A 54,386-nucleotide genomic window follows, 5' to 3' on the forward strand; every position below is an offset into this window, starting at 1 on the left:
CCGAGGTGCGCGGCCACGTCGCGGACCTGGGCTTCATCGAGGGCCCGACGGTGCCCGACGACCTCGCCTCGCGGACCGTCCGCACCGACCGGATGGTGCTGGTCGCCGCGCCGGGGGACCGTCTGGCCCGGCGGCGGGACGACCGCCCCGTGACCGCGGCGGAGCTCGCGGAACTGCCGCTGGTCACCCGCGAACCCGGGGCCGGCACCCGCGACGCGCTCGAGGCCGCGCTGCGGAGGGTGGGGCTCGAGTCGGACCCGCGATCCATCGCGCTCGGCACGAACGCCGCCGTGAAGATCATGGTCGCCGCGGGCGGCCGTGCCGCCGTGCTCAGCGAACTCGCGGTGAACGCAGAACTGCGCGACGGCCGGCTCGTCGAGATCCCCACCGACGGCGTCGACCTGCACCGACGCCTGCGCGCGGTGCGGCGCAAGGACGCCGCACCGCGCGAGGTGGTGGATACGTTGCTGGCGGTTGCTAGCGGGCGCGCCGCCGGAACGCCGAGAGCACGCCGAGGATCACCACGGTGACCAGTACGAGGAACATCGTGTTCGCGGCAGCGCCGAACAGGTCGCCGCGGTCCGACTGGGTGAACACCGTGACGGGCAGGGTGCGCCACGACGCGGGGTAGACCATGATCGTCGCGCCGAGCTCGCCCATGCACAGCGCCACCGACAGGCCCGCCGCGGCGGCGATCGACGGCAGCAGCAGCGGCAGGCGCACCGTCAGCAGTAGGCGCAGCGGCGACGCGCCGAGCGAGCCGCCCACCTTGTCCAGCATCGGATCCAGCTGCGAGACCGCCGCCGACACCATCGAGTAGGCGAAGGCGAAGACCAGGATCGCCTGCACCAGGATCACGATCGACGGGGTGCCGCCCAGGACGATCGGCGGCGCCGAGAAGGCCACGAGCACACCCAGGCCGACGACCACCGAGGGCACGGCGACGGGCAGGTGGAAGAACGCGTCGATCGCGCCGCGGAGCCGGCGGGGCAGGCTCGGCACCGCCAGCGCCGCCCACGTCCCGCCCACCACCGCGAGCGCGGACGCGAGGAGCGCGGTCTGCACCGAGACGCCGATGCTGGCGGCGTTCTCGGGCGTGAAGACGTCGGCGACGTGGTCGGTGGTCAGCGCGGACGGCAGTACCGAGGTCCAGCTCGCGCTGAACGCCGTGATCACCGTGACGGCGATCGGCGTGATCACCAGCCCCACCAGCACGACGGCGAAGGCCGCCCAGACGGCCACTCGGGCCGCCGGGTTACGCACCAGCATCAGCGGAGTCCCTTCTTCATGAGCAGGCGGTACGCGACGTACGCGCCGATGGAGATGAGCAACTGCACCGTCGCGAGCACGGCCGCCGAGGCGAAGTCCTGCCCCACGATCGAGCGGGTGTAGATCAGCATCGGCACGGTGATGACGTCCTTGGCGCCGGTGAACAGCACGATCCCGAACTCGTTGAGCGTGAGCAGGAACGTGAGCGAGCCCGCGGCGGCCAGCGCCGGCAGCACCGCCGGCAGGATCACGCGGGCGATGATCCGCAGCGGTCCCGCGCCCAGCGACGACGCGACGTCGATCTGCACCGTCGGGAACTGGCCGAAGGCGGCGAGCATCGGCCGCACCACGAACGGCGTGTAGAAGGCGATCTCCGCGAGCACCACGCCCCACAGCGACGTGGTGAACGAGCCCGTCGGGACGCCGAGCGCCTGGGCCACGCCGACCGGGCCGAGCAGGACGCCCAGCGCGAGAGGGATGAGGAAGCTGGGAAACGAGACCACGACCTCGATCAGGCGCGAGACCGCCGCCGCGCCCGGGAATGGCACGAAGGCCAGCACCAGCGCGAGGAAGGTGCCCGCGACGAGGCAGCCGGCCGTCGACAGGGCCGCGACCTTCACCGTCGTGCCCAGGGCGCTCAGTACGGCCCCGTCGGTGAGAGTGTCGCGCCAGGTCGCCAGGCCGGCGGGGCGCTCGGCCTTGTCGGTGAACGTGCGCGCGACGATCCCGACCAGCGGGTACACGACCGCGACGAGGATGAACGCCACCGGCGGCAGCACCCACACCCAGCGCGGCACCGCGAATGACGGGCCGGCGGGCGGGGCCGGGGGCGCGGGCGGCGCGTCCAGCACGGCCGTCACCGCGGCACCACCATCACGTCGGCGGGGTCGACCTCTACCCACAGCGTCTCGGCCTTGAGCGGCGCCTCGGTGAGCACCGGCACGTCGACGCCGATCGTCTCGCCCGTCTCGGCGACGCGCGCCGTCACGTGCCGGACCGCTCCGCGCCACTGCTCCTGCTCGACGGTCACCCGCAGGCCGTTCGACGGTGCCGTCCGCGTGAACCGCCACGCCCACGGGCGCACGGCGAGGTCGACGTCACCGTCGGGCAGCGGCCGCGAGGTGCGCAGCGCGCCGCCCGGCAGGACGTCGGCGCCGCCGAGGAAGGTGGCGGTGAAGCGGGTCGGCGGGCGGTGGAACAGCTCCTCGGTGGTGCCGATCGCCTCGAGCCGGGCGTCGCGCATGATCGCGACGCGGTCCGCCAGCGCGAGGGCCTCGCTCTGGTCGTGCGTCACGTAGACCATCGCGACGTCGGGCAGCTCGGCGCGCAGGCGCTGCAACTCGCCGAGCATGTCCTTGCGCATCCCGGCGTCGAGGGCCGAGAGCGGCTCGTCGAGCAGCACGACGTTCGGCCGGGTGGCCAGCGCGCGGGCGATAGCGACGCGCTGCTGCTGGCCGCCGGACAGCTGCCGCGGCAGGCGATCCGCGTATTCGACCATCCCCACCATGCCGAGCACCTCGGCGACGCGGGGAGCGATCTCCGACCGGTCGGCGCCGCGCGAGCGCAGGCCGAAGGCGACGTTCTTCGCGACGGTCATGTGCGGGAACAGGGCGTAGCTCTGCACCACGATGCCGATGCCGCGCTTGGCGGGGGACAGGCGCGTCACGTCGCGGCCGTCGATGGTCACGGTGCCCGCGGACACCTGCTCGAAGCCGGCGATCGCCTTGAGGGCGGTGGACTTGCCCGATCCCGACGGCCCCAGCAGCGCGACGGTCTCGCCGCGCGCGACCTCGAAACTGCAGTCGCGCAGGGCGACCGTGTCGCCGTAGGCGACGCTGACGCTCTCCATGCCGACCGCCACCGTGCGGCGGACCGTCCGATCCACGGCGTCGTCGTCGAGCCCCTTCGGTGCCCCGACGGTGCGCTTCGGCGCGGTCACTGACCCGTCGCCTTTTCATAGCTCTTGATGTCCGCGTCCAGCCCGCCCAGTACCTCGTCCCAGTTCGGGTACCAGATCTCGACGCCGTCGATCGCCTTCTGGAAGGCGTCCCACTGCGGGCCCGACGGGGTGACGTCGCTGCGGACCGGCGCGCCCCAGGCGCGGGCGGGAACGTTCTGCTGGACGTCCTTGGAGAGCAGGTGCTCCATGAGCTTCTTCCCGTTGGCCGCGTGGGGCGCCTTGTCGGCGAGGCCCATGTAGTACGGCAGCGGCAGCGTGGTCCGCTTGCCGTTGAACACGGGGTAGAAGACCTCGTACGCGACCTTGTCGGCGGCGATGGCGGCGAGCGCCATCTGGACGTCGGAGTTCGCGACGGTCAGCTCGCCCTTGGACGTCTTCGGGCCGAGCTTGCCGGTGGACGTCGACGGGCCGACGTTGTTCGGCTGGAGGTCGGCGAGGTACTTCAGCGCGGCCTCCTTGCCCATCACGTGCTGCAGGAGCAGCAGGAGCGCGGTGCCGTCGCCCGCCTTGCCCGGCGTCGAGTACTGGATCTTCTGCGTGAACGCCGGGCCGGTGAACTCGGCCCAGTCGGCGGGCTTCGGCTGCGCGGCCGTGTTGCGGATCATCGCGAAGTAGTTGTTGACCACGGCGACGTAGGTGCCGTCGGTGGCCTTGAGCTGGGCGGGCATCGCGGAGGTGTCGACGTCCGACTTCGCCAACGAGCCCTGCTGCTGGGCCTGCTGGATGAACGGCGGCAGCGTGACGAGCACGTCGACCTGCGGGTTCGCCTTCTCCTTCTGGGCGCGGGAGACGACCTCACCCGAGCCGGCCTCGACGAGGGCGACCTTGACGCCGGTGTGCTTGGTGAAGTCCTCGAATTCGGCCTTGTACCAGTCGCCGAGGCCGTCGGCGCTGTAGACGGTGACGGTGTCCGAGGAACCGGTGCCGCCGCCGGTGCCGCCGCACGCGGCGACCGCGAAGACCGCGGCGACGGCCGTGATCGCGGAGAGGGATCGGGTGATGCGCATGGGGGAGTGCCCTTCGTTCGAGTGGAGCGGAGGTGAGGTGGTGGTGAGACGAGGTGTTCGGTCGGGTCAGTTCGGGAAGTGCCGGCGGGCGAGGCCGTGGGCGATGGTCATACCGACGCCGGAGGTCACGATGCGCACGCTGAGGCGCTCCTCCGGCTCGGCGACGAGGTAGGGGTGCAGGGGGCTGGAGGCGTAGACGCCCTGCCAGCGCTCGATGATGCGCAGCCGGTCGACGCCGAGGACGCGGGCGGTCTCGGCGCGGAGGGTCTCGGTGACGGCCTCGTCCAGGAAGGGGGCGACGGTGCGCTCGGTGTGGTGCGAGTCGCCGATGAGCAGGGTGCCGTCGGGGCGCTGGGTGAACATGACGTTCGCGTCGATGTCCAGCAGGTCGGGCCGGTCGGCCTCCATCCGGGTGCGGAGCGCTGCGGCGCTGGTGGTCTCGGCGAACGCGGGGTAGCGCAGCAGCGAGGTCGCGGTGAGGACGGCGGGCGTGACGACCGCGCCGGGGTCGGCGGCGCGGGCCATCTGCAGGGCGCACCGCTCGACGCGGTGCTCCTCCGCAAGGTGGGGGTACAGGTGGTCGAGGTCGTGCCCGACGCAGACGATCACCCGCTGCGCCGCGATGGGGCCGCGGCTGGTGTGGGCGCGGGTGCCGTCGAAGCCGAGGTAGGCGGTGCCGAACCGGACCTCGGCGCCGTCCTGCGCATCGACCCAGGCGGCCAGTCGCGCGACGGTGACCCGGGGGTCCACCCGCAGGTCCGCCAGGAGTGCGGCGCCGCCCACGACGTCGTCGGCGCCCCCGCCGGGAAGTTCGGAGCGGACCTCGTCGGCGGTGCGCAGTGCGACCTCACCGGGCCGGGCGGCGGCGAGTTCCTCGAGGACGGCGAGCTCGGTGGCGTGGCGGGCGACCGCCAGGCCACCGGTGGCGCGGGCACCGAGCCCGGCGCGGCCGTCCAGGTCGAGCCAGCGTTCGCGGGCGAGGTGTGCGAGCTCAGCGAGGTCGCCCGTCTGTCCGGTGACGCAGGCGTGGCCGAAGTTGCGGATCGAGGCGCCCACGGCGCGGCTGTCGCGCTCGACGACGGTGACCGTGAGGCCCCGATCGAGGGCCTCGACGGCGTGCGCCAGACCGACGACGCCGGCGCCGACGACGAGGACGTCCGTTGCGGTGTTCATGGCTCTCAGCGTGGCCTCCCGACGCCTCGCTTGGCAAGCCTGATCGGAGGATGTCTATACAAGTTGGTTCGATGTACACCCAGGTAAGGCGGTCGTTCATCTGCCGTTCATCGTGCGTGCAGGTGGGCAACGCTTTCACTTGTATACTCAATGACGTGGTCGCAGCTCAGCCTCTCCATCAACGTCTCGCCGCGGAGTTCCGTGCGCGCATCTCCTCCGGTCGCTGGCCGGAGGGGGAGCAGGCACCCAGCGAGGCGCTCCTCTGTGAGGAGTTCGGCACCTCGCGCGGGCCGGTCCGCCAGGCGCTGGCCACTCTCCGCGCGGAGGGACTGATCGTCGGCGGCCAGGGCCGCTCGCCGATCGTCCGCCGCAACGTGCCCAGTCACAGCGCCAGCGCCCTCGGGTCGTTCACCGCCTGGGCCCGCGAACAGGGCCGCGAACCCGGACAGCGCACCACTCTGCAGGCCCGCGTGCCCGCGACGCCGGACCTCGCCGAACGGCTTCAGATCGAACCCGGTGAGCCGGTGCTCGAGCTCCGCCGCGTGCGCACGCTCGACGGCGCTCCGGCGCTGTGCGAGACCATGTTCTTCGTCTGGGCGCTGGGCAAGCGCCTCATGGAGTTCGACCCCGACTCCGGTTCGGTGAACCGCTTCCTGCTCGACGCGGGCGCCGACCTGTACGCCTCCTCCCACCAGATCGACGCCGTCGCCGCGACCGCCGAGGACGCGGCGCAGCTCGGCCTGTCCGAGGGTGCCCCGCTGCTGCGGGTGCGCCGCACCACCACCGACGCCGCCGGCGACGTCGTCGAATACTCCGAGGACCGCTACGTCCCCGGCGTGACCACCGTGATCGTCGAGAACCGACTCTTCGCAGCGCCCACCGCGAACCCGCCCGCGCTGCGATCCGTACCCGTCAGGAGAGACGCATGACCGAATCCGACCGCACCATCGAGCTCGTCGCGCTGGACATGGCCGGCACCACGATCGACGACGGCGGCGCCGTCTACGAGGCGCTCCGCGGCGCCGTCGAGGACGGCGGGGCCACTGTGGCGCAGGCCGACCTGCAGGTGTGGATGGGCACCGACAAGGTCGAGGCCATCACCAACCTGCTCCGCCTCGGCGGCGTCGAGCCGACGACCGAGCGTGTGGACTCCGGCTTCGCCCGCTTCCGCGAGCGCCTGCAGGATGCGTACTCGTCGACCCCGCCCACCGCGATCGACGGGGTGCCCGCCGCCCTCTCCGAGCTCCGGGGCCGGGGGATCAAGGTGGCCCTCACCACCGGATTCGACGATGCCGTCGCCCTCCCGCTGCTCGCTGCGCTCGGGTGGAAGATCGGCGACGGTGCCGACGCGGTCGTCGACGCAGTGGTCACCACCTCCGACGTCGCCGCCGGCCGCCCGGCGCCGTACATGATCCACCGCGCGATGGAGCGCACCGGCGTCCGCGACGTGCGCCGCGTGCTCGCCGCCGGCGATACGGCCGTCGACGTGCAGGCGGCGACCAACGCCGGTGCCGTCTCCGTGGGCGTGCTCACCGGCAAGGCGGACCCGCAGGTGCTGGCCGACGCAGGCGCCGACCACGTCCTTCCCGGCGTCGTCGATATTCCGGGTCTGCTCGCCATGTCCTAGAACGGCGGCGGCCGGAGGGGAGCGTCGTCGTCGTAGGCCTCACCCGCAGCTTCGGCCTGGGCGCGTTCCTGTTCGCGGGCACGTGTTTCGCCCGCGGCGCGGCGCTGTTCGTGGCGTCGGTGGCGCAGGAGCTGGTTCTCCGCGCGGAGGGCGCGGCGGGCTTTCGCGCGTCGTTTCGCTGCGGTGGTGAGTCCGTCGGGGTTTTTGGGTTTCGGCGGCGCGGGTTCGGGGACGTCCCAGATGATCCGTTCGATCCCCGGCAGGAGGTCGCGGGCGGTGCCGGGTGGGACGGTGTGCACTCCTCCTGCGGGGTGTCGCCATTCGACGGTGCCGTCGGCTAGGAGGTCGGAGAGCCAGCCGGTCTCCGTCTTGATGCGGTGGTGGAAACCGCACAGCGGTACCAGGTTCCCCGGTGAACCACGGCCGGCGACGGTGGTGGCTCCGCCTTCGGTGGGCTGATGGTGGTCGTACTCGGTGACGTGGTCGGCCTGGCAGCGGTCCGACGGCGTGCTGCAGCCGGGGAAGACGCAGGTGGGGTAGGTCAGGCGCATGACCAGTAGCTGGTACCAGGTGGGCCGGTAGCCCCCGGCGCCGCGGGCGTGGACCTCCCCGGTCGCCGGGTCGCGGCGACCGACGACCCGCCACTGCGTCTCCATCGCGGCGATCATCTCCCGCGCCTGTTCGACGGTGACCGGGCCGGTGATGCCAGGATCCCCGGTGAGGATCACTGCCCCGCGGCCCGCATCGATGCCGCTGCTGTCGGGATCGCCCGCGTCGACCTCGGCGTCGGGGTCCGGCGTGAACAGATCGGGATCGGGTTCGGGCGGAGCCGCATCGTGATCGTGCGCGTCAGCGGCGTCGGCCGTGCCACTGGCCATGGCATCGGCGAGGTCGGATTCGTTGAGGACGATCACTGCCAGGGCCCGGATCTCCTGCGACACCGCACCGGTGCGCGGACGAGCTTGACGCAGGTCGCAGGATTCCTTGCCGCACTGGCATGCCAGGGATTCGTAGCCCTCGGCCAGGGCGACGAGGGCGGCGACCTGTCGCTGGCCCATCGTGCGGCCGTCCGCCCGGCACACCGACTGTGCCAGCGGACCGATCAGCGCCGACAACCGCAATGCCTCCTGCGTCGGCATCACCGCCTCCAGGTCGACCAAGCCGTCCGCGCGGGCGTGGAACTCGAGCCGCTCCCGCGGCGAAGCCGGGGGGGTTTCCCGCGCCGCGGTGGGGTCCAGCCGGACCAGGACACCTTTCGCCGCGTCCGCCACCGCCCGCACCGACAGCGACTGTCCGCTGCGGGCGGTGAGCCAGGCCGTGATCCTTTCGTCGAAAGCCAGCGCGACGTCCTCGTCGACAACGGCCGCGGATGCGCGCAGCACCTCCCGTACCACCGCCGGGCTCACCGACCCGGCCGCGAACAACTCGAACACCCGCGGGCAGCGCTCCCGCAGATCCAGGCCGCGATGCACCGCCGATCCGGCAGCCGTCCGCCCGACCCCGAGGGCGGCGCCGACCTCCGCGACCAACTCATCCCAATCGTCGACGAACCGACGCGACGTTTCCTCCCGCACCCGCCGAGCATCATCCCGCAGGTCGTAGAGCCTGGTCAGCACCGCCGCCCGCTCCGCCTCCAACCGGTTCTGCTCCACCGTCAGCCGCCGCAACCGCGTCACCGCGCCGGCCGCGCTGAGCCCGGACACCGCACCGTCGAACACCGCGGGCAGCGGGGTGGCAACTCGCCTCCCCAGTGCGAACGCATCGTCCGAATAGCTCATACCTTCTATTCTAGGAACCTGCATCGAACGAAGATAGGTCTTGACACTATCTTTCTAGGCTGACATCGCACACTGGCAATACGAGTCAGCGCGGTCGATGCAAGTTCAATTCCTTGCGGATATGACGATCAAGCCCCTGACCTTGCGGGCATGCGAGCGTCGAGGAGTAGTCCAGCGATACCGGTGGCCATGAGTGCGCCGCTGATCACGACGAGCCACGGGGACGACTCCCCGGTCAGCGCGTCGCCCAGCAGCACGACCGCGATGGTGCCGGGCGCGAGGCCCGCCACCGTCGCGCCGAAGTACGGCCAGAAGGGCACCGGGGACAGCGCCGAGGCGTAGTTGACGAGGGAGAACGGCGCGGCCGCGATGAGCCGCAGCGACCCGACGGCCAGCCACCCTCGCGCCCGGAGCCGGGCCGCGATCGGCGCGTAGGCGCGGTGCTCGCGGGCGCGGGCGATCACGCGCGACGGGTGGCGCCGGTCGATCTCCCGGACGCCGAGGAAGGCGATCGAGGCCGCGACGATCGACGCCGCCATGCAGACCGCGATGCCGACGACCGGCCCGAACAGGAAGCCCGCCGAGACGGTGAACACGGTGCGGGGGATCGGGAACACCGTGATCACGGCGTGCGCCACGAAGAACAGGGCGAGGAACCACGGGCCGGTCGAATCCGCCCAGGCCCGAATGGTGGCCGCGCCGGGGTGCGGGAGGAGCATGCCGAGCGCGACGAGTCCGAGGATCACGGCACCGCCGACGACCGCCCGGACCACCAGTCCGCGGTCGCCGGGCCGGATCCGAGAGTCGTTGGCACCCACGGGACGACCCTACTGGGGCGTAGCAACAGCAATCGGTTAACGTGGGTTCTCGGCCGCCGATGTGACGCGACGGTCGGTGCGCGGTCGTGCGTGTGCGCGGCCACAGGCGAGGAGGCCCACGTGGTGGACAGTCCCTTTCAGGCATGGCGCGAGTCCGTGGGCGCCGTGCTCGCGAAGTCGCGCGGCGGCACGCCGCCCGAGGACCCGATCGCCGCGCTGACCACCCTCACCGAGGACGACGGTGTGCAGATCGCACCCCTGTACTCGCAGCTCGACGAGCTCCCGGAGGCCCCGCTGCCCGGCGCCTTCCCCTTCGTTCGCGGCGGCAACCCCACCCCGGATGTCCGTCTGGGTTGGAAGGTCGCCGAGCGGTTCGACGCGACCACCGACTCCGCCGACGTGCTCGGCGCCCTGGAGTCCGGCGCGAGCGCCCTCTGGTTCACCCGCCCCGACCCGGCGCTGCTCCTCGACGGCGTCTATCCGGACATGGCGCCGATCCTGCTCACCGCCGGTGGCCGCGCCGCCGAGGCCGCTGCGCAGGTGTACGCGGCGCTGGACAAGGCCGCGGAGTCCGACGCCTACCGCGCCGACCTGGTCCGCGTCAGCCTGGGCGCCGCCCCGCTGACCTCCCAGGTGGTGGGCCGCGCCGACGTCTCCCTCGACGAGGCGGTCGAGCTGGCCCGCGCCGCCGACGCCCGCACCGAGGACGTCCGCGCCCTCGTCGCCGACGGTGCCGACCTGCACAACGCCGGCGCGACCGCCGCCCAGGAGCTGGGCCTGACGGCCGCCGCCGCCCTCGATCAGGTGCGCGCCCTCACCGCGGCCGGCCTGACCACCGCTGCTGCGCTGAACCAGCTCACGATCCGCCTGGCCGCCACCGACGACCAGTTCCTCACCCTCGCCAAGATCCGCGCTTGGCGCACCGTCTGGGCCCGCGTCGCGCAGCACCTCGGCGCGCCCGAGGCCGGCAACGCGCCCGTGCACGCCGTCACCTCGCTCGCCGCGACCACGCAGCGAGACCCGTGGGTGAACCTGCTGCGCACCACCGTCGCCGCCTTCGGCGCCGGCCTCGGCGGCGCCGACTACGTGACCACCCTCGACTACGACGAGGCCCTGCCGGGCGGCATCGAGGGCTACTCGCCCGCCTTCGCCCGGCGCATCGCCCGCAACACGCAGCTGCTGCTCCTCGAGGAGTCGAACCTCGGCCGGGTCGTCGACCCGGGCGCCGGCTCGTGGCACGTCGAGTCCCTCACCGACGACCTCGCCCGCGCGGCGTGGGGCGTCTTCCAGTCCGTCGAGGCCGCGGGTGGCTTCGCCCGGGGCGCCGCGGAGGAGACCGTCGCGACGCAGCTAGGCGAGTCCGCCGACCGCCGCGACGCCGCCGTCGCACGACGCGCGCGCAAGCTCACCGGCGTCAACGAGTTCCCGAACCTCGCCGAGCCGCCGATCGCCCCGTCGGCCGCGACCAACGGTCCCGTCGTGCGGTCGTACGCCGCGCCGTTCGAGTCCCTGCGCGCCCGGTCCGACGCCTTCCTGCGCGAGCACGGCGTCCGCCCCCGGATCCGGATGGTGACCATCGGCACCGTCGCCCAGTACAACGGGCGATCCACCTTCCTGACGAACCTGCTCGCCTCCGGCGGCATCGAGACCGTCCTGGACGCGGCCGAGCAGGCCGCCGGCGCCGCCACGCTGGACGGCACGCCCGGCGTGAAGATCGCCGCCCTGGCCGGATCCGACCCCGGCTATGCCGAGGAGGGCGAGGCCCTGGCCCGCTCGCTGCGCGAGGAGGGCGCCCTCGTGCTGCTCGCGGGCGCGCCGGGCACCGTCGACGACGGCCTGATCGACATCTACCTGCACGCGAAGATCGACGCGGCCGCCGCGCTCGACGATCTGCTGACCCGGCTGGGGGCCTGAGATGACCGACACCACCATCGGCAGCTTCGCCGACGTCCCGTTCGAGGAGCTGCCCGGCACGGCACCGTCGGGCGCCGACGTGGACGCCTTCGTCGAGGCCTCCGCCGCTGCCTACGCCTACACCCCGGACCAGCTGACCTGGACCACCCCGGAGGGCATAGACGTCAAGCCCGTCTACACCCGCGCCGACCGCGACGCCGTCGCCGAGGCCGGCTACCCCGTGGACTCCTACCCGGGCGCGGTGCCCTTCATCCGCGGGCCGTACCCGACGATGTACGTCAACCAGCCGTGGACGATCCGGCAGTACGCCGGCTTCTCCACCGCGGCCGAGTCGAACGCCTTCTACCGGCGCAACCTCGCGGCGGGCCAGAAGGGCCTGTCGGTCGCCTTCGATCTGGCGACGCACCGCGGTTACGACTCCGACCACCCGCGCGTCACCGGTGACGTGGGCATGGCCGGCGTCGCGATCGACTCGATCCTCGACATGCGGCAGCTGTTCGACGGCATCGACCTGGGCGGCGTCTCCGTCTCGATGACGATGAACGGCGCGGTGTTGCCGATCCTCGCGCTCTACGTGGTGGCGGCCGAGGAGCAGGGCGTCGGTCCGGAGAAGCTCGCGGGCACCATCCAGAACGACATCCTCAAAGAGTTCATGGTGCGCAACACCTACATCTATCCGCCCGTGCCGTCGATGCGCATCATCTCGGACATCTTCGCGTACACCTCGCAGAAGATGCCCAAGTTCAACTCCATCTCGATCTCCGGCTACCACATCCAAGAGGCCGGGGCCACAGCCGATCTGGAGCTCGCGTACACGCTGGCCGACGGTGTCGAGTACATCAAGGCCGGCATCGACGCGGGCCTCGACGTGGACAAGTTCGCGCCGCGCCTGTCGTTCTTCTGGGGCATCGGCATGAACTTCTTCATGGAGGTCGCCAAGCTCCGCGCCGCGCGCCTGCTGTGGAGCGAACTGGTCGCCGAGTTCGACGCGAAGAACGCCAAGTCGCTGTCGCTGCGCACCCACTCGCAGACCTCCGGCTGGTCGCTGACCGCGCAGGACGTCTTCAACAACGTCGCGCGCACGTGCGTGGAGGCGATGGCGGCGACGCAGGGCCACACCCAGTCGCTGCACACCAACGCCCTCGACGAGGCGATCGCGCTGCCGACGGACTTCTCCGCCCGCATCGCCCGCAACACGCAGCTGGTGCTGCAGCAGGAGTCGGGCACCACCCGGCCCATCGACCCGTGGGGCGGCTCGTACTACGTCGAGACCCTCACCCACGAGCTGGCCGAGCGCGCCCGCGCCCACATCCGCGAGGTGCAGGAGGCGGGCGGCATGGCGAAGGCCATCGGCGAGGGCATCCCGAAGCTGCGCATCGAGGAGGCTGCGGCCCGCACCCAGGCCCGCATCGACTCGGGCCGCCAGCCGGTGATCGGCGTCAACAAGTACCAGGTCGCCGAGGACACCGCGATCGAGCTGCTCAAGGTCGACAACTCGAAGGTCCGCACCGAGCAGCTGGCGAAGCTGGATCGGCTGCGCGCCGAGCGGGACCCCGAGGCGGTCAAGGCGGCACTGGCGAACCTGACGCGCGCGGCGGGCTCGTCCGAGGGCGGGCTGGAGAACAACCTCCTCGCCCTCGCGATCGACGCGGCGCGGGCCGGCGCGACCGTCGGCGAGATCTCCGACGCCCTCGAGCAGGTCTACGGCCGCCACCAGGCCGAGATCCGTACGCTCAGTGGCGTGTACCGCGACGAGGCCGGCGCGGCCGGCAACATCCAGACGGCCACCGAGCTGGTCGAGAAGTTCGAGGAGGCCGACGGCCGTCGGCCCCGCGTGCTCATCGCCAAGATGGGCCAGGACGGCCACGACCGCGGCCAGAAGGTGATCGCCACCGCCTTCGCCGACCTGGGCTTCGACGTCGACGTGGGCCCGCTGTTCTCCACGCCCGAGGAGGTCGCGCAGCAGGCCGCCGACAACGACGTGCACGTCGTCGGCGTCTCCTCGCTCGCCGCGGGCCACCTCACGCTGGTGCCCGCGCTGCGCGACGCGCTCGCGGAGGTCGGCCGCCCCGACATCACCATCGTGGTGGGCGGCGTCATCCCGCCGGGCGACTTCGACGAGCTGTACGCGGCCGGCGCCTCGGCGATCTACCCGCCCGGCACCGTCATCGCGGACGCCGCGGTGAACCTGCTGCACGAGCTGGGGAACAAGCTGGGGTACCAGCTGGCGTGATCACCGTCGCCGAACTCGCGGACGGGGTCCGGGCCGACAAGCGCGCCGTGCTGGCGCGCGCCATCACCCTCGTCGAGTCCCGGCGCCCCGACCACCAGGCCCTCGCGCAGGAACTGCTGCTCGAGGTGACGCCGGGGCCGGACGCGCCGATCGCCACCCGGGTGGGGATCACCGGCGTGCCCGGGGTGGGGAAGTCGACCACCATCGAGGCGCTGGGCAACCACCTGATCTCGTTGGGGCACAAGGTCGCCGTGCTCGCGGTGGATCCGTCGTCCACCCGCAGCGGCGGTTCCATCCTGGGCGACAAGACCCGCATGGGCACGCTCGCCGTGAACCCGCGCGCGTACATCCGGCCCTCGCCCACCTCGGGCACGCTCGGCGGCGTCGCGAAGGCCACGCGGGAGACCATGGTGCTCATGGAGGCCGCCGGCTTCGACGTGATCCTGGTCGAGACCGTCGGCGTCGGGCAGTCCGAGGTCACCGTCGCGAACATGGTCGACACCTTCACCTTCCTCACCCTGGCCCGCACCGGGGATCAGCTGCAGGGCATCAAGAAGGGCGTGCTCGAGCTCGCCGACGTGGTGGCCGTCAACAAGGCCGACGGGGATCATGTGGTCGAGGCGCGCGTCGCCGCCCGCGAGTTGTCGAGCGCGCTGCGCCTGATCCATCCGCGCGGCTCCCTGTGGCGCCCGCCCGTGCTCACGCAGAGCGCCGTCGAGGGCACCGGCATCCCCGAGTTCTGGGACGCCGTCCTGCGGCACCGCAGCACGCTGCAGGAGGCGGGGGAGTTCGATCGCCGCCGCCGGCAGCAGCAGGTGGACTGGACCTGGACGATGGTCCGGGACGCGATCCTCGGCCGGGTCGAGCATTCCGACGGTGTGCGGTCCGTCCGGTCCGAGGTCGAGGCCTCCGTGCAGGACGGCTCGCTGACGCCGGCCCTCGCCGCGCAGCGCATCCTCGACGCCTTCGACGGCCACTGACCGGTACGGACGCCGTGCCCGAGCTCACGCCGCAGGAGGACGCGAACCGTCGACTCCTGCGGGCGCGGGACGCGATGGACCGACGCTACGCGGAGCCGCTCGACGTCCCGGCGGTGGCGCGGATCGCCCTCATGTCACCCGCCCACTTCTCCCGCGAGTTCGCCGCCGCCTTCGGCGAGACGCCGCACCGTTACCTGCAGCGCCGCCGGATAGAGCGGGCCATGGCACGGCTGCGCGACACCGACCGCGCGATCACCGAGATCGCCTACGAGGTCGGCTTCGGCTCGTCCGGGACGTTCAGCCGCACCTTCCGCGCGATCATCGGGCGCTCGCCGTCGGAGTACCGGCGTGCCGTGGCGCCGGTGCGCGCCCCGGGCTGCGTCGTGCGGGCGTGGACCCGTCCCGCGCAATAGGGCGCTTTGCGCACTGAGCAGTTTCGGATAAGCGGAGCCCGCGAAGGCTTCGTAGGCTCAGTCGCATGTTCACTTCCATCGCCATCACGTCCGTCTTCGTCCTCGACCAGGACGAGGCCCTCGACTTCTACGTCGGCAAGCTCGGTTTCGAAGTCCACGACGACGTCGACATGGGTTTCATGCGGTGGCTCACCATCGCCCTCCCTTCCGACCCCGGGCACGAACTCGTGCTGGAAGTCCCCGGTGTGGGCGGCGGGAGCCCGGAGACCACCGCCGCGCAACGGGATCTGCTCACCAAGGGCGCGCTCGGCGTGGCGTGCATCCTCAACACCGACGACTGCCGCGGCGTCTTCGAGAGGCTGAGCGCGCAGGGCGTCGAGTTCACCGAGGAACCGCAGGAGCAGCCCTACGGCATCGACTGCGCACTGCGGGACCCGTTCGGTAACCACATCCGGATCACCCAGCGGACGCAAGGGCCGGTCGAGGTCACGCAGGCCGACGTGGACCGCTGGTCCGGAGCGTGACCGGCTGATCCGTGCCACGATGGGGCCATGTCGGCACTTGTGATCTGCGCGTCCAAGCACCACGGCAACACCCGGAAGGTGGCCGATCGGATCGGCGGGGTCCTGAACGCCCCGGTTCTCGCGCCGGGGGAGGTGACGGCGGAGCAGATCGACGCGGCCGACCTGGTCGGCTTCGGCTCGGGCGTGTACTGGATGGCCTTCGACCCCGCGCTTCTGCGTCTCGTTCGCAGCCTCCCGGCGAAGCCGCGCGGAACGGCCTTCGTCTACGCCACCAGCGGGCTGCCGGAGACGCCGCTGCGCCGGTACACCCGCACGCTCGCGGACCTCCTCACCGACGCCGGCTTCCGGCTCGCGCCCGACGTATTCCATTGCCGCGGGCTCGACACCATGGGGCCGTTCGGCCTGGTCGGCGGCGTGAACAAGGGGAGTCCCAGCGCGGCGGACCTCGCGGACGCAGAGGACTTCGCCCGCGGACTGGCGATCCGGGGATAAGCGGACGGCGTTCGCCTGCTGAGTTGTGATTGCGATCACACGGGCCTACTGTGAGGCTTGTGGCTTCAATGGTGGCCGACGAGATTGCAAATGCTTTGTATGCGTACGGTTTTCGCCACGCATACGGTATTCATGGTGCCAACTCCGAGGACCTCTTCGCCGCGTTGCTCCGGAGCGACGCGGGCCGTCGCCTCGCGGTGACGATCGCCAAGCACGAGTTCGGTGCCGGCGCCATGGCCGACGGCGCGGCGCGCATGACCGGCCGGCCCGGCTGCCTGATCGCCACGTCCGGGGGCGCGGCGATGAACTGCGTTCCCGCGCTCGCTGAGGCGTATCAGTCCCGCTCGCCGGTCCTCGCGCTCATCGGCAGCCCGCCGACCGCCGTCGAGGGGCGCGGCGCCTTCCAGGACATGTGCGCGGCCCCGCGCACCGTCGACGTCCTCGCCGTCCTGCGCGGGGTGACCGGCTTCGCCGCGAAGGTCTCCGGTCCCGAGGATCTCGCTCCCGCCCTGGACGGTGCCTTCGCCGCGCTCGAGCAGGGGCTTCCCGCGGCGCTCCTCCTACCGAAGGACGTCCAGCTCGCGCACGGCCCCGGACCGATCGGGCGGGCACCGGTCCTGCCCGGACCGGAGGCACCGTCGGACGAGGTGATCCGGCTCGTCCGCGCGGCGCGCAAGCCCCTGATCCTGCTCGGCGAGGCCGCGTCCCGGGCCCGGCTCACCGGACCCGTCGCGGCACTGGCGACGGCGACGGGCGCCGTGATCGCGGTCGGCCCCAACGGCCGCGACGCCGCGCCGCGGACCGGCGCGGTGGGCGTCGCGGGTGTCATGGGGCATCCCTCGGTGCCACGGGTCGCCGCCGAGGCCGACCTCATCCTCGCCCTGGGCACCGAGCTCGACCTCATGGATCGCACCGGGCTGGACGCCGCCATGGACGTCACCTTCACGGTGCACGTCGCGGCCGAGCCGCCGCTGCGTGAGGTGACGATCCACGAGCCCGCCCGCGACCTCGCCGCCTACACGAGGGCCCTCGCGGATGCGGTCGGGACACGCCCGCGCGCCCCGTGGACCGACGCGGCGCCCGTCCCGATCACCGTGCCGCGGAACGACTCCGGGATGCTCACCTGCGCCGATGCCGTGGACGCGCTGGCCGCCGCGATCCCCGCCGACGCCCTCGTCTTCGCCGATGCCGGCAATGCCGGGGCCGCCGCCGTGCACCGGCTCCCGCTCGGCACCGGCGACCGCTTCCTCGTCGCGCTGGGCATGGGCGGCATGGGGCACGGCATCGCGGCGGGGATCGGCGCCGCGATCGCCACCGGCCGGCCCACGGTGATCCTCGCCGGCGACGGCGCCTTCTACATGCACGGCATGGAGATCCACACCGCGATCGAGGCGCGGGCGCCCGTCCTGCTGGTGGTGCTCAACAACGACGCCCACGGCATGTGCGTGGCGCGCGAGGGGAAGTTCTTCCCCGACCTGCCCAGCATCAACCGGTTCCGGCCCAGCCGGATCGCCGACGGCCTCGCCGCCATGTTCCCCACCCTGCCCGTCCGCTCGGTCACCACGCCCGACGGTGCGCGGTCCGCCGCCGCCGAGCTCCTGGCCGTCACGGGCCGCGGACCGTCGTGCCTGGAGATCGGAACCGACCCCGCGGAGATCCCGCCGTTCGCAGCGCTGCTGCCCGATACCGCGAAGGAGCGGCAATGATCCCGGTGATCGACATCGAAGGAACCATCCGGATCGAGAGTCACCCGCGCCCGGTGGCTCAGCCGATCCTCGTCGACCGCATGCGCTCGGTGTACCCGCACCAGCAGATCTACGGTGACTTCTGCCCCGTGCAGTCCTACGTCAACGCGCCGCCGGACGATCTCTACGACTGGCTCTCCGACACCCGCTCCCTCGAGGAGTGGACGTACAGCCTGCGCGGCTTCCGCGAGACCGACGAGGCCGGCCTGTGGGTCGCGCGCGACATGCTCGGCGCCGACACCGAGATCTACACGCGCACCGTCGCCCACCCGGACGCGCGGACCGTCGACTACCACTGCGCCTGGGACCAGGGGAAGCATCTCTGGATGATCTACCTGATGCGGATCGTCGACGCGCAGCTCGTGCTGAACAAGCCCGGCTCCGTGGTGCTGTGGGTCAACTGCCACCACCCCTTCTACGACGAGAACCCGTACCCCGAGACGGCGCCGCCCGAGCGGCCCGTCTGGGTCGGAGACCTGTGGGACACGTTCGGAGCCGGGCACCAGATGGAACTCGAGAACCTCAAGGCGATCGCCGAACACCGGCACGCGCACGGCGAGCCGATCAAGCCCGAATGGATGACGTCGTGACCGCCCCGCTCGTGAACCCGCGGATCGTCGGGCTGACCTCGTACCTGCCCGAGAACCGGGTGCCCGCCGAGTACTTCCGCGAGTTCGCCGACGCCGACAGCCGCACGCTCACCGCCAATCCGATGTTCGCGCCGCCCGCGTACCGGCATCACGCCGCGGCGGGGGAATCCAACGTCGACCTGATGTGCGCGGCGATCGACCGCCTCCGCGAGCAGGTCGGGGACGAGGCCCTGCAGGCCGACGTGGTCCTGAGCCACTCGCAGCTGCCGGACCTGCCGGTCGTCGGCTGCGGCGGCGACGTCGTGCGCCGGCTCGGCACCCGGCCCTCATTGGTCCTGGACATCCACAACGGCGGCTGCGCCGCCTTCCTGCTCATGCTGCACCTCGCCCGCACGATGTTCACCGCGGGCACCGCGCGGTCGGCGCTGCTGCTCACCGCGACCAACGCGGCCGGGAACGTCTTCACCCAGGACCGGGTCCGGAATCTGCCGCAGGCCGCCATCCCGGGCGACGGTGCCGCCGCCGCGCTCGTCGTCGCCGACCCGCAGGCGGGTGGGCTGGAGGTCCGGGAGGTGATCTGCGCGCAGCACAGCGAGTACGCGGGCGACATGACCGCCGCCGTCGAGCCGCCGCGCAAGTACTGGGAGGCGGGCGAGGGGCAGCTGCACGTGGGCTTCACCGAGGCCAAGATCGCGAAGGTCCTCGCCCGGGGCAACCGGCTCGTGCCGGAGGTCGCGCTCGCCGCCGCGGCGGCGGGAGGCCTGCGCGGCCCCGACGTCGGGCACCTCGTCACCAATCAGCCCAACCGGACGTTCCTCCGCAACTGGCGCGAGGCCCTCGAGCTCCCGCCGGAGCGGCACCCCGACACCTTCGACGAGTGCGGCAACCTCTTCGCCGTCGGCGTCCCGCACACCTTCGCCACCGCCCGCGCGGACGGGCGGATCGGCGCGGGGGAGGACGTGGTCCTCGCGGCCTTCGCGCACGCCGGCGACTTCGCGGCCGGGGCGCTGCTGCGCACCTAGCCGGTTCGGGCCGGCCGTCCGGGGCCGGTCCTTCGGGGCTAGCCCCGAAGGCCCAGGCGGCCGCCGAGCCAGTCGAGTTCGGCGGTCAGCGCGCCCGACCACACGGTGAAGTCATGCCCGCCCCGGATCCAACGGGTGCGCACCGTCATCCCGGCTCCCGCGGCGGCCACGGCCACCCGTTTCGCGGCGGCGGTCGATGCGGCGTCGTCGGTGCCCGCGACGAGCACGCCCGCGCTGTCCGGGAAGCGCCGCAGCGACAGCTGGGTGAGCGGGTCCGCCCGCGCGTACGCACCGCGATCACCGGCGAAGGCGTCCCGGACGGTGGCCTCGCGCCCTCCTCCCAGGTCCGGCTCCGCGTCGGGCGAGAGCGCCAGGAAGGTCCGGAAGACCTCCGGGAACCGGGTCGCCAGCTGCAGCGCGCAGGTGCCGCCGTAGGAGTAGCCGCCGATCGCCCACGCCTGCGGGGCGGCATCCACCGCCAGGTTCTGGCGCACCCACGCGGGCACGCCCTCGGCGAGATAGGTCGCCGCCCGGGCGCGCCGGGTGTCGGCGCAGAGCGGGTTCGCGAACTGCCCGCCCGTCGCGTCCGGCACCACCACGACCGGCGCGACGCCGCCCCGCCGCTGCGCATAGGAGTCCATCGTCCGAGCCAGCTTCCCGCCCGAGAACCAGTCCCGCGGCGAGCCCGGCTGCCCGTGCAGGAGCATCAACACCGGCAGCCGCCCCCGCGCGCCCGACAGGTACGCCGGCGGCAGGTAGACCAGCGCCGGGCGGGCCGCGAACCGGGAGCGGGTGGGCGGCACCGTCGCCCGGACCACCACGCCGCGCTCGGCGGTCGTGCCGGGGGAGGGACGGGGGACCGTCGCCGGGTAGTCGACGGGCAGCAGATCCTCCACCGACGGATACGCCGAGTACAGCGAGTTCACCTGACCGGCACCCATCAGAACCACCAGGCCGACTGCCGCGGTGCTCAGCGCCGTGGACCGCCACGACGGTGCCCGGGCCACCCGCACCACGGCGAGCAGCAGGGCGAGCACGCCGAGGGCGACCCACAGCAGCACCAGCGGGTCGAGGCGGTCGGGGAACGGCTTCCACACGAACTCGACCAGGTAGTCCACGAGCGCGGTCACGCCGAGCGCGGCAGCCACGCAGGCGAGGACGGTGCGAGCGGACCCGCTGCGACGGGTCGCGGAGATCAGGCCGGCGAGCGCGGCCGCTCCGGCGAGGAGCAGGAGGAGTGGTACCGGACCGGCCGTGAGCTGCAGGTTCCGCAGGGGGTTCACCGGCCGCACTCCCGTCCTCGCACGCGCCCAGAATAGGTGCGGCCCCTAAGACGGACCTGTGGGAAAGGGCGGCATTCGCGGCGTTCTACGCTGTGAGCCATGACACTCTCGGACGCCGCCGCGCACCAGGACATCACCACCGTCGAGGTCCCCACCCATTGGTACAACCTGGCCGCGGAACTGGACACGCCCATCCCGCCGCACCTGCACCCCGGCACCAAGGAGCCCGTGCAGCCCGAGGACCTGGCGCCGCTGTTCGCGTCGGGCCTCATCGCGCAGGAGGCGTCCACCGAGGCGTACCACGAGATCCCCGAGCCGGTCCGCGAGATCCTCGCGATGTGGCGGCCGTCGCCGCTCATCCGGGCCCGGAAGTTCGAGCAGGCGCTCGGCACCACCTGCCGCATCTACGTCAAGTACGAGAGCGTGAGCCCCGTCGGTTCGCACAAGACGAATTCGGCCGTCGCGCAGGCGTACTACAACTCGGTGGACGGCGTGACGAAGCTGACCACCGAGACCGGCGCCGGCCAGTGGGGCAGCGCACTCTCCTTCGCCGGTGCTCAGTTCGGCATCGACGTCGAGGTGTGGCAGGTGCGGGCCTCCTACGACTCGAAGCCCTACCGCGGCCACCTCATGCGGACCTACGGCGGCACCGTGCACCCGAGCCCGTCGGAGCTCACCGAGTCCGGCCGCGCGATGCTGGCGAAGGATCCGGACACCACCGGCAGCCTCGGGATGGCCGTCTCGGAGGCCGTCGAGGTCGCCGCCCAGGATCCCGACGCCCGGTACGCGCTCGGCAGCGTGCTCAACCACGTGGTGCTGCACCAGTCGGTCATCGGCCTCGAGGCCGTCGATCAGCTGAACCTGCACGAGAAGGGTGCCGACGTCGTCTTCGGCTGCGCCGGAGGCGGATCCAACCTCGCCGGCCTCGCCTTCCCGTTCCTGCGGGAGAAGATCCACGGCCGGCAGGACCCGCGCATCGTCGCCGCCGAGCCCGTGGCGTGCCCGTCGATCACGAAGGGCGAGTACCGCTACGACCACGGCGACGTCGCCGGCCTCACCCCGCTGCTGAAGATGCACACCCTGGGCATGGACTTCGTCCCGGACCCGATCCACGCGGGCGGCCTGCGCTATCACGGGATGTCGCCGGCGCTGAGCCACACCGTGGAGCTGGGGCTCGTCGAGGGCATCGCGATCGAGCAGAACGACGCCTTCGCCGCGGGCGTGCTGTTCGCGCGGACCCAGGGCATCGTCCCCGCCCCGGAGTCGACGCACGCGATCGCCGCCGCCGCGGACTACGCCCGGGAGCACTCCGACGAGGTGCTCGTCATCGGCCTCTCGGGCCACGGCCAGCTCGATCTGCCCGCCTACGCGGAGTACCTCGCGGGCGGTCTGGCCTGACGGTGCGCCGCTACGCCCCCGGGGTCTCCGGGGGCGCCGCGGGCGAGCCCAGGGACCGGCGGATCTCGTCGAGCTTCGCTTTCGCCGCCTTCTCCCGCTCCTCGAAGGCGCGGGCGGCGTCCTGCCCGGCGGAGGTGCCGTGCGCGAGCTCCTCGGCGCCGAGCGCGGTGGTCGTGCGGCGCTCGATCTTCTCCCGCACGTGGTCGAAGGTGGGAACGCCGGCGGTGGTGTAGCCGGTGACCTGCTCGTACGACGGTGCGACCGGCCCGCTCGGCGGGAGGTCGACGAACTCGGCCTCGATCGGCTCCGACGCTCCGGGGGCCGGTTCGGTGGGCGTCGGCTCGGGGGCCGGGGGCTGCGCGGGGTCGCCGGGGTGCGTCATGTCCCCAGGGTAGCGCCGGACGGCGGGGCGGGCGGCCCCGTCGACCCCGGTCGTCAGGCGTCCTCGCCGCCCCGCACCGCCCACTGTCGCAGGTGGTCCAGGTCCACCGCCCGGGACCACAGGAAGCCCTGCGCGAAGTGGGCGCCGGCGGCGGCGAGCGCCGTGGACTCCGCGGGGCATTCGATGCCCTCCGCGATGACGTCGAGATCGAGAGCCCGGGCCATGGCGACCGCGGCGTCCAGCATGGCCTCGAGTTGCGGATCGTCGTGGCCCGTCGAGGCGGTGACCACGGACCGGTCGATCTTCACCAGCGCCAGGTTCAGGTCCCGCAGCTGCGCGAGGCTCGACCAGCCGGTGCCGAAGTCGTCCAGCGCGATCCGGATGCCGAGCTCGATGAGGCGGTGCGTGGCGGCCAGGACGTGCCGTTCCGGGACGACCCGCTCGTTGATCTCGAGGATCAGCCGCGCCGGGTCCAGTCCCGACCGGGTCAGTGCGGTCTCGATGACGTGCGGCAACTGCGGGTCCGCGAGGTCCTCCGACGCCAGGTTCACCGAGACCCAGCCCAGTTCCGGTGCAACGGCGAAATCGGCGCAGGCACGGTCCAGCACGATCCGCGCCAGGTCGGGGAGCATGCCCAGGGCCTCCAGATGCGGGAGGAAGCCCGCGGGAGCCAGCTCGTCGCCGTCGGGGCCGGGCATCCGGGCCAGGGCCTCCGCGCCCACCATCGCGCCGGTCGCGAGGTCCACGACCGGCTGGTAGCGGACGATCACGTCGCCGCGGCCGATCACCGACCGGATGTGGGTCGCGAGCGCCACCCGTTCCTGCTGCGGGGCGTGCAGCCCGACGGAGTGCTGCACGATGCGGTTGCGCCCGTCGCGCTTGGCCTGGAGCAGCGCCAGGTCGCCGTCGATCAGCAACTGCGTGATGCCGTCGTCCGCGGCCCCCGATTCGACGAGGCCGATCGAACAGGTGACGGTCAGCTGCAGGCCGTCGACCTCCACGGGCTTCGCCATGGCGGCCCGGACCCGTTCCGCCCAGTCCGGTGTCCGTCGAGCCGCATCCACCCGGGGGCGCAGCACGACGAATTCGTCGCCGCCGAGGCGGGCGACGAGGTCCGTGGGCAGGCTCGCCGACTGCAGTCGTCGGGCGACGACCTGCAGCACCTGGTCGCCGAGCTTGTGGCCGAGGGAGTCGTTGATCCGCTTGAAGGAGTCGAGGTCGATCCAGAGCACGGCGAGGGCCCCGCCGTCGGCACGCCGCTGTTCGACGACCTCCGTGGCGCGCTCGATGAACCCCGCCCGGCCGAGCAGCCCGGTGAGGTCGTCGTGGTCGGCGCGCCAGCGCAGGCGGCGGTTGAGCTCCCGGATCTCGGACTCGGCGCGGCGCCGCTCGGTGACGTCGGTGTGCGTGCCGATCAGGCGCGTCGGCAGCCCGTCGGGCCCGGTCTCCATCGCGCGCCCGCGGTCGTGGATCCAGCGCCAGCTGCCGTCCTTGGTCCGCATGCGGTGCTCGACCGAGAACTCGGCGGTCTCGCCGCGCACCACGCCCTGGACCAGGGCCCAGGACCGCTGGTAGTCGTCGGGGTGCACGAGCTCGGCCCAGTCCGCGACGGTCTCGCCCACATCCTCGGCCGAGTAGCCGAGCATCGCCTTCCACTGCTGTGAGTAGAAGACGGTGCCCGAGCGAACGTTCCAGTCCCAGATGCCGTCGCCGGCACCGTCGATCGCGAACTGCCAGCGCGCCTCCGCGTGGCGGAGCAGGGCCTGGTCGCGCCGCGCCGCGGTGATGTCGCGCGAGATGCCGATCAGGCCCACCACCTTCCCGTCGGCGTCCCAGTACGGTGCCTTGTTCGAGAGGTAGGTGCGGAGCTCGCCGTCGACCTCGGGGTACTCCTCGACCTCGTGGCCGATGCCGGACCGCATGATCTCCTCGTCCGTGGCCATGAGGGTCTCCGCGATGGCGGGGAAGACGACCGTGTCGTCGGAGCCGATCGCCAGGACCGGGGAGATCCCGGCGAGTTCGGCGACGGCGGAGTTGATGTACTGGTACCGCCCCTGCCGGTCCTTGATGTAGACGAGGTCCGGCGCGGCGTCGATGACGGCCTGGAGCAGTCCCGCGACTCGCTCCGAGTGGTGCGCCGATTCCACGGCGCGCTCCTCGAGCCGGCGCTGGGCGTCGCTCATCGCCCGGACGGACGCGACGCGTTCCGAGATGTCGCGGGTGAGGCCCGCGATGTACCGGCGACCGTCGATCTCGTGGAAGAAGAGATGGGCCTCGATGGGGAAGGTGCTGCCGTCCTTGCGGCGATGCATCGCGGGGATCACCTGCATCGTGCCCGCCAGCGCGAGCTCCCAGTTGTGGCGCGCCTCGCTGACCGTGACCTGCACGATGTCCAGGGCGTTCATGCGCAGGAGCTCGGCGCGGGTGTAGCCCGTACTCGTGCAGGCGGCGTCGTTGACCGCGACCAGCCTGCCGTCCTCGTCGTGGACGAAGAAGCCGTCGAGGGACCGGTCGATGAAGGCGCGTGCCAGGTCCGAGGACGGCACGCCGGATCCCGCGGCCTGCGGGAACGGCGTGTCGCTCACTGGGCGGTGGGTGCGGTGGCAGCCTGAATGAAAGCGATCACGCGTTGCAGGTCCAGCCCGCGGCGCACTCCGAGGGGATGGTCGACACCCGCGGCGATCGACGCGAGGAACTCGTCGAGCAGGACGCGGAAGCACTCGATCGCCGAGGTGCCGCGATTGTCGAGCACGACCGCGCCGCGCGCGGAGTGTGCGGCCACCCGCACGATGGTCGGCTCGACCGGAGTGCGCAGCGACAGCGACGCGGTCGACGCCGTGCCTCCGGCGTGGGCCAGTTGCGCGGTCCACGTGTCGCTGGCGGGGTCGTACCGCGCGGCGTCCACCCCGGTGATCGGCCCCGCGACTGCGTCGAGAAGATCGAGGACGTGCGGGCCGACGTCGAAGAGTGCGCCTTGCTCCTGTCGCCAGGCCGACGCGGCGAATCTACCGGCGAGTGCGGCGCCGGAGAGCCACTGGGCCTCGGCCGCGATGGGCTCGAGCTCGGCTGCTCGGGCGAGGAACTCCCTCGTCTCCGGCGCGAACCGGCGAGTGAAGGCGATGATCGACCGCACGCCTGCGGCCTCAACGGTCTCCGTCAGAGCTACTGCGCCCTCGACGTCGAATGCGATGGGCTTGTCGAGCACGAGGTGCTTCCCGGCCCGCGCCGCCTCCGCCGCGAGCGGGGCCTGCACGTTCGGTGGCACCGCGAAGGAGACCGCGTCAACGGCGTCGAACAGCTCAGCGGGCGAGGCGAACGCCCGCGGGAAGACCTCCGCCGCGGCCGCGGGATCGCGGGCCCAGCCGCCCACGAAATCGATGTCCTGGTGCGCCGCGAGTGCCGGCGCGTGCGTCTCCCGCGCCCAGGGGCCGGCTCCGACCAGACCGATACGCATCGTCATTCGTCAGAGTCTGCCACGGCGGCCTCCCTGCCCAACACGGAGTGGCGCCGACCGTAGAGGAGGTAGATGGCGACCCCGAGCGCGAACCAGACGAGGAAGCGCAGCCAGGTCGCGACCGCGAGATTGAGCATGAGGTAGACGCAGGCCAGCCCGGACAGGACGGGGATGGCGGGGGAGAAGGGAACCTTGAACGGGCGCTTCAGATCCGGCTTGGTGCGACGCAGGATCGGCACCGCGAGCGAGACCAGGAGGAAGGCGAAGAGCGCGCCGATGCTGACCATCTCGGACAGCGCCTCGATCGGGATGAAACCGCCCATGAGGGCGCAGACGATCACGATGATCACGGTGAGCCGAGTCGGGGTGCCGAACTTCGGCGAGACCTTCGCGACCGACGGCGGGATGAGGCCGTCACGGCCCATGGCGTAGCCGATCCGGCCCATCGTCACCAGCTCGACGAGGATCACCGAGGTGAGTCCGGCGACCGCGGCGATCGCCACGAGGTCGCCGGCCCAGGACGCGCCGACCACGTCGAAGGCCTTGGACAGCGGGGCGCTGGAGTCGATGTCGGTGTACTTGACCATGCCGGTCAGCACCACCGAAACGAGGACGTAGAGCAAGGTGCAGGCGAGGAGCGTCCCGATCAGTGCGCGCGGCATGTCGCGCTCGGGCTGGCGGGACTCCTCGCCGAGGTTGGCGACCGCCTCGAAGCCGGTGTAGGCGAAGAAGACGACCGCGGCGGCGGTGAGGATGCCCGCGACGCCGAAGTGCGACGGCGCCCCGCCGAGGATGGTCTCGATGAGCGGCCGGTCCAGAGCGTCGCCGCCCGACTCCGCCGGCACCGAGTCGGGGATGAAGGGCACGAGGTTCGAGCGGGTGATGAAGAAGGCGCCGACGATCACCACGAAGACCGAGATCGCGACCTTGACCAGCACCAGCAGGTTGGTCACCCGGGCGGATTCCCGGATGCCGACGGTGGCGACCACGCCGAGGACGACGATGACCAGGATCGCGCCGATGTTGACCGGCGCCTCCTCGGTGAACCACTCGGGCGGTAGCCCGAACAGGTCCGCCAGGTAGCCGGACCAGCTGCGGGACACGACCGCGGCACCGAGCCCGAACTCGAGCAGCAGGTCCCAGCCGATGATCCAGGCGAAGACCTCGCCGATGGTCGCGTAGGCGTAGGTGTACGCACTGCCGGCCGTCGGGACCGCGGACGCCAACTCGGCGTAGCAGAGGGCCGCGAAAAGACTGACCACTCCGGCCACGATGAAGGAGATCGCGATCCCGGGACCGGCGTTCACCTTGGCCTGTACGCCGGTCAGGGTGAAGATGCCGGTCCCGATCACGATGCCGACGCCGAAGCCGATGAGGTCGATGAGCCGCAGATCGCGGCGGAGTCCGCCCTCGGCGGCCCCGTCGGCCTTGATCCTGGCGAGAGGTTTGGTCCGCAGGATGTCCATTCCGCGGGACGCTACACCCGTTCGTACGCCTCCGCAGTGGTCTTGGCGTCCTCGATGAAGCGCTCGACATCGGCCTCCGTGCGGAAGTCGAGGATCGGCGCGGGCTCGGAAAGGAGCCCGAACAGCGCGGCGCCCACGGCGTCATCGGCGACCGCGCCCGCGAACAGCAGGCCCGCGGCGAAGGCGTAGTCCGGATCGCCCAGGAACAGGCGGGTGACCTCGGCCGCGGCGTGACCGCGCTCCTCCCAGTGCCGGTCGAACTGGTCCGTGATCCATTCGGCGGTGAAGTCCGAGCCGCGCGCCTCGATGGCCTTGACCAGGGCCGCCACCTGGATCAGCCCGGTCTGCGCGCCCTGCCCGGCGATCGGGTCGAAGGCGATCGCGGAGTCGCCGAGCGCGAGGACGGGGCGGCCGCCGCGGGTGTGGCCGACGCCCTGCCGCACGGTCGGGGTGACGGCGCCGCGCAGCCACGAATGCTTGTCCTCGTCGATGACGCGGAGCTTCTCGATGTCGGGCAGGTCGTCGGGGAAGTAGTCGCGGTAGACGCTGACCACCACCTCGAGGGCGCTCTGCGCGTCGGTCACCTCGCCGAACCGCTGCACCCAGTCACCGTCGGGCTTGGCGAACCCGAGCACGCTCCACGTCGCGCCCGCGTCCTTGTGCCAGTACGGCCCGATCCAGATCTCGCCGTGGTCGGTGTGCAGGTTGAAGACGTTGTGCTTGCCCGCGCCGTGCCCGCGCGCCGTGAAGACGTCGTCGCCGTGACCGAGCCCGGTGAACGCGGCGGCCAGGAGGTGCCGCTGGGGCGAGCGGTAGACGGTGCGCGCCTCGTCGACCGGGAAGAGGCCCGACAGGCCGCCCTTGCCGGTGGAGATCAGCGTGAGATCGTGCGCGCCGGCGATGGCGTCGAGGTTCTCGGGGGTGACGGTCTCGACGTGGAAGTCGCCGCCGGCCTGCTCGAACAGGCGGATCCGGTCGTGGGCGCGCAGGCGCACGTCGATACCGGCGGCGGTGTAGGTGAAGTCCGGGTCGAAGGCGAGCACCTGCTCCAGCGCGCCCGGCGCACCGGTGTTGAGGCGGGTGTTCATGCCGGTCGAGAGCGGGGCGTCGGGATAGAGCTCCTCGACGAGGGTGTGGTCGACGTCCCGGGAGTGGCCGAAGAGGACGGCGGTGCCGGTCGCGGGGACCTCGTCGCGCAGCTGCTCGGCCGTGCGGTCGCTGTAGAGGTCGACGGGGTGGCCGGCGCGGGCGAGGACGAGCGCGGCGGTGGCTCCCACCACTCCGGCGCCGATGATGGCGATGCGTGCCTGGGTCATGGTCGTGCCTTTCGGTGGTCGGACATGGGGGTGGGACTAGGAGGTGGAGGCGGTGCGGGCGCCCGCGTTCCACGCGTAGGGCAGGTCGGCGCCGTTGAGCAGGAGATCGCCGATGGCGCGGGCCTTCTGGATCGCGGGATTGTGCACCGCCAGGGTGCGGGCGTTGCGCCAGTGCCGGTCGAGGCGCAGGTCGGCGTCGACGATCGACGCGCCGCCCACCTCGAACAGCTCGGTGGTGGCCTTGAGGACCGTGTCGATGACGGCGAGCTGCGCGTGCGCGGCGGCCAGCTCGGCCTCCGGCACCAGGTCCTCGTGCACCCGACGGTCCGCCAGGACGTCGTCGAGCACGTCGGCGACGGCGAGCACGGACTGTTTCGCGGACCACGCGGCGCTGGAGAGCCGGCCGATCACCTGCTGCACGAGCGGATCGTGGCGCTGCAGGTCGGCGGCGGCGTGCGAGAACGTGCGGGTGCGGGCCTGCACCCAGGCGACGGTGTCGTCGGTGGCGCGCTGCGCGATGCCGGCGAGGCCCGCGAGCTGCACCAGCTGCAGGTAGGAGGTCGCGTACGTGGCGCCCGGCGCGCCGTAGCCGGGGCCGAGCAGCCGGTCCGCGGGGACGGCGACGTCGGTGAAGACGGTGGTGCCGCTCGCGGTGAGGCGCTGCCCGAAGCCGTTCCAGTCGTCCACCCGCTCGACGCCCGGCGCGTCCGCGTCGACGAGGACGCCGACGCGCTCGCCGTCGAGGTCGGCGGCCACCAGGATCTCGTCGGCGTAGAGCGAGCCGGTCGAGTAGAACTTGGTGCCGGTGAGGCGGTAGCCGCCGTCGGTGCTCGCGGTGAGCTTGGTGGCGTAGCCCCCGACGGAGCCCGCGCCGGGCTCGGTGATCGCGTTCCCGACGACGGTGCCGTCGGCCGCGGCCCGCAGCCACGCGTCGCCCGCGGGGGTGTTCGCGAGCCGCTGGTCCTCGACGAAGTTGACGTGCACGCGCAGCGCCTGCGGGATGTTGGAGTCGGCGGCCGCCAGGTTGATGAGCTGCCGGAAGAACTGCCGCAGCGTCACGCCGCCGCCGCCGAGCTCCTGCGGTACGCGCAGGGCGGTGAAACCCGCCTCCTTGAGCCGCGCGATCGGCTCGTGCACGAGCTCGCGGTCGCGCTCGCGGGCGACGGCGCCCTCCGCGATCCGGGCGTACACGGGGCCGAGGTTCGCGTCGAGCTCGGCGTCGGTCTTCGGGGGCGTCAGCGAGGTGGTCATGGCCGACAACTGTGGTCTGCGAACGATCTGCTGGCGAGGATTCCCCGCGCCGTGAACGTTATTCACGGAAGATCGTGGAGTGTTTCGCGTCCGATTCCGCCCCGCGATGCGGTAGAACCTGTTACAACTAGAACACGTTCTGCTGAGCTGAAGCGCTTCGCAGGTCAGGAACAGGAGTGCGCATGAAGTTCAACCTCGCCGATGTCTTCGAGGCGGTCGTCGACGCGGTTCCGGAACGGATCCTGCTGAGTTTCGAGGGCGATCAGACCTCGTACGCGGAGATGGACGGGCAGGCGAACCAGGTGGCGCACCTGTTCGCCGCGAACGGTATCGGCGCGTACGACCACGTCGCGCTGTTCCTCAAGAACAGCGTCGAGCACGTGCAATCGCTGCTGGCGCTCATCAAGATCCGCGCGGTGCCGGTCAACGTCAACTACCGGTACACCGCGACCGAGCTCGAGTACATCTTCACCAACTCCGACGCGCGCGGGATCATCGTCGAGCTGCCGGAGCACCAGCGCACGCTCGCCGGACTGATCCCGGCGCTGCCCGAGCTGCGGACCGTGTTCGTGATCGGCGAGGCCGATCCGGCCCTCACCGCCGCGGTCGATGGTGCCGAGGGCGTCGCCCTGGTGCCCTTCGCCGACGCCGCGGCCCAGTCGACGGCGCGCGACTTCGAGGAGCGCACCGGCGAGGAGCACTACATCATCTACACCGGCGGCACCACCGGCTACCCGAAGGGCGTCGTGTGGCAGCACGACGACTTCTTCCGCAAGCCGCTCTCCGCCGGCGTGCCCTACGGCGGCGAGCCGCGGCAGAACCTCGACGAGGTGGGCGAGGGGGCGAAGCAGTTCCCGCCGCTCGCCTTCCTCGTGGCCGCGCCGCTCATGCACGGCGCCGCCGCCTACTCCCTGTTCACGTTCTTCGTGCTCGGCTCCCGGATCATCCTCGAGCGGGACTTCAAGGCCGAGCAGATCGTCCGGAACATCAAGCGCGACCAGACGCAGACGATCCTCATCGTGGGCGATGCGATGGGCATCCCGCTGGTCGAGGAGATGGAGAAGCAGAAGGACACCGCGGACTTCTCGTCGCTGTTCTCGATCACGTCGGGCGGTGCGATCTGGTCCAAGCACGTCCGCGACCGGATGGCCGCGATCAAGCCCGAGCTGATCCTGCGCGACAACTTCGGCGCCTCCGAGTCCGGCAACGACGGGGTGATGACGCTCGACGAGAACGGCAACCTGCACGCGCCGCCCACCGACAAGATGATGGTGGTCGACGAGTCCTTCGAGCAGATCACCGAGACGGGCCAGGTGGGGTACATCGCCCGCGTCGGCAACGTGCCGCTCGGCTACTACAACGATCCCGAGAAGTCGGCGCGCACCTTCCCGACGCTGCCCGACGGGCGCCGGATCTCGGTGCTCGGCGACATGGGCTACCCGGCCGAGGACGGCGGCATCGTCTTCCTCGGACGCGGCAGCCAGTGCATCAACACGGGCGGTGAGAAGGTGTACGCCGAAGAGGTCGAGGCCACCCTGCACGGCCACCCCGCGATCGCGGACGCCCTCGTCGTGCCCGTGCCGGACGCCCGCTACGGGCAGCGCGTCGCGGCGGTCATCTCCGTCGCGGCGGGCCAGGAGCGCCCGTCGATCGAGGACGTGCAGACCTTCGCCCGCGGCGAGCTCGCCGGCTACAAGGTGCCCCGCACCGTCGTCTTCGTCGACGAGGTCAAGCGCACCCCGGCGGGCAAGGCGGACTACCGCTGGGCCAAGACCACCGCCGAGGACGCCGCGGAATCGGAGCAACCCGCGTAGGACGGGTTGCCGCCGAGCGGGCCTTGTTCTACGAGCGACTCTCCGATTCCGTCCGATACGGACAGTGCGCCGAACACGCTCGCGGATCACTGGTCAGCCCGTGAACTCCCACGGGTTGACCAGTGGCACGCCAGTGGGCTCGAAATGCTTGGTGTTGCGGGTGACGACGGTCAGACCGTGCATGATCGCGGTGCCTGCGATGATGGAGTCGTTCCCAGGTAGAGGGTCCGGCGATCGAAGCTGGGCACTCAGGCGAGCGATCAGGCGATCCACCGGAATCGTACGTTCTGCGAACCTGGCGAGAACGTTGTCATCGAACCACTTCCGTAGAACCGCGCCCGCTGGGGCGTCCGTGCGTTCCTTCTTGACGATTCCGCGTTCGATCTCCATCACCGTGAGCACGCTGATGAAGTGGCGCGAAGCGTCCTGCCCCTGCGCCCACCTCACGACACGCGGATCCGCGAGGGCCGGGCGGCGCAGTTCGCTGAGGACATTGGTGTCGAGGAGGTAGCTCACGATAAGTCGACTTCGCGGGGCGTCCAATCGATGAGGCCCGTCTCGAACTCGAGGTCCAGGTCGGGATCCACCGGTCCTTTCATCGCGAGGGCGTCAGCTAGGTTCATCGGCGGCTCCTCCCGACGCCGATAAGCCGCGATCGACATCAACACGTACGCGGGTTCCCCTCGGTCGGTGATGAACACCGGCGCCTCATCAGCGGCCCGCTTCGCCGCGCTGACGTCACGATTGAAGTCGCGGGCGGATATCGACCTGTTCACCATGTCAGTCATCGCGCATCTCCTGGTAGGTAAGTGCCTACCAAGCTACGCTCGACGAAGCCCGTTAGCTACTGGGTTGCCAACCAGTCCAGGTATGCGGCGCCGCGGGGCGAGAGCTCGTAGCCGACCTCGTGGCTGATGGTCAGGCCCATCCCCTTGAGCTTGCGGATGTCGGCCTTCATGGGCAGCAGCTCGACGCCGCGTTCGGCGGCGAGCTCCTTGGAGACGACGTGCGGGTGGTCGCGGATCCACTCCAGGATGTCGCGGGTCCACGGCCCGGTCTCGCGGGCGTCGAGCCGCGCCAGACGCTTAGCGATGGCCGCGAGCTCGGCGTCGTCCGGGAGTTCCTCCCGCAGGGCGAGCCGCGGGTCCTCGCCGGCCCATTCCAGGTGGACGCGGTAGACGTGCTCGCCGCCGCGCGCGGACCGCTCCCGGCGGGGCGCATCCGGATCGCGGGGCGTCAGCAGCTTCCGGAGTGCGGCGGCGTCCTTGACGCCCGCCGCCCGCGCCGCGCGATCGGAGATCTTCTCCACGTCCGGCACGCGAGTGACGCGGGTGAACCGCAGCAGGCCCGCCGGGGTGAGCTGGGTGCCGCCGACCTTCACGCGCGGGGTGTCCCAGCGGCGATACTGCGTGGTGACGCGGCCGTCGCGGACGCCCTCGGCGATCGCCTTCGGAATGAGCATGGCTTCAGTCTGCGCGACGCGCGACGACGTCGCGACAGATCTCCATGTGTCCGGTGTGCTGGGTCAGCTCGCGGAGCATGTGCGTCAGCACCCACTCCGGCGTCGCGGTGGCGGCGTTGCGCCGTGTGGTGCCGGTGGCACCGGGATTGCGGATCCCGGTGGCGGCCACCGCGGCCCACCGCGGCAGGTCGTGACGCAGCTTCGCGACGATAGTCCGGGCCCGGTCGACGGTGCCGGTCGCGTGGAACTCCGACGACCGGTCGCGGGGGATGTCCTCGCCGGCCATGAGCGAGCCGCCCCAGTAGCCCACTGCCCCGCCGACGTGCGTCACGAGGGCGAACACCGAATTCACACCGGGGACCGGCGGAACGGCGTTGACGGTGGTGTCGTCGAGATCGTCGAGCACGCGGTCGATCGTGTCCAGGGTCTCCGCGGCGACGTCGAGGAACGCCGCGATCTGCGCCTCAGTCGCGGCCACGGGCCAGCCCTGCGATCGAGTCGAGGAGGTCGTCGAAGAAGGCCGCCTGGTCGGTGGCGACGGCGACCTGTGCCGTGTCGGGGCGGTTCCACGCGCCGTGCACGTCCGCGACCGTCGTGCCCCGGGTCAGCGAACCGGTGAGCTCCACGTCCACGGGGTAGGCGCGGGTCTCCACGATCGACGGGTCGAGCGCGACGGCCGCGGCGAACGGATCGTGCATGTGCGCGATGTAGCCGAGGTCGTGATCGCGGTGGAACTCGAAGTAGAACCGCACGGCGTCCGAGGTGGCCCGGACCACGGGATTGCTCGCGGCCGACCGCGTCCCGTCGGCGTCCTCGGGGGCGAGGCACTCGGCCGGGGCGCTCCCGGCGGCGTCGGCGAGGCGCAACAGGTGGTCCGGCGTGAGCTCGATGGTCTCGGTGAGGTCGAGGGGGCACAGGATCGGCAGCGGGGTGCCGGTGCCGTCGAGTTCGCCGTAGGCGCGCAGCACCTCCCACAGCGATTCGGGATCGACTGCGACGTTCCACTCCGAGGTGGGCGTCGTGTTGCCGGGGTGCCAGAAGACGCCGCCCATGATGACGAGGCGGCGCAGGCGGGTGAGGATCCCCGGGTCGTCGCGCAGGGCGAGCGCGAGGTTGGTGCACGGCCCAGTCACGAGGGCGACCACCTCGCCGGGGTGGGCGCGGGTCAGGTCGGACCAGGCCTGCGGGCCCGAGATCTCCGACGGTCCGCGGGTCGGCGTCGGCAGCTCGGCGTAGCCGACGCCGAACGGGCCGTGGGTCTCCTCGGTGGTCATCAGCGGCGTGGACAGCGGCGCGTCGGAACCGGGGAAGACCTCGATGTCGGTGCGGCCCAGCAGCTCCAGCCAGCCCAGGTTGTTCTCCACGACCTGCGGCGCGGGCACGTTGCCGGCCGTGGACACGATGCCGAGCAGGTCCACTCCGGCCTTGCTCAGCAGGTACAGCAGGGCCAGGGAGTCGTCGACGCCCGTGTCGCAGTCGAACAGGACCTTCGTTTCCGCCACAGAGGAGACCCTAGCGCCCGCCGCCGACATCGATCACCGCGGCGGCGGGCCGCCCGTCACCACGGCGAGGGCTTGTAGTCCTTGAGGAAGCAGCCGTAGAGGTCGACGCCGTTCTCGCCCTGGACGATCGGGTCGTAGACGCGGGCGGCACCGTCGACCAGGTCGAGCGGGGCCCGGAAGCCCTCGTCGGCGAGCCGCATCTTGGTGTGGTGCGGCCGCTCGTCGGTGATCCAGCCCGTGTCGACGGCGGTCATGAGGATGCCGTCCTGCTCCAGCATCTCGCCGCTGGAGGTGCGGGTGAGCATGTTGAGCGCCGCCTTGGCCATGTTGGTGTGCGGGTGGCCGGGGCCCTTGTAACCGCGGCCGAACTGGCCCTCCATGGCCGAGACGTTCACGACGTACTTGCGCCGCGCGGGCGACGCGGCCAGCGCGGGGCGCAGCTTCGAGATGAGGATGAACGGCGCCACGGAGTTGCACAGCTGCACCTCGAGCAGTTCGAGGGGCTCGACCTCCTCGACGGTCTGCACCCACGAGTTGGTGTGCACGAGGTCGGGCAGGAGCCCGCCGGCGTCGATGGCGGTGCCGTCCTCGATGCGTGCGGCCGACGACGAGCCGCCGCGCAGCGCCAGCGCGGTGAGCGCCGCGGGGTCGAGCGCGGCCAGATCGCCGGAGACGCCGCCGGTGTGCCCGTCCAGGGCCTCCGTGAGCGCGGCGGGGTGCGCGGAGCTGGCGCGGCCGAACCGGATGATCCGGTTCGCGAGCTCGGGCGGCACGTCGCCCGCCTCGGATTCGACCAGCGCCGAGTAGGCGCCGGGGGAGCGGCGCACCGTCTGCGCGGCGTTGTTGATGATGATGTCGAGCGGACCCCGCGCCGCGACGGCGTCGGCGAGGGCGCTCACCTGCGACGGGTCGCGCAGGTCGATGCCCACGATGTGGAGCCGGTCGAGCCACTCGGCGCTGTCGGCGAGGGCGGCGAAGCGGCGGGCCGCGTCCGTGGGGAAGCGGGTGGTGATGGTGAGGTCGGCACCGTCGCGCAGCAGGCGCAGGGCGATGTACATGCCGATCTTGGCCCGCCCGCCCGTGAGCAGGGCGCGGCGGCCGGTGAGGTCGGTCGTGGCGTCGCGCTTGGCGTGGCTGAAGGCGGCGCACTCCGGGCAGAGCTGGTGGTAGAAGGCGTCGATCCGCGTGTAGGGCTGCTTGCAGATGTAGCAGCTCTGCGGGCGCAGCAGCTCGCCCGCGCTGTCGCCGACGGTGGGCGTGGTCAGCAGGATCCCGGCCGTCTCGTCGTCGATGCGCTCGGCGTTGCCGGTGGCGGTGCGTTCGAGGACGTCGCGGTCGGCGTCCTTGACCTTGGCGCGGGCGGACTTGCGCCGCTCGCGCTTGAGCAGCTTGAACATGTGCCCGACGGCGCGCTGCACCTCGACGGACTGCGGATCGCGGTCGTCGAGGTACGCGGCGGCCTCGAGCACGCGGTGGAACGCGGCGAGGTCTTCCGCAGAGATCGGGGCGGTGGTATCGGGCATGAGGACGATTGTCCCTCATCGCCCGAGGGGCACCGTCGCCTCGTGCGCCGTGAGGTCGACCACGACCGCGTCCTCGGACCAGCGGATGTCGGTGATCGTCAGCGCGTCGACGGCCGCCGGCACGATCCGCGCCCGCAGCGCGGTGATCCACGAGTCGATCGCCCAGGCGATGGGGATCGGCACCGGCACGACGCTGACCGGCATCGACAGGTCCGTGGCGCGCAAAGCGACCCGGCCGTCCCGCACCGACACGGCCACGACGACCCGCACGTCCACGCCGAGGCCGAAGGCGACGGGCAGCCCGACGGTGACCGACACCGAGCGGCGGCGCGGGAGCAGCGTGAGGGACCGGACCACGATCGCCGCGTCGTCGGACTCCTCGCGGGCGGTGTCCACGAGGTGCCGCATCCAGGACAGTCGCAGCTCGGCGGTCGCGTCGAGGGACCCGACGGTCACCGCCTCGTCTCCCGGCACCACGTCCGTCGCGTCGGCGGCGAGCACCAGGACTCGCGGGTCGGCCGCGGCGTGGTGGGTGTCGACGTGCAGCCTCGGGATCCGACGGTGCCGTGCGAGCGGCACCAGCATCGGACGGGAGCCGAGGGTGACCGTCGGCACGGCGCCGAGCGGGTCGGTGGCGGCGCGGCGGATCTCCGCCCGCACCCGAGTTCGGGCCCAGGCCTCCGCGGCGACCAGCGCGAGAGCGAGGAGCAGCACGACCGCGATCGCGGTCGCGACGGACGTCGGCATCCGGTCTCCCTCCCTCGTACCGGGTCATTATGCGTGGCCCGCCGACGGGGCGGTCGTCGGCAGGTGCGCGCTTGCGCCGCGCACGCCCGGGCGGTCGTGATCTACTCGACCGATGGCGACGATCCAGATCTGCGTGATGGGAGTATCCGGCTCGGGGAAGTCGACGGTAGGCGCCGAATTGGCCTCCCGCCTGGGCCGGAGCTTCGCCGACGGTGACGATTTCCACAGTGAGGCGAACCGCGCCAAGATGGGCGCGGGGCAGCCGCTGACCGACGAGGACCGGTGGCCGTGGCTCGCCACGATCGGCGCCTACCTGCGCGACGAGATGATCGCGGGACGCCCCACGGTGGTGGCCTGTTCCGCGCTCAAGCGGGTGTACCGGGACCGGATCCGCGCCGCGGGCGCGTCCGTCTACTTCGTCTTCCTCACCGGCAACGAGGAGCTGCTGCAGGAACGCATGAGCAGCCGCGCGGGGCACTTCATGAAGGCCGGGATGCTCGCCTCCCAGCTCGCCATCCTGGAGCCGCTGGACCCCGACGAGTTCGGCGTCACGGTGAACGTGACCGGCGACGTCCCGCAGATCATCACCGAGGCCCTCGCCGATTTCGCGGCGACGGAGGTCCCCGGCATCGCCTGACGCTCAGCCGGCTTCCGCGTCGGCGACCGGGCAGCGGGTGCGGCTGTAGATCGTGGGCATGCAGAGGTTGCAGTGGGTGCAGCGGTCGGGTTCGGCCGGGTCGTCCTGCATGCGCCGGACCAGGTCCGGGGTGCGGAGCAGGCCGCGCCCCATCGCCACGAACTCGAAGCCCTCGGCCATCGCCCGGTCCACCGCGGTCCGCTCGGCGATCCCGCCGAGGAGGACGAGCGGCATGTCCAGGGCCGCACGGAACCGCCGGGCGAGCTCGAGCAGGTAGGCGGGGCGGTACGGGTACTCCCGCAGGAAGACGGGGCCGGCGGCACGCAGCCCGGCCCGGAGCGCCGGGCTGGGGAACGCGGCGGCGAACTCGCGGCGCGGCGGCGTGCCGTGGAACAGGTACATCGGGTTGAGCAGCGAGCTCCCGGCGGTGAGTTCGAGGGCGTCGAGGGTGCCGTCGGCTTCGAGCCAGCGGGCCGTGCGCAGGGCGTCGTCGGGGCTGAGGCCGCCGGGCACCCCGTCGGTCATGTTGAGCTTGGCGGTCACCGCAAGGCGCCCGCCGACGGCGTCGCGCACCGCCTCCGCCACCTCTCGCGCGAGCCGGGCGCGGGCCGCGAGGTCTCCGCCGTAGGCGTCGCGACGGCGGTTGAGCAGCGGGCTGAGGAAAGCGCTGATCAGGTAGTTGTGGCCGAAGTGGAGCTCCACGGCGTCGAACCCGGCCTCCTCGGCGAGGAGAGCGGCGTCGGCGTGCGCCCGGACCAGCGTGCGGATGTGCGTCGCGTCCGGACGGAGGGTCGGGCGCAGCGCGAGCGGGCTGATCATCCTGCTGGGCGTCACCGGGCGCCGGTGCTGAGCCCCATCGGCGACGGGCCCCGCGTGCCCCAGCTGCGCCGAGACCGCGGCGCCCTCGGCGTGCACGGCGTCGGTGAGCCGGCGCAGGCCCGGGATCGCCTCGGGCCGCATCCAGAGCTGACGGCGCTCGGTGCGGCCCTCTGGCGCGACGGCGCAGTAGGCAACCGTCGTCATGCCGACGCCGCCCCGGGCGAACTCGGCGTGGAAGTCGATCAGGTCGTCGGTCACGAGCGCGTCGGGGGTGCGGCCCTCGAAGGTCGCGGCCTTGAGGATCCGGTTGCGCAGGTCGACGGGGCCGAGCCGGGCCGGGGCGAAGGCGTCCTCCATCCCCGGATTAGAACATGTTCTGGTCAGTCGCGGGTGGCGATCGCGGCGGTCAGGCCCCCGAAGGCGAGCACCGCGGCACCGCCGAGCGCGACGGTGCTCAGCCCGCCGCCCAACAGGGCGTCCAGCGGCGCACCCAGGCTCGCGCCGCCGAAGATCGCCACGGTGTAGAGCGACGCGGCGGCGCCGATCGCCGGCGCACCGAGCCGGGTCACCTCCGCCACCACGGATGGGGCAGCGAGGGCCACCGCCCCGACGAGGAGGAACAGACCCGCGCCGACCGCGACCGTCGCGCCGACCGCGCACAGCAGAGCCCCGGCGACGGCGAGCGCCACCGCGGACAGGATCCGGGCCCGGGCCGGGACGCCGCCCAGGCGCAGCGTGAGCACGCCCGCGACGAGCACCGCCGGGAGGGAGCTGGCGCGCAGGACGAGGAGCGTGGTGGCGGACCAGCGGCCGTCCGCCGCGATCGCGGTGTACAGCGCCACGAGCACGCTGAGGAACGTCAGGCCGGTGCAGTAGAGCAGCACCAACCGGGGGCGGGCGAGCAGGCCGGGGATGGCGCGGTGCACGGAGGCGGGCGACGGCCGCGCACCCGCGGGCGCGGCGTCGCCCGGGAGCAGCGCGCGGACCGCAATGGCAGCGGCCGCCGCGGCGCCGGCGAAGGCCAGGAAGACACCCGTGATGCCGAGCGCCGGCGCGATCAGCTGCGCCGCGACCTGGCTGACGACCGCGGACGCGAGGCCCGCTCCGATCGCGGCCGTGTTGAGCGGGACACGTGCCGAGGCCGGGGCGGTGCGCGCGATGTAGGCGAGGGTGGCCGGGGTGAACGCGGCGGCCGCGAGTCCCTGTGCGGCGCGCCCCACGAGGAACCAGGACGCCGACGGCGCGAATGCCGTAAGAGCGGTCACGACCGCGGTCGCGGCGGCGCTCGCCACCATGAGGCGCCGCGCCCCGAAGCTGTCCGCGAGGGGGCCGAGCGCGAGGATGCCCAGCGCGTAGGCCAGCGCGAAGGCGGTACTGGCGAGCGCGGGCGTCGAGCCCGACGCGCCGGGCAGCGTCCCGATCTCGGCTGCGAGCGGCAGCACGACGTAGAGCTGTCCGACGATCGGCAGCGCCCCGAGGGCGGTGATCGCGCCGGTGCGGATCAGGGCGGGACGAGCGGTGTCGGAGCGGGTGGTCGTCGTCATGCGGCGAACGTAGCAACCGTACGGTTGGCGCGTCAACCGAACGGTTGGCGGTAGTCTGTCGGCTGTGACCGACGCCGCCGGATACGAATCGACGCCCACGAGCGAGGCGCTCATCGCCGCCGCCCGCACCGAGTTCACCCGCCGCGGCTTCGACGGTGCCCGCGTCGCCCGCATCGCCGCGGAGGCCGGCGTCAACAAGGAGCGGATCTACGGCTACTTCGGGAGCAAGGAGGGGCTGTTCGAGGTCGTCATGGCCAAGGCGCTCACCGAACATGTCGAGCACAGCCCGTTCCTCGAGGGGCAGACGCTCACCGAGCACGTCATGGCCGCGTACGACCACCACCGCCGCGACCCCGAGCTGGTGCGGCTGCTCATGTGGGAGTCGCTGCACTACGACGCCGACCAGGGCGAGACGCCGCCGTTCAGCGACGGCCGACGGGAGTTCTACCGCCGCAAGGTCGAACGGCTGCGGGCGGTCACCGGCGGTACCGACGACCTACGCGCCGCGATCGCGCTCTACGTCGCAATCGGACTGCAGGCCGCGCCCTTCATGATCCCGCAGCTCGGCGCCGTCATCCTCGGCCGGCCGCTCTCCGACGACGAGGTGCAGGAGTCGCTGCGGCCGCTCGTCGAGCAGACGGTCCGGTTCATCGAGGCGCGCCTCACCGACGAGGGCTGAGCGTCAGGGCCGGCGCAGGGCGCCGGTGAACATCATCGACTTGTACGGGTGCCCGACCGCGGTGTTCCACTGCGAGACGACGAGTCGTGCGGACTCCAGCGTCGAGCCGGGGACGAGGTAACCGCCGTACAGCTGGGCGACCCGGCCCGCCGCGTGATCCTCGTCCTGCCACGACGAGCCCTGCAGCAGCGTCACCGGATCGGACCACACCCCGTCGATCCGGTCGGCGAAGCGCGCCGCGATCCGGTAGCCGGCGGCGTCGAAGTAGGTCAGCACCCAGGTGCCCTCCACCAGCGACAGGGAGAGCTCCCCGTAGCCCTGGCCGAGCGCGAGATCCGTGGGCGGGTTGCCCCACGCCCAGCCCGTGTCCTGCCGCCAGCCCCAGGACTCCCACTCGACGTTGACGCCCTTGCGGAGCGTGCCGAGGGTCTCCGTCCGCATGCGGTGCAGCCGCAGGCCTTTGTCGCGCGTGAGGCCACCCGTGGAGACGTTGTAGGTGTAGCCGTCCGGGGCGGAGCACAGCGCCCACATGCACCAGGCGCCGTCCGCGTGGCCGGCGTTGTACTGCGCGACCTCCCGCCACGTCGCGGCACCGTCGTCGCTGCGCCACAGGCCCGTCTGCACGACGGTGTCGAGGCTCTGCATGGTCATCGTGTGCAGGTACAGGACCCCGTCGACCCGGATGCACGTCGTGGGCAGGATCGTCGTGAACCGGCCGGTGTCGTGCGAGTAGTCGAGCAGCTGACGCGCGCGGTCGGGATCGGGTCCGGCGGGGCGGCTCATGACGCCGTTGCGGTCGCCGAACAACCCGACGGGGGAGCGCCACTCGCCGGCGCCGATGCTCAGCCCCTCGAAGGTGTCCCCGAAGACGTAGAGCACCTCGTCGCCGACGCGGCACGCGATGCCCAGATCGGTACCGCCGACACCGAACCGGGTGACGGGCGTGATGTCGCGGAGCTTGCGGAGGCGGGTGGGCTCGATCGACTGGGGCACGTCCGTCAGCCTGCCAGACGGGGCGCCGTCGCGCGCCGCTCCGGCGGTGCGGGGACAGGTTCGGGGGAACTGTTCCGAAAGTCCGGTACGCCGCGGAATCCGTCGCGGCCGGGCGCGAACGGGAGCACCATGAACGGTATGGAAACGTTCACGGGACGCGAACTGTACGAGGCCTTCCACGCGGACTACGACGCCGTCACCGATCGCGATGCGCGGATCTTCGACGCCGAGGGCCGGCTGCTGGCGGCGGGGCGACTGTCGGGGCTCCGGCTCGACGAATCGGGCGGCACCGAGACGGTCGAGTACAGCTTCCTGTCGCTGCACGACGACGTCGTCTGGGCGCCGTCGCACCGCATCGAGCTGGCGCCGCAGCCCGTCCAGTAGAAACGCGAAAACCCCGGCCGGGGCCGGGGTTTTCGTCGTTGTGCGCGGAGGGGGACTTGAACCCCCACGTCCATTAGTAGGACACTAGCACCTCAAGCTAGCGCGTCTGCCATTCCGCCACCCGCGCTGGGAAGCTCGTTAACCGTAATCCACGGGGGCCCGGGAAACCAAATCGGCACGTCGGGGGCACCGTGGGCGCGTCGAGAGCGTCGCCCGTCCGTGGTACTCATATGGGTGTGGCTACTGCAGTGAACGCGCTCGACGAGGTCGTCGAGACCGTGAGCGCCCTGATCCGATTCGACACCTCCAACACCGGTGAGCTCGAGACCACCAAGGGGGAGGCCGAGTGCGCCCGCTGGGTCCAGGCGCAGCTGGAGGAGGTCGGGTACGAGACCGTGTACGTCGAGTCGGGCCAGCCCGGCCGCGGCAACGTCTTCGCGACCCTCAAGGGTGCGAACCCGAAGCGGGGCACGCTGCTCGTGCACGGGCACCTCGACGTGGTGCCCGCGGAGCCCGCCGACTGGAGCGTGCACCCGTTCTCGGGCGCCGTCGAGGACGGCTACGTGTGGGGCCGCGGCGCGGTCGACATGAAGGACATGTGCGGCATCATGCTCGCGCTCGCGCGCCAGCTGAAATCGACGGGCACGGTCCCGCCGCGCGACATCACGTTCGCCTTCCTGGCCGACGAGGAGGCCGGAGGGACGTGGGGATCGCACTGGCTGGTCAAGCACCGGCCGGAGCTGTTCGCGGGCGTCACGGAGGCCGTGGGCGAGGTCGGCGGTTTCTCGCTGACCGTCGACACCCCGTCGGGCGACAAGAAGCGCCTGTACCTCGTGGAGACCGCCGAGAAGAGCATGTGCTGGATGCGCCTGACCGCGAAGGCACGGGCCGGGCACGGATCGTTCGTGCACGAGGACAACGCGGTCACCCTCCTGTCGGAGGCGGTCGCCCGTCTCGGCCGGCATACGTTCCCGCTGGTTCTGACCGACAGCGTGATCGAGTTCCTCCGCGCCCTCGACCGGGAGTCGACGATCGACATCGACCTGGACGGGCCGGACCTTGAGGGCCAGCTCGCCAAGATCGGCGGGCTCGCCCGCATCGTCGGCGCCACGCTCCGCGACACCGCCAACCCCACCATGCTCAAGGCGGGCTACAAGGCGAACGTCATCCCGCAGACCGCCGAGGCCGTCATCGACTGCCGCGTCCTACCGGGCCGGCAGGCCGCGTTCGAGAAGGAGCTCGACGAGATCCTGGGCCCGGACATCGAGCGGGAGTGGATCACCAAGCTCGACTCGTACGAGACCCAGTTCGACGGGGATCTCGTCGACGCCATGAACGACGCGATCCTCGCGTTCGACGCGGACGGCCGCACGGTGCCGTACATGCTGTCGGGCGGGACCGATGCGAAGGCCTTCGCCAAACTCGGGATCCGCTGCTTCGGCTTCGCGCCCCTGCAGCTGCCCGAGGAGCTGGATTTCGCGGCGCTGTTCCACGGCGTCGACGAGCGCGTCCCCGTCGACGCGCTGAAGTTCGGTACACAGGTCTTCGAGCACTTCCTGATGAACTCCTAGAGATCCGCGCACCACGAGAGGAAATCGCCATGACTTCGTTCGATGCGTACGCGGGGCTGCCCGCCCTTCCGGCGCTGACCGTCACCTCCGAGAGCATCGTCGACGGGGCCGAGCTCCCCGTAGCGCACCGCAGCGGCATCATGGGCGCGGGCGGCGAGGACGTCTCGCCGCAGTTGTCCTGGAGCGGCGCGCCGGCGGGCACCAAGTCCTACGCCGTGACCTGCTACGACCCCGACGCACCGACCGCCTCCGGGTTCTGGCACTGGGCGGTCGCGAACATCCCCGCCTCTGTCACGTCCCTCGCCGCCGGCGCGGGCGACGGTGCGCCGGGCTCGCTCCCGGAGGGCGCGCTGACGCTCAACAACGACGCGAGCCTGCCGCGCTACATCGGTGCCGCGCCGCCCGCCGGGCACGGCCCGCACCGGTACATCTTCGTCGTGCACGCGCTCGGCGTGGAGAAGCTGGACCTTCCGGCCACGGCGACGCCCGCCTACCTGGGCTTCAACCTGTTCGGCGCCGCCATCGCCCGCGGCTCGATCACGGCGACCTACGCGCAGGTCTGATCAACGACGAAGGCCGCGCCCGGAACTCCCGGGCGCGGCCTTCGTCGTGCGTCAAGGCGTCAGCGATCGACGCCTACCGCCTCGGAGATCGAGGCGAAGCCGTCGGCGCGCAGGCGCGCGGCCAGCTCCTTGTGCACGGACCGGGTCCACGCGGGACCGCCGTAGATGAACTGCGTGTACACCTGCACCAGCGACGCGCCGGCGCGAATGCGCTCGTAGACCTCGTCGGCGGTCTCGATGCCGCCGACCGAGATCAGCACCAGGTCGTCGCCCACGCGGGCGGAGAGGCGCCGCAGGACCTCCAGCGAGCGCGCCTTCACCGGACGCCCGGAGAGGCCGCCCGCGCCCATGGCCTCGACCTCGGCGTCCGGCGTCGCCAGGCCCGCGCGGCTGATCGTGGTGTTCGTCGCGACGATGCCGGCGAGACCGAGCTCCTTCGCGAGGTCCGCCACGGCGTCGACGTCCTCGTCGGCGAGGTCGGGCGCGATCTTCACCAGCACCGGCACGGTCACGGTGTCGACGACGGCCTGCAGCACGGGGCGCAGCGATTCGGTGGCCTGGAGGTCGCGCAGGCCCGGGGTGTTGGGGGAGGAGACGTTGACGACGATGAAGTCGGCCAGCGGTCCGAGCAGCATGGCGCTGATCCGGTAGTCGTCGGCGGCGCCCTCGAGCGGGGTGACCTTGGTCTTGCCGATGTTCGCGCCGATCGGCACCGCGGTGGGTCCGGCGTCGCGCTTACGCAGCTCGTTCGCGGCGGCGCCGGCGCCGTAGTTGTTGAAGCCCATGCGATTGATCAGGGCACGATCGGCGGGGAGCCGGAACAGGCGCGGCGTCGGATTGCCGGGCTGCGCGTGGGCGGTGACGGTGCCGATCTCGGCGAAACCGAAGCCGAGCGCGCCCCAGCCGTTGACGGCGCGGGCGTTCTTGTCGAAGCCGGCGGCCAGGCCGACGGGCGCGGGGAAGCGGACGCCGAAGACGGTCTGCTCGAGGATCGGGTCCCGGTGCGCGAGGCCCCGTCGGATCCCGGCCCGAACGGGCGGGACGGCGGTGGTGCCCCGGATCAGGCCGAAGACCCAGTGGTGGATCCGCTCGGGCGAGACGAGGAACAGCACGTTCAGGAGCGACCGGTAGATCGCCTGGGACATCGCCGGCATGGTGTTCACAACCCCTTCGTGGCGTCCGGCGGCAGCATGCCGGACGTTTTCGTGCGTTTGCGGCGCAGCAGGACCCGCCGCGAACCGTCGGTGTACAGCCGCACGCGGGACAGCTCCCACCCGCCGAACTCGGCCTCGATGGCGAGGCGCATCGCCGCGGTGACGCGGGAGACCTCCCGCGGCAATCGCAACGGCAGGAAATCGTACTCCTCGTCGCTGAACGCGCCGCCCTCCCGTGCGCCTGCGGTCGTGGTCATGGGGCTCCTAGCGGGTGGGGATCGCCTGGATGCCGGCGCCGGTCGCCGACTGCACGTACAGGGTCCCGGTCTTCGCGTCCACCGCCAGCGCGTTCGGCTGGCGCACGGTGGGGTACAGCTTGCGCTGTTCGGGAATGCCGGTGTTCAGCGAGTACCCGACCACCTCGTTCGTCGCGGTGCGGGTGACCCACATCAGCTTGTCGGTGTCGTCGTAGTCGACGGCCCAGGGCGAGCCCTTCTCCGGGTACAGGAACCGCTGCATCAACGGCTCGATCGTGTAGCCGATGACCTGGTTCTTCCCCGTGTCGACGGCGAACAGACGTCCGTACGGGTCGACGGCGGCGTTGGTGATGCCGCGGCCCACGCGCAGGCCCTTGCCGAGCTTGCCGCCCGCGACGTCGACCGCGGACACGGAGGACTGCAGCCGGTCGACGACAGCCACGTCGCCGTCGTGCACGAGGATCTTGCTCGCCTCGACGGGGCCGGTGATGGTCTTCGGGTTCGACGATGCCCCGAGCGCGACGATCCGGCCGTCCGACGTCCCGGCGAGGACGGAGAGGCCCTCCTCGCGGTACGGGGCGACCGTGAGCACATCGCCGTCGACGTCGTAGGTCGCGCGGCCGACGGTGCCGTCGCTTCCGGGGAGCTCGACGACCTGCTTGCCGGCCGCGACCAGGAATCCGCCGTCCGGGTTCGCGACGACCTGACTCGGCCGTGCCGGCATGCTCGACCGCCCGACCTCCTTGAGGCCGCCGTCGACGGTGTACTGCACGATCTCGGTCCCGCTGATCGCGGCCAGGCGGCGGTTCTTCGCGTCGAAGGCGAGGCCCTCGCCCGCGGCGGCGGGGGCGACCACTCCGGCGGGGGCGGTGGCGGGCTCGGGCGCGACGGCGGGCTGGGCCGGGACGATCGTCGGGCGGTCCTCCCGCGCGGGCGTCGTCGAACAGCCGGTGAGGGCGACCGCTGCGACGACGGTGAGGGCGGCGATCCGGGAGGCGAAGGTGCGGGTCATGATCCCTCGAAACTACCGCCCCGGGCCCGTCCCGGCTGCGGCCGGTAGCCTGCCCGGGTGGACATGACGTGGTTGCAGGCGATCGTGCTCGGCTTGGTGCAGGGGGTGACGGAGTTCCTCCCCGTCTCGTCCTCGGGGCACCTGCGAATCGTCTCGGAGCTCTGGTTCGGCGACGACGCGGGAGCCTCGTTCACCGCGGTCACGCAGCTGGGCACCGAGCTGGCGGTGCTGATCTACTTCGCCCGCGACATCTACCGCATCGTGGTGGCGTGGTTCCGCGGCCTGTTCGACGCGGGCGAGCGGGGCGTCGACTACCGGATCGGCTGGTACGTGATCATCGGCACGATTCCGATCGGCGTGCTCGGCTACCTGTTCAAGGACGAGATCCGCACCGCGGCCCGGAACCTGTACCTGGTGGCGACGATGCTCATCGTCTTCTCCATCGTCATCTTCGCCGCGGAGTACGTGAGCTCGAAGTTCTACGCGAACCGTCAGCGCCCGTTGGAGCAGGTCACGGCCCGCGACGGCATCATCATGGGCTTCGCTCAGTGCCTGGCGCTGATCCCCGGCGTCTCCCGCTCCGGTGCCACGTCGAGCGCGGGCCTGTTCCTCGGCCTGCAGCGCGAGGCAGCGGTGCGACTGTCCTTCCTGCTCGCGATCCCCGCGGTCACCGCGTCGGGCCTGTTCAGCCTCCCGGACGCCTTCAAGCCCGCCGGCGAGGGACTGCACGCCTCGGGCCCGCAGCTGTTGGTCGCGACCGTGATCGCCTTCGTCGTGGGCTACGCCGCGATCGCCTGGCTGCTGAACTTCGTCGCGAAGCACTCGCTGAACTGGTTCGTCGGCTACCGCATCGCGGTCGGTTTCCTGGTCCTGGGCCTGCTCTGGGGCGGCGTGATCAGCGCGACCTGAGCGCCGCCCGCGCCGCCCCGATGAGCGGGTCGCGGGCCGCGCCGCGCCGATAGGCCAGCGCGGTGTGCCGGACCACGGCCAGCGGGGTGAGCAGGACCGCCTCCGGCACGTCGACTGCAGCCAGATCGGGGATCACTGCCACCCCCTGCCCGGCTTCGACCAGCGCGAGGACGGCGGTGAAATCGTCGGTGCGGTGGCGCACGCGCGGCGTGAAGCCCGCGTTCTCGCAGGTCCGGACGGTGGCGTCGTCGCACAGCGTGCCGACGGTGCCCGAGATCCAGCGCTCCTCGGCGCAGTCGGCGAGCGCACGTGCGCGATCCCGCGGGGTCGCGAGGTGCACGGCCTCGTCGAACAGCGGCTCGGTGTCGAGCGCGGGTTCCTCGCGCGTGGGCAGGCAGTCGTAGCTCTGGAGCAGGGCGACGTCGAGCCGCCGGGAGCGCAGTTCTTCGGGCGCCGTCGCGGGGTCGATCTCGGTGACGCGGACGCGGAGCAGCGGGTGGTCGCGCGAGAGGCGCAGGAGTGCCGGGGTGATCACGGTTCGCATGGCGGAGCTGAACGCGCCGATCCGCAATTCGCCCGCGACCTCCGTGCCGAGGGCGTCGATCTCCGCGCGGGCCCGTTCGAGGCGTTCGAGCACCGCGTCGGCGTGGCCGGCGAGGATCCGGCCGGCCTCGGTGAGCCGGACGGTGCGGCCGGTGCGCTCGAGCAGAGGCCTCCCGGCCTCGCGCTCCAGCGTCGCGAGCTGCTGCGAGACGGCCGAGGGGGTGTAGTCGAGCGCCTGCGCGACGGCCGTGATGGTGCCGCGCAGCGAGAGCTCCCGGAGGAGGCGCAGCCGGTGCGCGTCGAGCATAAGCTCAGCTTACGCTCGACATCGGAATATCGTGCTGGATCTTTCACTCGCGGTGTCGGAACCTGGGACCATGCAGCTCACCGGCCTCCACGTCCCCCTCGTCACGCCGTTCGCCGCGGACGGCACCGTCGACCTCGCCTCGCTCGAGCGCCTGGCCCACGACACCCTCGCCGACGGTGCCGACGGCCTCCTCGCCCTCGGCACCACGGGTGAGCCCGCGACCCTGACCCCCGCGGAGCGGGCCGCCGTGATCGACCGGATCGGCGGGGTCTGCGCCGAGCACCGCGCCGTTCTCACCGTGGGCGTCGGCAGCAACGCGACGGCTGACACCGCGGCCGCGCTCGGCGGCATCGACCCGCGAGCAGACTTCGCGCTCGTCGTCGTCCCGTACTACACCCGGCCCTCGGAGGCGGGCGTGGTCGAGCACTACCGCAGGGTCGCCGCCGCGAGCCCGGTGCCGGTGATCGTCTACGACATCCCGCAGCGCACCGGACGCACGTTGTCCCTGGAGACGCTGCTCGAACTCGCCGCCATCGACGGGGTGGGCGGGTTCAAGCACGCCGCCGGCGGAGTCACCGAGACGACGGTGCGCCTGCTCGCGGCGATCAACACCGCGACGCCCGGCGCGATCTCGGTCCTCGCGGGCGACGACGCCTTCGTCGGCGCCGTGTTGGCACTCGGCGGACACGGCGCGATCTCCGCGTGCGCCAACGTCGCCGCGGGGGAGTTCGCGGCGCTCGTCGCGGCGTGGCGCGAGCACCGGCTCGAGGAGGCCCGCGTGATCGGCGGCGCCCTCGCGGAACTGGCGGCGGCGCTGTTCGCCGAGCCCAATCCGACGGTGATCAAGGGTGTCCTGGCCGCGCAGGGCCGGATCGCCACGCCCGCAGTGCGCCTCCCGCTGCTCCCGGCGTCCGACGGTGCCGTCGCCGCCGCATGCGCTCTGGCGAGGTCCGTCGTCGCCGCGTAGTCGACGCGATCTACCCTGACGGCGCAGTTGTTTTCGTTCGGGGAGGTAACTATGTGGATGCACAGGATCGCCGGCGTCGCGGCGGCAGCGACTCTGGGCTTGGTGGCGGGCTGCTCGCCAGCAACTCCATCGCCACCGGATGCGAATAGCACCACGAGTTCCACGGCGCCGAGTTCGTGGGTCGACGACGAGGTCACGTTCGACAGCGGCGGCGTGACGATCCACGGCACACTGCAACGTCCCGCGACCGGTGCGCCCGCTCCGGCGGCGCTGATCATCGCTGGAAGCGGCCCGACCGACCGCGACGGTAACTCCCGGTTGCTACCGGGCACAGTGGACACCCTCAAATCGGTCGCGAACCGACTCGCGGACGCCGGCGTCGCGAGCTTGCGGTACGACAAGCTCGGGTCGGGGAAGACCGGGGTCGGACGGTACGGGGCCGATCCCGCTGCGCTCGGCGCGGACGTTTTCACGGGGGAGGCGCGCGATGCGCTCGCCTACCTCGCGTCGAGGCCGTCGGTCGACCGGAACCGGCTCTCGGCGTACGGGCACAGCGAAGGGGCGCTGTTCGCCCTGCAACTCGCTGCCGACCGCGCCGGGCCGGCGGTGCGAGCCGTTGGGCTGCTCGAACCGCTGAGTCGCCGCTACCTCGACGTGATCTCACGGCAGCTCGCCGACCAGGTCGCGGCTGCGGAGAAGGCGGGGTCGATGTCTCGGTCCGACGGCGACGCACTGCTGGCCTCGCTCGCCTCCGGCATCGCGCAGGTTCGCGCGACCGGGACCGTGCCCGCGAATCTTCCGCCCGCGTTGCAGTCGGTACTCAATCCCGGCACGGCGAAGTTTCTGCAGGAGTTGGACCGGATCGACCCGCCGGACCTCGCCCGGACTCTGCCCACCGACTACCCGGTGCTTCTGACCTGTAGTGATTCCGACATCCAGGTCAGCTGCGCGGACGTTGATCACCTCGCGGCCGGGCTCACCAGCGCCGATCTCACCTTCGTCCGGCTCACCGGCGTCTCGCACGTTCTCAAGCAGGATCCCAGCCGGGATCCGGCGAACTACACTGCGGCCCTTCCGTTCTCCACCGCCGCTGCACAGGCGATCACCGCCTTCGCGAGAACGCAGTGACCCCACGGTGGTCGTTGAACGGCAGTGGAGCGGTGGAGCAGTGTTCGCGACGGCGTCCCACGTGAACCCACCGGCCTCCGGTTCAGCCCTGAGCGATCAGAGGGCGGGACAGGACGTCCCGCGTGCATAGACTCGGGGCATGACCGTGATCCTGCTGCGCCACGGCCGCTCGACCGCGAACACCTCCGGGGTGCTCGCGGGACGGGCCGAGGGCGTCGCGCTCGACGACGCCGGCCGCGCCCAGGCTGCCGATCTCGTCGGTCGCCTCGCCGACGTCGAGCTCGTGGCCGCCGTCCGTTCTCCGCTCCTGCGCTGCGAACAGACCCTCGCGCCGCTCGCCGCCGCGCACGGCCTCACCCCCGAGGTCGACGACCGGCTCGTCGAGGTCGACTACGGATCCTGGACCGGCCGGGCGATCAAGGACCTGCTGCAGGAGCCCCTGTGGAAGGTCGTGCAGCAGCAGCCCTCCGCGGCCGTCTTCCCCGACGGCGAGGGGCTCGCCGACGTCCAGGCCCGCGCGGTCGCCGCGATCCGCGAGGCGGACCGTCGCTTCACCGAGGAGCACGGACCCGGGGCCGTCTGGGTGGCGTGCAGCCACGGCGACGTCATCAAGGCCGTCGTCGCCGACGCGCTCGGAACGCACCTGGATCAGTTCCAGCGGCTGTTCGTCGCGCCCGCGTCGGTCTCGGTCGTGACGTACGGCCCGGCGCGCCCCCTCGTGCAGTGCGTCAACTCGTCCGGTACCGTCACGCTGCCCAAACGTCCAGCCAAGGAGGCCACGGTGGGAGGCGAGGCATGAGCCGCTCCGTCCATGTTTTCCGCACCCCCGACAGGTTCGTCGTGGGCACCGTCGGGCAGCCCGGCGATCGTGCCTTCTACCTGCAGGCCGTGCACGATTCGCGCATCGTCTCCGTGCTGCTGGAGAAGCAGCAGGTGGAGGTGCTCGCCGAGCGCATCGCCGCGCTGCTCGACGAGGTGGCCCGCCGCTTCGGCACCGCGATGCCCGCCGCCGACACGCCCGTCACCGACCTGCAGCCGCTCGTGATGCCCGTCGACGCGGAGTTCCGCGTCGGCACCATGGGCCTGGGCTGGGACTCCGAGGAGAAGGCGGTGGTCATCGAGCTCCTCGCGATCACCGAGCAGGAGCTCGACGAGTCCGTCGTGCTCGCCGACGACGCAGAGGAGGGCCCCGACGCGGTCCGCGTCTTCCTCACCCCCGTCGCCGCCCGGGAGTTCGCCAACCGCTCGGAGAAGGTCCTCGGCGCGGGCCGCCCGGCGTGCCCGCTCTGCGGCGAGCCGCTCGACGCCGACGGGCACATGTGCGTGCGCCTCAACGGCTACCGCCGCGGCGCCGCCTTCGGTTCCGAGGACGAGTAGGTGGACCTGACGGTGGACCTCGAGAGCGCCGATCTGACGATCCTCGGCCGGATCACCAGCGCCTCCAACGCCACCCTGCTCTGCGACCTCGGCGACACGGGGGAGCGGGCGGTCTACAAGCCGATCCGCGGCGAGGTGCCGCTGTGGGACTTCCCCGACGGGACGCTCGCCGGCCGCGAGGTCGCCTCGTACCGGGTCTCGGAGGCGCTCGGCTGGGGCCTGATCCCCGAGACCGTGCTGCGCGACGGTCCGCTCGGGCCCGGGATGGTCCAGCGCTGGGTCGTCGAACCGGAGGACGGCCCGGACCTGGTCGACCTGTTCCCGCTCGACGGTGTGCCCGAGGGCTACCTGAAGGTCTTCACCGGCTACGTGGAGGACGAGGACGCGCCGGACGGCATCGCGGAGGTAGCCCTCGCGCACGCCGACGACCCGCGGCTGCGCCGCCTCGCGGTGCTCGACGTGCTCATCAACAACGCCGACCGCAAGGGCGGACACGTGCTCACCGGCCCGGACGGCCGCGTGCAGGGCGTGGACCACGGCATCTGCCTGCACAGCGCGCCGAAGCTCCGGACCGTGCTGTGGGGCTGGGCGGGCCGTCCCGTCGGCGACGAGCTGCTCGCCGACGTCGAGTCCTTCCGGGACACTCCGCCGGACCTGACCGGGCTCATCACCGACGAGGAGCAGGCCGCGCTCGTCGAGCGCGCGGAGATCCTCCTCGAGCTCGGCGCGATGCCGCTGCCGACCCCGAGCCGGCCGATCCCCTGGCCGCCCTTCTGATCCGTCCCTCCGGCGTCCGGTCAGCCGCGCCGCGGCAGCCACCCGGTCCGACGGGGCGCCTCCGCGTGCGCCGCGTGCGCGTCGCGCTTGTGCCGGCACACCGCCCCGGCGGCCGCGACCTCGTCCGGATCGAAGCCGTCCGGCGCGGGACCGTCGGCGACGAGGGCCCGGACCAGTGCCTCCTGGCGCTCCCGCAGGCTCATGCCCACTCCTTCCGCGCGTGCTCGGTGATGGGCGGACAGCCGGCGGCCGCGGCGATGGCGTCGAGCTCGTCGAAGAGCTCGGCCGCGGGCGGGTAGCGACCGTCGCGCTCGAGCATGAACGGCACGTCCGCACGCTCCCGCAGGGCCGTGACCAGCTCGAGCACACCGGCGTTCACCGGGTCGGTGTGCGTGTCGTGATAGCGGCCGCCGCCCTCGGAGCCGCCCGCGACGTGGCTGTAGGCGATCCGGTCGACGGGCAGCCGCGCCAGTTCGGCCAGCGCGTCGCGGCCCCGGTTGAGCGCGTTGGCGTAGACGTTCGCCACGTCCAGCACGAGCAGCGCGCCGGTGCGCTCCAGCAGCTCGGTGAGGAACTCCGCTTCGGTGTACTCCTCCTCGGGCCACCGCAGGAAGGCCGCGATGTTCTCGACGGCCAGCGGAACCGGCAGCGCGTCCTGCATCCGGGTGATGTTGCGGACCAGTACGTCGAGCGCTTCCCGGGTGCGGGGGACCGGCAGCAGGTGGCCGGCCTCGATGCCGCCGGCGCGGACGAAGGCGATGTGCTCGCTGACCAGCGGCGCCCCGAAGGCCTCTGCGCACGCGACCAGACGGTGCACGCGGTCCGGTTCGAGCTCCTCGACGCCGCCCAGCGAGAGCGCGACGCCGTGCGGCACGAGCGGGACGCCGCGATCGCCGAGGTCCGCCAGCAGGGGGTCGATCTGCGCCCGGCCGCGCCGGATCCAGACGGCCTCCGCGATCACCTCGCAGAAGCCGGGCCGCAGATCGGCGATGATCCCGGCGATTTCGCGCCGCCAGCCCAGGCCGAGGGGCCCGAGGGCGGTCACGTGGCGAGGGACGGCGCGCGTCATGCCGCTCATCCTCCGCACCCGCCGCAGCCGCCACAACCCCCGCAGCCGCTGCCACAGCCCCCTGCGCCGCCGCAGGACGCGCCGCCGCACGAGGCCCCGCCGTCGCCCGTGGCCTCCGCGCTGCCCGCCAGCTCGACGTTCCCTGCGAAGTCACCGTCGACCTGCCACAGGGCGGCCGTGCCGAAGACGGCCACGGACAGTCCGACGGCGGCGGCGCCGTAGGTCGCCCAGGCCGGCTTCCGGGAGGGCGCGAGGTACCCCAGGCGAACCTTCTCGGCCCGGAGCAGGCGAATCCCGGCGCGGGTACCTCGGCCGACCGACCACAGGTGCGGCGCGATGAAGGTCAGGGTGATCAACGACGGCACCAGGACTCCGGGGAGGAGCACGAGCTTCTCCTGGCCGAGGATGACGAGTCGTACGAAGGCGGTGATCGCGCCCCCGACCGCGGCCGCCGTCACCGGGGCCGCCCCGAGCCGCATCCGCCAGCGGTCCGTCTCGGAACGCACGTGGCCGCGGGCGGACAGGCGCTCCTCGAGCGCGTCGAGCTCGTCCG

At 72.0% G+C, this 54,386-nt stretch carries 56 protein-coding genes and 1 tRNA gene (2 of these 57 only partly in view); 25 read left to right on the forward strand and 32 right to left on the reverse strand.

Annotated elements, in window-relative coordinates; genetic code table 11:
- A protein-coding gene (locus ACLQ3K_RS13635) for a LysR family transcriptional regulator (protein WP_425999984.1) crosses the window boundary here: on the forward strand, window positions 1-530 show its 3' portion. It extends 400 nt beyond the left edge of the window; 530 of the gene's 930 nt are visible here — the last part of the coding sequence; its start codon lies beyond the left edge, outside the window; the stop codon is at window positions 528-530.
- On the opposite strand, the gene ACLQ3K_RS13640 is transcribed toward ACLQ3K_RS13635, so the two are convergent.
- The 5 genes from ACLQ3K_RS13640 to ACLQ3K_RS13660 all read right to left on the reverse strand — a co-directional run bounded on the left by ACLQ3K_RS13640 (window position 478) and on the right by ACLQ3K_RS13660 (window position 5,409).
- Window positions 478-1,269, reverse strand: coding sequence for an ABC transporter permease (locus ACLQ3K_RS13640; RefSeq protein WP_425999986.1), 792 nt, complete (start codon window positions 1,267-1,269; stop codon window positions 478-480). The two genes, ACLQ3K_RS13635 and ACLQ3K_RS13640, sit on opposite strands and share 53 nt — an antisense overlap.
- Window positions 1,269-2,129, reverse strand: coding sequence for a 2-aminoethylphosphonate ABC transporter permease subunit (locus ACLQ3K_RS13645; RefSeq protein ID WP_425999988.1), 861 nt, complete (start codon window positions 2,127-2,129; stop codon window positions 1,269-1,271). The genes ACLQ3K_RS13640 and ACLQ3K_RS13645 overlap by 1 nt, the downstream gene beginning before the upstream one ends.
- Window positions 2,126-3,208 carry an ABC transporter ATP-binding protein gene (locus ACLQ3K_RS13650; RefSeq protein WP_425999990.1) on the reverse strand — a complete coding sequence of 361 codons (1,083 nt, stop codon included), beginning with the start codon at window positions 3,206-3,208 and terminating at the stop codon, window positions 2,126-2,128. The genes ACLQ3K_RS13645 and ACLQ3K_RS13650 overlap by 4 nt, the downstream gene beginning before the upstream one ends.
- On the reverse strand, window positions 3,205-4,236 hold the full coding sequence (locus tag ACLQ3K_RS13655) for a 2-aminoethylphosphonate ABC transporter substrate-binding protein (RefSeq protein ID WP_425999992.1): 1,032 nt from the start codon (window positions 4,234-4,236) through the stop codon (window positions 3,205-3,207). Before ACLQ3K_RS13655 ends, ACLQ3K_RS13650 begins: the two co-directional genes overlap by 4 nt.
- A 66-nt stretch (window positions 4,237-4,302) precedes the next feature.
- Window positions 4,303-5,409, reverse strand: coding sequence for a TIGR03364 family FAD-dependent oxidoreductase (locus ACLQ3K_RS13660; RefSeq protein ID WP_425999994.1), 1,107 nt, complete (start codon window positions 5,407-5,409; stop codon window positions 4,303-4,305).
- A 155-nt stretch (window positions 5,410-5,564) separates the two neighbouring features.
- On the opposite strand from ACLQ3K_RS13660, the gene ACLQ3K_RS13665 reads away from it, so the two are divergent.
- Together ACLQ3K_RS13665 and ACLQ3K_RS13670 are read left to right on the forward strand one after the other, a co-directional pair.
- The gene (locus tag ACLQ3K_RS13665) at window positions 5,565-6,338 is read left to right on the forward strand and encodes a GntR family transcriptional regulator (protein ID WP_425999996.1); all 774 of its coding nucleotides are present in this window, start codon (window positions 5,565-5,567) and stop codon (window positions 6,336-6,338) included.
- Window positions 6,335-7,036, forward strand: coding sequence for a phosphonatase-like hydrolase (locus ACLQ3K_RS13670; RefSeq protein WP_425999998.1), 702 nt, complete (start codon window positions 6,335-6,337; stop codon window positions 7,034-7,036). The genes ACLQ3K_RS13665 and ACLQ3K_RS13670 overlap by 4 nt, the downstream gene beginning before the upstream one ends.
- On the opposite strand, the gene ACLQ3K_RS13675 is transcribed toward ACLQ3K_RS13670, so the two are convergent.
- Both ACLQ3K_RS13675 and ACLQ3K_RS13680 read right to left on the reverse strand, forming a co-directional pair.
- Window positions 7,033-8,838, reverse strand: a complete 1,806-nt coding sequence (locus tag ACLQ3K_RS13675; RefSeq protein ID WP_426000000.1) for a DUF222 domain-containing protein — start codon at window positions 8,836-8,838, stop codon at window positions 7,033-7,035. The two genes, ACLQ3K_RS13670 and ACLQ3K_RS13675, sit on opposite strands and share 4 nt — an antisense overlap.
- 104 nt (window positions 8,839-8,942) lie before the next feature.
- Window positions 8,943-9,632, reverse strand: a complete 690-nt coding sequence (locus ACLQ3K_RS13680) for a TVP38/TMEM64 family protein (protein ID WP_426000002.1) — start codon at window positions 9,630-9,632, stop codon at window positions 8,943-8,945.
- Between the two features lie 120 nt (window positions 9,633-9,752).
- Between ACLQ3K_RS13680 and ACLQ3K_RS13685 the strand changes: the two genes are divergently transcribed.
- From ACLQ3K_RS13685 to ACLQ3K_RS13725, 9 genes are all read left to right on the forward strand, one after another.
- A complete protein-coding gene (locus tag ACLQ3K_RS13685) occupies window positions 9,753-11,546 on the forward strand; it encodes a methylmalonyl-CoA mutase family protein (protein WP_426000004.1) in 1,794 nt (597 codons plus the stop codon).
- A 1-nt stretch (window position 11,547) separates the two neighbouring features.
- Window positions 11,548-13,779 (forward strand): methylmalonyl-CoA mutase, encoded by a 2,232-nt coding sequence (gene scpA, locus ACLQ3K_RS13690; protein ID WP_336670329.1) that lies wholly within the window; start codon window positions 11,548-11,550, stop codon window positions 13,777-13,779.
- A complete protein-coding gene (meaB, locus tag ACLQ3K_RS13695; protein WP_224645198.1) occupies window positions 13,779-14,759 on the forward strand; it encodes a methylmalonyl Co-A mutase-associated GTPase MeaB in 981 nt (326 codons plus the stop codon). Before scpA ends, meaB begins: the two co-directional genes overlap by 1 nt.
- A gap of 74 nt (window positions 14,760-14,833) precedes the next feature.
- Window positions 14,834-15,172, forward strand: coding sequence for a helix-turn-helix transcriptional regulator (locus tag ACLQ3K_RS13700; protein ID WP_336670714.1), 339 nt, complete (start codon window positions 14,834-14,836; stop codon window positions 15,170-15,172).
- A gap of 65 nt (window positions 15,173-15,237) precedes the next feature.
- Complete coding sequence (locus tag ACLQ3K_RS13705; RefSeq protein ID WP_426000006.1) at window positions 15,238-15,696, forward strand: VOC family protein; 459 nt, start codon at window positions 15,238-15,240, stop codon at window positions 15,694-15,696.
- 27 nt (window positions 15,697-15,723) lie between these two features.
- The gene (locus tag ACLQ3K_RS13710; RefSeq protein ID WP_336670325.1) at window positions 15,724-16,188 is read left to right on the forward strand and encodes a flavodoxin domain-containing protein; all 465 of its coding nucleotides are present in this window, start codon (window positions 15,724-15,726) and stop codon (window positions 16,186-16,188) included.
- Window positions 16,189-16,256: 68 nt separating this feature from the next.
- A complete protein-coding gene (locus tag ACLQ3K_RS13715; RefSeq protein WP_426000431.1) occupies window positions 16,257-17,894 on the forward strand; it encodes a thiamine pyrophosphate-binding protein in 1,638 nt (545 codons plus the stop codon).
- Entirely contained in the window at window positions 17,891-18,523 is a 633-nt protein-coding gene (locus ACLQ3K_RS13720; protein WP_224645157.1) for an SRPBCC family protein, read from the forward strand. The genes ACLQ3K_RS13715 and ACLQ3K_RS13720 overlap by 4 nt, the downstream gene beginning before the upstream one ends.
- Before the next feature lie 11 nt (window positions 18,524-18,534).
- Window positions 18,535-19,545, forward strand: coding sequence for a 3-oxoacyl-[acyl-carrier-protein] synthase III C-terminal domain-containing protein (locus ACLQ3K_RS13725; protein WP_426000433.1), 1,011 nt, complete (start codon window positions 18,535-18,537; stop codon window positions 19,543-19,545).
- Window positions 19,546-19,583: 38 nt separating this feature from the next.
- Here the strand turns inward: ACLQ3K_RS13725 and ACLQ3K_RS13730 are convergent, their stop codons facing one another.
- Window positions 19,584-20,828, reverse strand: a complete 1,245-nt coding sequence (locus tag ACLQ3K_RS13730; RefSeq protein WP_426000009.1) for an alpha/beta hydrolase — start codon at window positions 20,826-20,828, stop codon at window positions 19,584-19,586.
- Window positions 20,829-20,927: 99 nt separating this feature from the next.
- Between ACLQ3K_RS13730 and ACLQ3K_RS13735 the strand changes: the two genes are divergently transcribed.
- Window positions 20,928-22,226, forward strand: coding sequence for a TrpB-like pyridoxal phosphate-dependent enzyme (locus tag ACLQ3K_RS13735; RefSeq protein ID WP_426000011.1), 1,299 nt, complete (start codon window positions 20,928-20,930; stop codon window positions 22,224-22,226).
- 10 nt (window positions 22,227-22,236) lie between these two features.
- On the opposite strand, the gene ACLQ3K_RS13740 is transcribed toward ACLQ3K_RS13735, so the two are convergent.
- From ACLQ3K_RS13740 to ACLQ3K_RS13765, 6 genes are read right to left on the reverse strand one after another with little or no spacing between them, the layout of a single operon-like run.
- Window positions 22,237-22,608, reverse strand: coding sequence for a hypothetical protein (locus ACLQ3K_RS13740; protein ID WP_336670320.1), 372 nt, complete (start codon window positions 22,606-22,608; stop codon window positions 22,237-22,239).
- Window positions 22,609-22,661: 53 nt separating this feature from the next.
- A complete protein-coding gene (locus ACLQ3K_RS13745) occupies window positions 22,662-25,193 on the reverse strand; it encodes a sensor domain-containing protein (protein WP_336670319.1) in 2,532 nt (843 codons plus the stop codon).
- Window positions 25,190-26,068 carry a Gfo/Idh/MocA family oxidoreductase gene (locus ACLQ3K_RS13750; RefSeq protein ID WP_336670318.1) on the reverse strand — a complete coding sequence of 293 codons (879 nt, stop codon included), beginning with the start codon at window positions 26,066-26,068 and terminating at the stop codon, window positions 25,190-25,192. The genes ACLQ3K_RS13745 and ACLQ3K_RS13750 overlap by 4 nt, the downstream gene beginning before the upstream one ends.
- The gene (locus ACLQ3K_RS13755; protein WP_336670317.1) at window positions 26,065-27,528 is read right to left on the reverse strand and encodes an amino acid permease; all 1,464 of its coding nucleotides are present in this window, start codon (window positions 27,526-27,528) and stop codon (window positions 26,065-26,067) included. Before ACLQ3K_RS13755 ends, ACLQ3K_RS13750 begins: the two co-directional genes overlap by 4 nt.
- Window positions 27,529-27,539: 11 nt before the next feature.
- Window positions 27,540-28,844 (reverse strand): styrene monooxygenase/indole monooxygenase family protein, encoded by a 1,305-nt coding sequence (locus ACLQ3K_RS13760; protein ID WP_336670316.1) that lies wholly within the window; start codon window positions 28,842-28,844, stop codon window positions 27,540-27,542.
- A gap of 36 nt (window positions 28,845-28,880) precedes the next feature.
- Window positions 28,881-30,095 (reverse strand): acyl-CoA dehydrogenase family protein, encoded by a 1,215-nt coding sequence (locus tag ACLQ3K_RS13765; RefSeq protein ID WP_224645166.1) that lies wholly within the window; start codon window positions 30,093-30,095, stop codon window positions 28,881-28,883.
- Between the two features lie 182 nt (window positions 30,096-30,277).
- On the opposite strand from ACLQ3K_RS13765, the gene ACLQ3K_RS13770 reads away from it, so the two are divergent.
- Window positions 30,278-31,909, forward strand: a complete 1,632-nt coding sequence (locus ACLQ3K_RS13770) for an AMP-binding protein (RefSeq protein ID WP_224645167.1) — start codon at window positions 30,278-30,280, stop codon at window positions 31,907-31,909.
- A gap of 93 nt (window positions 31,910-32,002) precedes the next feature.
- Here the strand turns inward: ACLQ3K_RS13770 and ACLQ3K_RS13775 are convergent, their stop codons facing one another.
- The 7 genes from ACLQ3K_RS13775 to ACLQ3K_RS13805 are packed head-to-tail and all read right to left on the reverse strand — an operon-like array spanning window position 32,003 to window position 37,143.
- A complete protein-coding gene (locus ACLQ3K_RS13775; RefSeq protein WP_426000015.1) occupies window positions 32,003-32,425 on the reverse strand; it encodes a type II toxin-antitoxin system VapC family toxin in 423 nt (140 codons plus the stop codon).
- A complete protein-coding gene (locus ACLQ3K_RS13780; protein WP_426000017.1) occupies window positions 32,422-32,697 on the reverse strand; it encodes a type II toxin-antitoxin system Phd/YefM family antitoxin in 276 nt (91 codons plus the stop codon). The genes ACLQ3K_RS13775 and ACLQ3K_RS13780 overlap by 4 nt, the downstream gene beginning before the upstream one ends.
- Before the next feature lie 56 nt (window positions 32,698-32,753).
- Window positions 32,754-33,371, reverse strand: coding sequence for an ASCH domain-containing protein (locus ACLQ3K_RS13785; protein WP_426000019.1), 618 nt, complete (start codon window positions 33,369-33,371; stop codon window positions 32,754-32,756).
- 4 nt (window positions 33,372-33,375) lie between these two features.
- On the reverse strand, window positions 33,376-33,849 hold the full coding sequence (locus ACLQ3K_RS13790; protein WP_426000021.1) for a DUF664 domain-containing protein: 474 nt from the start codon (window positions 33,847-33,849) through the stop codon (window positions 33,376-33,378).
- Window positions 33,836-34,873, reverse strand: coding sequence for a nucleoside hydrolase (locus ACLQ3K_RS13795; protein WP_426000023.1), 1,038 nt, complete (start codon window positions 34,871-34,873; stop codon window positions 33,836-33,838). The genes ACLQ3K_RS13790 and ACLQ3K_RS13795 overlap by 14 nt, the downstream gene beginning before the upstream one ends.
- Before the next feature lie 56 nt (window positions 34,874-34,929).
- Complete coding sequence (locus tag ACLQ3K_RS13800) at window positions 34,930-36,396, reverse strand: SDR family NAD(P)-dependent oxidoreductase (protein ID WP_259143475.1); 1,467 nt, start codon at window positions 36,394-36,396, stop codon at window positions 34,930-34,932.
- Between the two features lie 15 nt (window positions 36,397-36,411).
- A complete protein-coding gene (locus tag ACLQ3K_RS13805) occupies window positions 36,412-37,143 on the reverse strand; it encodes a hypothetical protein (protein WP_426000025.1) in 732 nt (243 codons plus the stop codon).
- 112 nt (window positions 37,144-37,255) lie between these two features.
- Here ACLQ3K_RS13805 and ACLQ3K_RS13810 point away from each other — a divergent pair, with 112 nt between their 5' ends.
- Window positions 37,256-37,780, forward strand: coding sequence for a gluconokinase (locus ACLQ3K_RS13810; protein WP_336670309.1), 525 nt, complete (start codon window positions 37,256-37,258; stop codon window positions 37,778-37,780).
- Window positions 37,781-37,783: 3 nt separating this feature from the next.
- On the opposite strand, the gene ACLQ3K_RS13815 is transcribed toward ACLQ3K_RS13810, so the two are convergent.
- Together ACLQ3K_RS13815 and ACLQ3K_RS13820 are read right to left on the reverse strand one after the other, a co-directional pair.
- Entirely contained in the window at window positions 37,784-38,956 is a 1,173-nt protein-coding gene (locus ACLQ3K_RS13815) for an NADH:flavin oxidoreductase (protein ID WP_336670308.1), read from the reverse strand.
- A 23-nt stretch (window positions 38,957-38,979) separates the two neighbouring features.
- Window positions 38,980-40,143 carry an MFS transporter gene (locus ACLQ3K_RS13820; protein WP_426000028.1) on the reverse strand — a complete coding sequence of 388 codons (1,164 nt, stop codon included), beginning with the start codon at window positions 40,141-40,143 and terminating at the stop codon, window positions 38,980-38,982.
- Between the two features lie 64 nt (window positions 40,144-40,207).
- Here ACLQ3K_RS13820 and ACLQ3K_RS13825 point away from each other — a divergent pair, with 64 nt between their 5' ends.
- Window positions 40,208-40,822, forward strand: a complete 615-nt coding sequence (locus ACLQ3K_RS13825) for a TetR/AcrR family transcriptional regulator (RefSeq protein WP_426000030.1) — start codon at window positions 40,208-40,210, stop codon at window positions 40,820-40,822.
- Between the two features lie 3 nt (window positions 40,823-40,825).
- Here the strand turns inward: ACLQ3K_RS13825 and ACLQ3K_RS13830 are convergent, their stop codons facing one another.
- Window positions 40,826-41,815 carry a DUF4185 domain-containing protein gene (locus ACLQ3K_RS13830; RefSeq protein ID WP_426000032.1) on the reverse strand — a complete coding sequence of 330 codons (990 nt, stop codon included), beginning with the start codon at window positions 41,813-41,815 and terminating at the stop codon, window positions 40,826-40,828.
- A 138-nt stretch (window positions 41,816-41,953) separates the two neighbouring features.
- Here ACLQ3K_RS13830 and ACLQ3K_RS13835 point away from each other — a divergent pair, with 138 nt between their 5' ends.
- A complete protein-coding gene (locus ACLQ3K_RS13835; protein WP_336670306.1) occupies window positions 41,954-42,199 on the forward strand; it encodes a hypothetical protein in 246 nt (81 codons plus the stop codon).
- 41 nt (window positions 42,200-42,240) lie between these two features.
- Here the strand turns inward: ACLQ3K_RS13835 and ACLQ3K_RS13840 are convergent.
- A tRNA-Leu gene (locus tag ACLQ3K_RS13840) sits at window positions 42,241-42,326 on the reverse strand.
- A 103-nt stretch (window positions 42,327-42,429) separates the two neighbouring features.
- On the opposite strand from ACLQ3K_RS13840, the gene ACLQ3K_RS13845 reads away from it, so the two are divergent.
- Both ACLQ3K_RS13845 and ACLQ3K_RS13850 read left to right on the forward strand, forming a co-directional pair.
- Window positions 42,430-43,770, forward strand: coding sequence for a M20/M25/M40 family metallo-hydrolase (locus ACLQ3K_RS13845; RefSeq protein WP_224645180.1), 1,341 nt, complete (start codon window positions 42,430-42,432; stop codon window positions 43,768-43,770).
- A 29-nt stretch (window positions 43,771-43,799) separates the two neighbouring features.
- Window positions 43,800-44,333, forward strand: a complete 534-nt coding sequence (locus ACLQ3K_RS13850) for a YbhB/YbcL family Raf kinase inhibitor-like protein (protein ID WP_426000035.1) — start codon at window positions 43,800-43,802, stop codon at window positions 44,331-44,333.
- Between the two features lie 59 nt (window positions 44,334-44,392).
- Here the strand turns inward: ACLQ3K_RS13850 and ACLQ3K_RS13855 are convergent, their stop codons facing one another.
- Genes ACLQ3K_RS13855 through ACLQ3K_RS13865 form a run of 3 tightly spaced genes read right to left on the reverse strand, consistent with a single transcriptional unit; the run spans window position 44,393 to window position 46,756 of the window.
- Window positions 44,393-45,466 carry a quinone-dependent dihydroorotate dehydrogenase gene (locus tag ACLQ3K_RS13855; protein WP_224645201.1) on the reverse strand — a complete coding sequence of 358 codons (1,074 nt, stop codon included), beginning with the start codon at window positions 45,464-45,466 and terminating at the stop codon, window positions 44,393-44,395.
- A gap of 26 nt (window positions 45,467-45,492) precedes the next feature.
- Window positions 45,493-45,744, reverse strand: a complete 252-nt coding sequence (locus ACLQ3K_RS13860) for a DUF5703 family protein (RefSeq protein WP_224645182.1) — start codon at window positions 45,742-45,744, stop codon at window positions 45,493-45,495.
- 7 nt (window positions 45,745-45,751) lie between these two features.
- On the reverse strand, window positions 45,752-46,756 hold the full coding sequence (locus ACLQ3K_RS13865) for a YncE family protein (protein ID WP_426000037.1): 1,005 nt from the start codon (window positions 46,754-46,756) through the stop codon (window positions 45,752-45,754).
- 63 nt (window positions 46,757-46,819) lie between these two features.
- Between ACLQ3K_RS13865 and ACLQ3K_RS13870 the strand changes: the two genes are divergently transcribed.
- Window positions 46,820-47,665 (forward strand): undecaprenyl-diphosphate phosphatase, encoded by an 846-nt coding sequence (locus ACLQ3K_RS13870; protein ID WP_224651255.1) that lies wholly within the window; start codon window positions 46,820-46,822, stop codon window positions 47,663-47,665.
- Here ACLQ3K_RS13870 and ACLQ3K_RS13875 read toward each other — a convergent pair.
- Window positions 47,652-48,515: a LysR substrate-binding domain-containing protein gene (locus ACLQ3K_RS13875; protein WP_336670303.1), complete on the reverse strand. Its 864-nt coding sequence runs from the start codon at window positions 48,513-48,515 to the stop codon at window positions 47,652-47,654. The two genes, ACLQ3K_RS13870 and ACLQ3K_RS13875, sit on opposite strands and share 14 nt — an antisense overlap.
- 70 nt (window positions 48,516-48,585) lie before the next feature.
- On the opposite strand from ACLQ3K_RS13875, the gene dapA reads away from it, so the two are divergent.
- From dapA to ACLQ3K_RS13900, 5 genes are all read left to right on the forward strand, one after another.
- Window positions 48,586-49,482 (forward strand): 4-hydroxy-tetrahydrodipicolinate synthase, encoded by an 897-nt coding sequence (gene dapA, locus ACLQ3K_RS13880; protein ID WP_224651259.1) that lies wholly within the window; start codon window positions 48,586-48,588, stop codon window positions 49,480-49,482.
- Window positions 49,483-49,695: 213 nt separating this feature from the next.
- Window positions 49,696-50,610, forward strand: a complete 915-nt coding sequence (locus tag ACLQ3K_RS13885; protein ID WP_224651261.1) for an alpha/beta hydrolase — start codon at window positions 49,696-49,698, stop codon at window positions 50,608-50,610.
- Between the two features lie 139 nt (window positions 50,611-50,749).
- Window positions 50,750-51,409 carry a histidine phosphatase family protein gene (locus tag ACLQ3K_RS13890; RefSeq protein ID WP_224651263.1) on the forward strand — a complete coding sequence of 220 codons (660 nt, stop codon included), beginning with the start codon at window positions 50,750-50,752 and terminating at the stop codon, window positions 51,407-51,409.
- On the forward strand, window positions 51,406-51,987 hold the full coding sequence (locus tag ACLQ3K_RS13895; protein WP_224651265.1) for a DUF3090 domain-containing protein: 582 nt from the start codon (window positions 51,406-51,408) through the stop codon (window positions 51,985-51,987). Before ACLQ3K_RS13890 ends, ACLQ3K_RS13895 begins: the two co-directional genes overlap by 4 nt.
- 6 nt (window positions 51,988-51,993) lie before the next feature.
- On the forward strand, window positions 51,994-52,764 hold the full coding sequence (locus tag ACLQ3K_RS13900) for an SCO1664 family protein (protein WP_224651305.1): 771 nt from the start codon (window positions 51,994-51,996) through the stop codon (window positions 52,762-52,764).
- A 20-nt stretch (window positions 52,765-52,784) separates the two neighbouring features.
- Here ACLQ3K_RS13900 and ACLQ3K_RS13905 read toward each other — a convergent pair whose 3' ends face one another.
- The 3 genes in view from ACLQ3K_RS13905 to ACLQ3K_RS13915 are tightly spaced (at most 5 nt apart) and all read right to left on the reverse strand, a layout consistent with a single transcriptional unit that may run on beyond the window.
- Window positions 52,785-52,967 (reverse strand): hypothetical protein, encoded by a 183-nt coding sequence (locus ACLQ3K_RS13905; protein WP_224651267.1) that lies wholly within the window; start codon window positions 52,965-52,967, stop codon window positions 52,785-52,787.
- The gene (locus ACLQ3K_RS13910) at window positions 52,964-53,833 is read right to left on the reverse strand and encodes a DUF692 domain-containing protein (protein ID WP_426000041.1); all 870 of its coding nucleotides are present in this window, start codon (window positions 53,831-53,833) and stop codon (window positions 52,964-52,966) included. The genes ACLQ3K_RS13905 and ACLQ3K_RS13910 overlap by 4 nt, the downstream gene beginning before the upstream one ends.
- A gap of 5 nt (window positions 53,834-53,838) precedes the next feature.
- Window positions 53,839-54,386, reverse strand: partial view of a TIGR04222 domain-containing membrane protein gene (locus ACLQ3K_RS13915; protein ID WP_426000043.1) — the 3' portion only. Its footprint extends 361 nt past the window's final position; only the last 548 of its 909 coding nucleotides appear in the window; its start codon lies beyond the right edge, outside the window — the gene reads right to left on this strand; the stop codon is at window positions 53,839-53,841.

Origin of the sequence: Tsukamurella sp. DT100 (genome assembly GCF_049844855.1) — a bacterium.
Taxonomy (GTDB): domain Bacteria; phylum Actinomycetota; class Actinomycetes; order Mycobacteriales; family Mycobacteriaceae; genus Tsukamurella.

What these genes read in the sequence shown, in the direction of transcription:
- ACLQ3K_RS13740 (WP_336670320.1), bottom strand. Translation starts at nt 22,608, where the DNA reads ATGACGCACCCCGGCGACCCCGCGCAGCCCCCGGCCCCCGAGCCGACG.
- ACLQ3K_RS13735 (WP_426000011.1), top strand. Translation starts at nt 20,928, where the DNA reads ATGACACTCTCGGACGCCGCCGCGCACCAGGACATCACCACCGTCGAG.
- ACLQ3K_RS13750 (WP_336670318.1), bottom strand. Translation starts at nt 26,068, where the DNA reads ATGACGATGCGTATCGGTCTGGTCGGAGCCGGCCCCTGGGCGCGGGAG.
- ACLQ3K_RS13865 (WP_426000037.1), bottom strand. Translation starts at nt 46,756, where the DNA reads ATGACCCGCACCTTCGCCTCCCGGATCGCCGCCCTCACCGTCGTCGCA.
- ACLQ3K_RS13785 (WP_426000019.1), bottom strand. Translation starts at nt 33,371, where the DNA reads ATGCTCATTCCGAAGGCGATCGCCGAGGGCGTCCGCGACGGCCGCGTC.
- ACLQ3K_RS13820 (WP_426000028.1), bottom strand. Translation starts at nt 40,143, where the DNA reads ATGACGACGACCACCCGCTCCGACACCGCTCGTCCCGCCCTGATCCGC.
- ACLQ3K_RS13700 (WP_336670714.1), top strand. Translation starts at nt 14,834, where the DNA reads ATGGACCGACGCTACGCGGAGCCGCTCGACGTCCCGGCGGTGGCGCGG.
- ACLQ3K_RS13805 (WP_426000025.1), bottom strand. Translation starts at nt 37,143, where the DNA reads ATGCCGACGTCCGTCGCGACCGCGATCGCGGTCGTGCTGCTCCTCGCT.
- ACLQ3K_RS13895 (WP_224651265.1), top strand. Translation starts at nt 51,406, where the DNA reads ATGAGCCGCTCCGTCCATGTTTTCCGCACCCCCGACAGGTTCGTCGTG.
- ACLQ3K_RS13760 (WP_336670316.1), bottom strand. Translation starts at nt 28,844, where the DNA reads ATGACCCAGGCACGCATCGCCATCATCGGCGCCGGAGTGGTGGGAGCC.
- ACLQ3K_RS13905 (WP_224651267.1), bottom strand. Translation starts at nt 52,967, where the DNA reads ATGAGCCTGCGGGAGCGCCAGGAGGCACTGGTCCGGGCCCTCGTCGCC.
- ACLQ3K_RS13780 (WP_426000017.1), bottom strand. Translation starts at nt 32,697, where the DNA reads ATGACTGACATGGTGAACAGGTCGATATCCGCCCGCGACTTCAATCGT.
- ACLQ3K_RS13835 (WP_336670306.1), top strand. Translation starts at nt 41,954, where the DNA reads ATGGAAACGTTCACGGGACGCGAACTGTACGAGGCCTTCCACGCGGAC.
- ACLQ3K_RS13870 (WP_224651255.1), top strand. Translation starts at nt 46,820, where the DNA reads ATGACGTGGTTGCAGGCGATCGTGCTCGGCTTGGTGCAGGGGGTGACG.
- ACLQ3K_RS13660 (WP_425999994.1), bottom strand. Translation starts at nt 5,409, where the DNA reads ATGAACACCGCAACGGACGTCCTCGTCGTCGGCGCCGGCGTCGTCGGT.
- ACLQ3K_RS13720 (WP_224645157.1), top strand. Translation starts at nt 17,891, where the DNA reads ATGATCCCGGTGATCGACATCGAAGGAACCATCCGGATCGAGAGTCAC.
- ACLQ3K_RS13815 (WP_336670308.1), bottom strand. Translation starts at nt 38,956, where the DNA reads ATGGAGGACGCCTTCGCCCCGGCCCGGCTCGGCCCCGTCGACCTGCGC.
- scpA (WP_336670329.1), top strand. Translation starts at nt 11,548, where the DNA reads ATGACCGACACCACCATCGGCAGCTTCGCCGACGTCCCGTTCGAGGAG.
- ACLQ3K_RS13860 (WP_224645182.1), bottom strand. Translation starts at nt 45,744, where the DNA reads ATGACCACGACCGCAGGCGCACGGGAGGGCGGCGCGTTCAGCGACGAG.
- ACLQ3K_RS13765 (WP_224645166.1), bottom strand. Translation starts at nt 30,095, where the DNA reads ATGACCACCTCGCTGACGCCCCCGAAGACCGACGCCGAGCTCGACGCG.
- ACLQ3K_RS13710 (WP_336670325.1), top strand. Translation starts at nt 15,724, where the DNA reads ATGTCGGCACTTGTGATCTGCGCGTCCAAGCACCACGGCAACACCCGG.
- ACLQ3K_RS13800 (WP_259143475.1), bottom strand. Translation starts at nt 36,396, where the DNA reads ATGCCCGATACCACCGCCCCGATCTCTGCGGAAGACCTCGCCGCGTTC.
- ACLQ3K_RS13850 (WP_426000035.1), top strand. Translation starts at nt 43,800, where the DNA reads ATGACTTCGTTCGATGCGTACGCGGGGCTGCCCGCCCTTCCGGCGCTG.
- ACLQ3K_RS13890 (WP_224651263.1), top strand. Translation starts at nt 50,750, where the DNA reads ATGACCGTGATCCTGCTGCGCCACGGCCGCTCGACCGCGAACACCTCC.
- ACLQ3K_RS13715 (WP_426000431.1), top strand. Translation starts at nt 16,257, where the DNA reads ATGGTGGCCGACGAGATTGCAAATGCTTTGTATGCGTACGGTTTTCGC.
- ACLQ3K_RS13755 (WP_336670317.1), bottom strand. Translation starts at nt 27,528, where the DNA reads ATGGACATCCTGCGGACCAAACCTCTCGCCAGGATCAAGGCCGACGGG.
- ACLQ3K_RS13675 (WP_426000000.1), bottom strand. Translation starts at nt 8,838, where the DNA reads ATGCAGGTTCCTAGAATAGAAGGTATGAGCTATTCGGACGATGCGTTC.
- ACLQ3K_RS13770 (WP_224645167.1), top strand. Translation starts at nt 30,278, where the DNA reads ATGAAGTTCAACCTCGCCGATGTCTTCGAGGCGGTCGTCGACGCGGTT.
- ACLQ3K_RS13655 (WP_425999992.1), bottom strand. Translation starts at nt 4,236, where the DNA reads ATGCGCATCACCCGATCCCTCTCCGCGATCACGGCCGTCGCCGCGGTC.
- ACLQ3K_RS13845 (WP_224645180.1), top strand. Translation starts at nt 42,430, where the DNA reads ATGGGTGTGGCTACTGCAGTGAACGCGCTCGACGAGGTCGTCGAGACC.
- ACLQ3K_RS13670 (WP_425999998.1), top strand. Translation starts at nt 6,335, where the DNA reads ATGACCGAATCCGACCGCACCATCGAGCTCGTCGCGCTGGACATGGCC.
- dapA (WP_224651259.1), top strand. Translation starts at nt 48,586, where the DNA reads ATGCAGCTCACCGGCCTCCACGTCCCCCTCGTCACGCCGTTCGCCGCG.
- ACLQ3K_RS13910 (WP_426000041.1), bottom strand. Translation starts at nt 53,833, where the DNA reads ATGACGCGCGCCGTCCCTCGCCACGTGACCGCCCTCGGGCCCCTCGGC.
- ACLQ3K_RS13640 (WP_425999986.1), bottom strand. Translation starts at nt 1,269, where the DNA reads ATGCTGGTGCGTAACCCGGCGGCCCGAGTGGCCGTCTGGGCGGCCTTC.
- ACLQ3K_RS13875 (WP_336670303.1), bottom strand. Translation starts at nt 48,515, where the DNA reads ATGCTCGACGCGCACCGGCTGCGCCTCCTCCGGGAGCTCTCGCTGCGC.
- ACLQ3K_RS13705 (WP_426000006.1), top strand. Translation starts at nt 15,238, where the DNA reads ATGTTCACTTCCATCGCCATCACGTCCGTCTTCGTCCTCGACCAGGAC.
- ACLQ3K_RS13810 (WP_336670309.1), top strand. Translation starts at nt 37,256, where the DNA reads ATGGCGACGATCCAGATCTGCGTGATGGGAGTATCCGGCTCGGGGAAG.